This is a genomic window from Nonomuraea sp. NPDC049784 (assembly GCF_040659615.1).
Classification (GTDB): Bacteria; Actinomycetota; Actinomycetes; order Streptosporangiales; family Streptosporangiaceae; genus Nonomuraea.
In genome coordinates, this window is the sequence record NZ_JBFAMX010000028.1 from 1 (window position 1) to 43,921 (window position 43,921).

Annotated in this window: 44 protein-coding genes and 1 pseudogene; 24 read left to right on the forward strand and 21 right to left on the reverse strand. The window is 67.6% G+C overall.

Annotation, left to right across the window (positions count from 1 at the left end):
* Window positions 1-907, reverse strand: a 907-nt coding sequence (locus AB0J09_RS09875) for a glycoside hydrolase family 15 protein (protein WP_360688100.1), incomplete at its 3' end; no start/stop codon positions are given.
* Here AB0J09_RS09875 and AB0J09_RS09880 point away from each other — a divergent pair.
* Window positions 842-1,387 (forward strand): NAD-binding protein, encoded by a 546-nt coding sequence (locus AB0J09_RS09880; RefSeq protein WP_360687994.1) that lies wholly within the window; start codon window positions 842-844, stop codon window positions 1,385-1,387. The genes AB0J09_RS09875 and AB0J09_RS09880 overlap by 66 nt on opposite strands.
* A gap of 28 nt (window positions 1,388-1,415) precedes the next feature.
* On the opposite strand, the gene AB0J09_RS09885 is transcribed toward AB0J09_RS09880, so the two are convergent.
* From AB0J09_RS09885 to AB0J09_RS09895, 3 genes are all read right to left on the reverse strand, one after another.
* Complete coding sequence (locus AB0J09_RS09885) at window positions 1,416-1,886, reverse strand: DUF417 family protein (RefSeq protein WP_360687997.1); 471 nt, start codon at window positions 1,884-1,886, stop codon at window positions 1,416-1,418.
* 383 nt (window positions 1,887-2,269) lie between these two features.
* Entirely contained in the window at window positions 2,270-2,860 is a 591-nt protein-coding gene (locus AB0J09_RS09890) for a recombinase family protein (protein ID WP_360688103.1), read from the reverse strand.
* Window positions 2,748-3,434 carry a hypothetical protein gene (locus AB0J09_RS09895; RefSeq protein ID WP_360688112.1) on the reverse strand — a complete coding sequence of 229 codons (687 nt, stop codon included), beginning with the start codon at window positions 3,432-3,434 and terminating at the stop codon, window positions 2,748-2,750. Before AB0J09_RS09895 ends, AB0J09_RS09890 begins: the two co-directional genes overlap by 113 nt.
* Before the next feature lie 103 nt (window positions 3,435-3,537).
* On the opposite strand from AB0J09_RS09895, the gene AB0J09_RS09900 reads away from it, so the two are divergent.
* Window positions 3,538-3,900, forward strand: coding sequence for a hypothetical protein (locus AB0J09_RS09900; RefSeq protein ID WP_360687999.1), 363 nt, complete (start codon window positions 3,538-3,540; stop codon window positions 3,898-3,900).
* Window positions 3,901-3,902: 2 nt separating this feature from the next.
* Window positions 3,903-4,259, forward strand: a complete 357-nt coding sequence (locus AB0J09_RS09905) for a hypothetical protein (protein WP_360688002.1) — start codon at window positions 3,903-3,905, stop codon at window positions 4,257-4,259.
* Window positions 4,260-4,291: 32 nt separating this feature from the next.
* Here AB0J09_RS09905 and AB0J09_RS09910 read toward each other — a convergent pair whose 3' ends face one another.
* The 6 genes from AB0J09_RS09910 to AB0J09_RS09935 all read right to left on the reverse strand — a co-directional run bounded on the left by AB0J09_RS09910 (window position 4,292) and on the right by AB0J09_RS09935 (window position 10,909).
* The gene (locus AB0J09_RS09910) at window positions 4,292-5,674 is read right to left on the reverse strand and encodes an ATP-binding protein (RefSeq protein WP_360688005.1); all 1,383 of its coding nucleotides are present in this window, start codon (window positions 5,672-5,674) and stop codon (window positions 4,292-4,294) included.
* A gap of 1,464 nt (window positions 5,675-7,138) precedes the next feature.
* Entirely contained in the window at window positions 7,139-8,011 is an 873-nt protein-coding gene (locus AB0J09_RS09915) for an NADP-dependent oxidoreductase (protein ID WP_360688008.1), read from the reverse strand.
* 278 nt (window positions 8,012-8,289) lie between these two features.
* Window positions 8,290-8,673, reverse strand: coding sequence for an MmcQ/YjbR family DNA-binding protein (locus AB0J09_RS09920; protein ID WP_360688011.1), 384 nt, complete (start codon window positions 8,671-8,673; stop codon window positions 8,290-8,292).
* Between the two features lie 168 nt (window positions 8,674-8,841).
* A complete protein-coding gene (locus AB0J09_RS09925; protein ID WP_360688014.1) occupies window positions 8,842-9,489 on the reverse strand; it encodes a nitroreductase family protein in 648 nt (215 codons plus the stop codon).
* A 60-nt stretch (window positions 9,490-9,549) separates the two neighbouring features.
* A complete protein-coding gene (locus AB0J09_RS09930) occupies window positions 9,550-10,344 on the reverse strand; it encodes an isocitrate lyase/phosphoenolpyruvate mutase family protein (RefSeq protein WP_360688017.1) in 795 nt (264 codons plus the stop codon).
* A 112-nt stretch (window positions 10,345-10,456) separates the two neighbouring features.
* The gene (locus tag AB0J09_RS09935) at window positions 10,457-10,909 is read right to left on the reverse strand and encodes a carboxymuconolactone decarboxylase family protein (RefSeq protein WP_360688019.1); all 453 of its coding nucleotides are present in this window, start codon (window positions 10,907-10,909) and stop codon (window positions 10,457-10,459) included.
* Between the two features lie 229 nt (window positions 10,910-11,138).
* On the opposite strand from AB0J09_RS09935, the gene AB0J09_RS09940 reads away from it, so the two are divergent.
* A complete protein-coding gene (locus AB0J09_RS09940; RefSeq protein WP_360688022.1) occupies window positions 11,139-11,834 on the forward strand; it encodes a TetR/AcrR family transcriptional regulator in 696 nt (231 codons plus the stop codon).
* A 215-nt stretch (window positions 11,835-12,049) separates the two neighbouring features.
* On the opposite strand, the gene AB0J09_RS09945 is transcribed toward AB0J09_RS09940, so the two are convergent.
* From AB0J09_RS09945 to AB0J09_RS09955, 3 genes are all read right to left on the reverse strand, one after another.
* Window positions 12,050-12,403 carry a hypothetical protein gene (locus tag AB0J09_RS09945; RefSeq protein WP_360688025.1) on the reverse strand — a complete coding sequence of 118 codons (354 nt, stop codon included), beginning with the start codon at window positions 12,401-12,403 and terminating at the stop codon, window positions 12,050-12,052.
* Between the two features lie 7 nt (window positions 12,404-12,410).
* Window positions 12,411-12,656, reverse strand: coding sequence for a hypothetical protein (locus AB0J09_RS09950; RefSeq protein ID WP_360688028.1), 246 nt, complete (start codon window positions 12,654-12,656; stop codon window positions 12,411-12,413).
* Between the two features lie 381 nt (window positions 12,657-13,037).
* On the reverse strand, window positions 13,038-13,466 hold the full coding sequence (locus AB0J09_RS09955; RefSeq protein ID WP_360688031.1) for a recombinase family protein: 429 nt from the start codon (window positions 13,464-13,466) through the stop codon (window positions 13,038-13,040).
* Between the two features lie 155 nt (window positions 13,467-13,621).
* Here AB0J09_RS09955 and AB0J09_RS09960 point away from each other — a divergent pair, with 155 nt between their 5' ends.
* On the forward strand, window positions 13,622-14,596 hold the full coding sequence (locus AB0J09_RS09960; protein ID WP_360688035.1) for a helix-turn-helix domain-containing protein: 975 nt from the start codon (window positions 13,622-13,624) through the stop codon (window positions 14,594-14,596).
* A gap of 120 nt (window positions 14,597-14,716) precedes the next feature.
* Complete coding sequence (locus AB0J09_RS09965) at window positions 14,717-14,953, forward strand: hypothetical protein (protein ID WP_360688038.1); 237 nt, start codon at window positions 14,717-14,719, stop codon at window positions 14,951-14,953.
* 728 nt (window positions 14,954-15,681) lie between these two features.
* Here AB0J09_RS09965 and AB0J09_RS09970 read toward each other — a convergent pair.
* A complete protein-coding gene (locus AB0J09_RS09970; protein WP_360688041.1) occupies window positions 15,682-16,158 on the reverse strand; it encodes a hypothetical protein in 477 nt (158 codons plus the stop codon).
* Window positions 16,155-16,397, reverse strand: a complete 243-nt coding sequence (locus AB0J09_RS09975; RefSeq protein WP_360688106.1) for a hypothetical protein — start codon at window positions 16,395-16,397, stop codon at window positions 16,155-16,157. The genes AB0J09_RS09970 and AB0J09_RS09975 overlap by 4 nt, the downstream gene beginning before the upstream one ends.
* On the opposite strand from AB0J09_RS09975, the gene AB0J09_RS09980 reads away from it, so the two are divergent.
* Window positions 16,290-16,529, forward strand: coding sequence for a hypothetical protein (locus AB0J09_RS09980; RefSeq protein WP_360688115.1), 240 nt, complete (start codon window positions 16,290-16,292; stop codon window positions 16,527-16,529). The genes AB0J09_RS09975 and AB0J09_RS09980 overlap by 108 nt on opposite strands.
* Window positions 16,530-16,552: 23 nt before the next feature.
* Here the strand turns inward: AB0J09_RS09980 and AB0J09_RS09985 are convergent, their stop codons facing one another.
* Complete coding sequence (locus tag AB0J09_RS09985) at window positions 16,553-16,909, reverse strand: type II toxin-antitoxin system RelE/ParE family toxin (RefSeq protein WP_360688044.1); 357 nt, start codon at window positions 16,907-16,909, stop codon at window positions 16,553-16,555.
* Window positions 16,910-17,287: 378 nt separating this feature from the next.
* Here AB0J09_RS09985 and AB0J09_RS09990 point away from each other — a divergent pair, with 378 nt between their 5' ends.
* From AB0J09_RS09990 to AB0J09_RS10000, 3 genes are all read left to right on the forward strand, one after another.
* Window positions 17,288-17,881 (forward strand): hypothetical protein, encoded by a 594-nt coding sequence (locus AB0J09_RS09990; protein WP_360688047.1) that lies wholly within the window; start codon window positions 17,288-17,290, stop codon window positions 17,879-17,881.
* A gap of 1,287 nt (window positions 17,882-19,168) precedes the next feature.
* Window positions 19,169-20,050: a TIGR03854 family LLM class F420-dependent oxidoreductase gene (locus AB0J09_RS09995; protein WP_360688050.1), complete on the forward strand. Its 882-nt coding sequence runs from the start codon at window positions 19,169-19,171 to the stop codon at window positions 20,048-20,050.
* A 43-nt stretch (window positions 20,051-20,093) separates the two neighbouring features.
* Entirely contained in the window at window positions 20,094-20,246 is a 153-nt protein-coding gene (locus AB0J09_RS10000) for a hypothetical protein (RefSeq protein WP_319713212.1), read from the forward strand.
* A 396-nt stretch (window positions 20,247-20,642) separates the two neighbouring features.
* On the opposite strand, the gene AB0J09_RS10005 is transcribed toward AB0J09_RS10000, so the two are convergent.
* On the reverse strand, window positions 20,643-20,975 hold the full coding sequence (locus tag AB0J09_RS10005; RefSeq protein ID WP_360688053.1) for a hypothetical protein: 333 nt from the start codon (window positions 20,973-20,975) through the stop codon (window positions 20,643-20,645).
* 374 nt (window positions 20,976-21,349) lie between these two features.
* Between AB0J09_RS10005 and AB0J09_RS10010 the strand changes: the two genes are divergently transcribed.
* The 9 genes from AB0J09_RS10010 (at window position 21,350) to AB0J09_RS10050 (ending at window position 36,495) form a co-directional block, all read left to right on the forward strand.
* Window positions 21,350-22,597, forward strand: coding sequence for an ROK family transcriptional regulator (locus AB0J09_RS10010; protein WP_360688056.1), 1,248 nt, complete (start codon window positions 21,350-21,352; stop codon window positions 22,595-22,597).
* On the forward strand, window positions 22,594-23,535 hold the full coding sequence (locus AB0J09_RS10015) for a sugar ABC transporter permease (protein WP_360688059.1): 942 nt from the start codon (window positions 22,594-22,596) through the stop codon (window positions 23,533-23,535). Before AB0J09_RS10010 ends, AB0J09_RS10015 begins: the two co-directional genes overlap by 4 nt.
* A complete protein-coding gene (locus tag AB0J09_RS10020) occupies window positions 23,528-24,334 on the forward strand; it encodes a carbohydrate ABC transporter permease (protein WP_319713205.1) in 807 nt (268 codons plus the stop codon). The genes AB0J09_RS10015 and AB0J09_RS10020 overlap by 8 nt, the downstream gene beginning before the upstream one ends.
* 12 nt (window positions 24,335-24,346) lie before the next feature.
* The gene (locus AB0J09_RS10025) at window positions 24,347-25,609 is read left to right on the forward strand and encodes a sugar ABC transporter substrate-binding protein (RefSeq protein ID WP_360688064.1); all 1,263 of its coding nucleotides are present in this window, start codon (window positions 24,347-24,349) and stop codon (window positions 25,607-25,609) included.
* A 34-nt stretch (window positions 25,610-25,643) separates the two neighbouring features.
* On the forward strand, window positions 25,644-26,729 hold the full coding sequence (locus AB0J09_RS10030; RefSeq protein WP_319713203.1) for a glycoside hydrolase family 15 protein: 1,086 nt from the start codon (window positions 25,644-25,646) through the stop codon (window positions 26,727-26,729).
* Window positions 26,726-28,939 carry a TIM-barrel domain-containing protein gene (locus AB0J09_RS10035; protein ID WP_360688067.1) on the forward strand — a complete coding sequence of 738 codons (2,214 nt, stop codon included), beginning with the start codon at window positions 26,726-26,728 and terminating at the stop codon, window positions 28,937-28,939. The genes AB0J09_RS10030 and AB0J09_RS10035 overlap by 4 nt, the downstream gene beginning before the upstream one ends.
* Window positions 28,940-28,973: 34 nt before the next feature.
* Window positions 28,974-32,246 carry a TIM-barrel domain-containing protein gene (locus AB0J09_RS10040; protein ID WP_360688070.1) on the forward strand — a complete coding sequence of 1,091 codons (3,273 nt, stop codon included), beginning with the start codon at window positions 28,974-28,976 and terminating at the stop codon, window positions 32,244-32,246.
* Window positions 32,243-35,074 (forward strand): TIM-barrel domain-containing protein, encoded by a 2,832-nt coding sequence (locus AB0J09_RS10045; protein WP_360688073.1) that lies wholly within the window; start codon window positions 32,243-32,245, stop codon window positions 35,072-35,074. Before AB0J09_RS10040 ends, AB0J09_RS10045 begins: the two co-directional genes overlap by 4 nt.
* A gap of 320 nt (window positions 35,075-35,394) precedes the next feature.
* A complete protein-coding gene (locus tag AB0J09_RS10050) occupies window positions 35,395-36,495 on the forward strand; it encodes an integrase core domain-containing protein (RefSeq protein WP_360688076.1) in 1,101 nt (366 codons plus the stop codon).
* Here the strand turns inward: AB0J09_RS10050 and AB0J09_RS10055 are convergent.
* The 3 genes from AB0J09_RS10055 to AB0J09_RS10065 all read right to left on the reverse strand — a co-directional run bounded on the left by AB0J09_RS10055 (window position 36,481) and on the right by AB0J09_RS10065 (window position 39,445).
* A complete protein-coding gene (locus AB0J09_RS10055; RefSeq protein WP_360688079.1) occupies window positions 36,481-36,882 on the reverse strand; it encodes a hypothetical protein in 402 nt (133 codons plus the stop codon). The genes AB0J09_RS10050 and AB0J09_RS10055 overlap by 15 nt on opposite strands.
* 712 nt (window positions 36,883-37,594) lie before the next feature.
* On the reverse strand, window positions 37,595-37,900 hold the full coding sequence (locus AB0J09_RS10060) for a trypco2 family protein (RefSeq protein WP_360688081.1): 306 nt from the start codon (window positions 37,898-37,900) through the stop codon (window positions 37,595-37,597).
* Window positions 37,901-38,425: 525 nt separating this feature from the next.
* On the reverse strand, window positions 38,426-39,445 hold the full coding sequence (locus tag AB0J09_RS10065) for an aldo/keto reductase (protein WP_360688085.1): 1,020 nt from the start codon (window positions 39,443-39,445) through the stop codon (window positions 38,426-38,428).
* 165 nt (window positions 39,446-39,610) lie between these two features.
* Between AB0J09_RS10065 and AB0J09_RS10070 the strand changes: the two genes are divergently transcribed.
* Together AB0J09_RS10070 and AB0J09_RS10075 are read left to right on the forward strand one after the other, a co-directional pair.
* Window positions 39,611-40,444: a helix-turn-helix transcriptional regulator gene (locus tag AB0J09_RS10070; protein ID WP_360688088.1), complete on the forward strand. Its 834-nt coding sequence runs from the start codon at window positions 39,611-39,613 to the stop codon at window positions 40,442-40,444.
* 525 nt (window positions 40,445-40,969) lie between these two features.
* On the forward strand, window positions 40,970-41,659 hold the full coding sequence (locus tag AB0J09_RS10075; RefSeq protein WP_360688091.1) for an integrase core domain-containing protein: 690 nt from the start codon (window positions 40,970-40,972) through the stop codon (window positions 41,657-41,659).
* Between the two features lie 21 nt (window positions 41,660-41,680).
* Here the strand turns inward: AB0J09_RS10075 and AB0J09_RS10080 are convergent, their stop codons facing one another.
* Entirely contained in the window at window positions 41,681-41,869 is a 189-nt protein-coding gene (locus tag AB0J09_RS10080; RefSeq protein ID WP_360688094.1) for a hypothetical protein, read from the reverse strand.
* Here AB0J09_RS10080 and AB0J09_RS10085 point away from each other — a divergent pair.
* From AB0J09_RS10085 to AB0J09_RS10095, 3 genes and pseudogenes are all read left to right on the forward strand, one after another.
* Entirely contained in the window at window positions 41,810-42,289 is a 480-nt protein-coding gene (locus AB0J09_RS10085; RefSeq protein ID WP_360688109.1) for a TetR family transcriptional regulator, read from the forward strand. The two genes, AB0J09_RS10080 and AB0J09_RS10085, sit on opposite strands and share 60 nt — an antisense overlap.
* 54 nt (window positions 42,290-42,343) lie before the next feature.
* Window positions 42,344-42,475: pseudogene (locus AB0J09_RS10090) on the forward strand (IS5/IS1182 family transposase); the annotation flags it as partial.
* 343 nt (window positions 42,476-42,818) lie between these two features.
* Window positions 42,819-43,847: an AAA family ATPase gene (locus AB0J09_RS10095; RefSeq protein WP_360688097.1), complete on the forward strand. Its 1,029-nt coding sequence runs from the start codon at window positions 42,819-42,821 to the stop codon at window positions 43,845-43,847.
* The last annotated feature ends 74 nt before the right edge of the window (window positions 43,848-43,921 follow it).

The following is a 43,921-nucleotide window of genomic DNA, read 5'->3' on the forward strand; positions in this document are numbered from 1 at the left end:
GGGCGCGCTCGCTCAGGTCGTGCTCGCCGCGGACGCTGAACATGATCTGCAGCGCGCGGTCCTTGCCCAGGGAAGGGGCGGCGGTGGTGAGGAAGGCGAAGAAGTCGCTCGCCTCATCGGGGCAGGCCGCGACCCACAGGGCGCCCATGGTCAGTGACGCGTCCCGTACCCACGTGTACCGGTAGTCCCAGTTGCGCTCGCCGCAGGCCCATTCGGGCAGCGACGTCGTGGCGGCCGCTACGATCGCCCCGCTGGGCTGGAAGGACAGCGCCTGCAGCACCCGCCCGCTGTGGTGCACCAGGTCGCGCCACGGACCGTCGTAGGCCTGGTGGAGGCTGGACCACGACTGCCAGGCGACGATCGTGTCGTCCAGCCGGGCCGCCAGTTCCGCCTGGTCCCACACCCGCGCGGGAGTCTCCTGCAGCGTCGAGCGGTGCATCCCGAAGTGCCGCGTTTCGCCCTCTCGCACCGTGAACACGCCGTATCCACTGCAGTCGCCGATGCCGAGGCGGACCGGCGTGGTCAGCACGAGCCACTCGGCGCCGCCGCGGGCGGTCACGCCGCCGTCGACGACGGACAGGATCGGGTAGATCAGGCCGTACTCCGGCCGGGGCCGGTACTCCATCTCCATCGGCACCTCGCCGCCGACGCCGGACACCCGTCGGGCGAGCAGGTGCGGCACACCGACGCCAAGCCGGTGGCCGCCGTCGTCCGGGCCGGTGAGCAGGGCGTCGGTGAGAACGACCGTGCCGCTCCCGGTGCGGAAGGTGGTCTCCAGCACCATCGTCTGTGGTAGGTAGCGGCGCGTCGTCTCATACGGGACGGCCGGGCGGATCGCCCAGTGCCCGGCCTCGTCGTCCAGCAGGCGGGCGAAGACGGACGGCCCGTCGAACCGGGGAAAGCACAGCCACTCGGCCGACCCGCCCGGCTGATCAGGCCGGCGGAATGGCGATCGGACACCAACGCGAGGTCGGCGATGGGTGTGGTGCTCATCAGTGCTCCCGGCTGCCATTGGCATCAAGAACTGGTCGAACTGTCCGCACTGGATCCTGGCGGTGTCGTCGATCCCGACATGGCGGTACACATCTCTGCCGTTGGACTGTCCATCGCTCAGCACGGGCCAAGTCGCTCCGCGGACGTCGACGCGCTGGCTCGATTGATCGGCCGAACACCCTTGACATGCCGCCAGTACGTCCGTGCCGATCCCGACGCCTTGTTTCCGACCGACCGGCCCAGCGGCACGACCCTCCCCGGACGGCTTGCGATCGTGGGCGGCGGATACCAGGGCATCGAGTTCGCCTCAATCTTCCGCAGGTTCGGTTCACAGGTCACCGTGTTCGAAGCCGCTCCGAGAATTCTGGGGCGTGAGGACGGCCGGGCGGCATGACCGGCACATCCTCATGGCTGGGTCCGTCCTACGAGCCCGCGCCACCGGCGGCTTGCAGGGCGTCCGCGGCCGTCAGCAAGGAGGCTCCGAGGAGCACAACGTCCTTCACCAGGAACTGCCCCGCGAGGGACAGCTTCGGTTCCCCGCGGGTCTCTTGCCACGCCTCGGGCATCGTAGCCAGGAAGCTGAGGGTGGTGGCGAACATGCCGACGGCGGCGAGGCTGCCGAGGGCTGACGCTCTCGGCGCAATAGGTTTTGCTCCGATCAGCGAGCCCAGAACGATTTCAGTGACGCCGATCAACCTAGCGACCTTCTTCTCCCCCAATCTGGCGATAAGCCACGAGAGCGGAGGGCTTGAGGTTACGAGGGGACGAATATTTTCTACCTCGTAGTCTTCAAATTTTATTCGCCCAATCTCCAGAAGGTTGATCACAAGTCCATACCGAACGGTCGAAATCCCCACACTACGCACTATTTTTCCGATGCGGTGCATTTCCATGAAATCCTCGCCCCACGCGTCGGTTATATCGCCCAGTCTAGGACTCGAAACATCAACCAACGCTGAGCATCAGGTCATGCTTCACCATCGGTGTCGAGGCCACCGCCGATCACCGCTACGCGGTCGGCGACGACCACGCGGCCGGGCCTTGTCCGTGCGGCTGGTCCGGGATGTGACCACGGGCAGTCCGTACGTTGACCAACCGACCCACCACCGCGCGGGCCGCGTGCTGGACCTGTGGCAGACCGGCAGCAAAGACTGGCCGATCAACACGACCCAGTGGATGTCCCGTCTCGAATGATCTTGTTTGAGTGCGATGCACTGAGCAGGGCGTGTGGAATGTAGGCGAGACAGGCATGGGGTCGGATTCTCAGGTCGTGTTGTCAGCGCGGCGTGGATTCGAGCAGGCGTCTCAGCCTGTGTTGTCGGCGGGGATCGTTTCGGCGTTGCGGGCGAGGCTGAAGTAGCGGTAGAGGGTGGTGCGTGAGGCTTTGAGCTTGCACGGCGATGTCGGCGACGGGTGTTCCGTCGGTGTGGAGCTTGACGGCCTGGGTGACTTGCTGGTCAGTCAGGGCCGGTTTGCGGCCGCCGGTGCGGTCTCGGGCGCGGGCTTTGGCGAGGCCGTCGTTGGTGGTGGCGCTGACGAAGTCTCGCTGGAGTTCCGCGAGGGCGGAGAGCATGCCGAACAGGTCGCGGCCTTCAAAGGATTCGCTGTCGATGTTCTGCTCGATGACCTGGAGTCGGATGCCACGGTTGGTGAGTTCGGTGCCGAGGACGACGAGATTCTGGATGGAGTAGAACAGCCGGTCGAGCCGGGCGATCTTCAAGGTGTCGCCGCGGCGCAGGCCCTTGAGCATGAGGTCACGTTCGGGCCAGATGGCCTTGCTGCCGTTGGCCCGTTCGACACGGATGTTCTCGTCTGGGACACCGGCGTTGATGAGGGCGGTGATCTGCGGGGCGGGGCTTTGGCCGATGACGGTGCGGGCGTATCCCAGAGTGATCGGAGCGGAGGGCCGGTTCGTGGCGGACGTGCGGGCCGGTGTCGTCATGGCTGCTCCAGAGGTCGGTGGGCGGGGCGGTGCGTTTCTCCTCGATCCAGACGCTGAGGGGATCGTTGGTGCCGAACTGGTCGTGTTGGTAGCCGGGTGCCACGCGGGCGCGGACTTCGTTGATGAAACGGCGGAGGTCGAGCAGGGATCCTGTGGCCGGTAGGCGCCTGAGGTCGGGTGCGGCAAGGATTTCCGCGAGGGCGACGACGTCGGGACAGGCACAGGCAGGCTCGGCGAGGGCCTGCTGCTGGTTGCCCGGCCAGCGCGGCCCGCGAAGCATGGTGCGGCGACGATCAAGGGCCTTGGTGCACTTCTTGTTGTCCCACCAGCTCCAGCAGATCCGGCTGGCTTCAGTCATGGCCTGGGCGGCGTGCTCCCATCCATGGCGGTGGATCATGGGCAGATGACGGCTGTTCGCGAGGGAGATCTCGGGCAGAGCAGCGATGTCGAACTGCTGGCCGAGAGGTCCGATCCATCGTTGGTGGCGGCTGCAGATCACGCTGCCGGGTAGAACCCATCGGCGGGCGTAGCGGATGTTCTTGGCAGCCAGACAGAGCCGGCAACCGGGCTGGATCCTCCATCCGGGATGAAAGCGGTCGCGGGTGCCGGAGCCGCCGGTCCGGCTGCGGCTGGCGCAGTACCGCGCGCAGTGGCGGGCGGGGCAACCGCGCCGACTGCTGGTGCGGCTGACACTGCCGGTGGCCGCCTTCGCGGGGGCGGCCTGGGCGTGGAGCTGGTGGGCGGGATTGGTGGCCGCCGCGGTGGTGGCGCTGGTCGACACCGTGAAGCGCTGGCGGGTGCATTCGCCGGCAGGGGCCTGGCGCAAGGGCGCGATCGGGGAGCGGACCACGGCACGGCGGCTGCATGCGCTGAACCTGGCCGGGTACGCGGCACCGCATGACCGGCAGCTGCCGCGAGCGCGGGCGAATATTGTAACCATCTGGTCATCGGTCGGGCTGACGTGATCGTGATCAGCTCGAAGCGCTGGCACCGCAACACGCGCATCTCCGGCCGCCAAGGCCAGTTGTGGATCGGCCGACGCCCGGCCGACACGCTGGTGAAGGCGGCGGCGTTCGAGGCGCGCCGCGTCGCCGAGCTGCTGCGCGCGGCGGGCTGGACGGTGCCGGTAACGGCGGTGATCACGGTGCACGACGCGCGCCTGCTCCGCTGGGGCGTGTTGACGGTGTCCGGCGTGACGCTGCTGAGGGCCAGTCGAGTGTACGGCTGGATCCTGCGCCGCCCCGCCCGGCTGGACGACGGCCAGGTGGCCTCGCCGGGCGCGGCCGCCGAGCGGCTCTTCCCGCCGTACGCGCCGTCCGGCTAATGCCTATCTGTAAATGCGGCTCTTGGTCCGCGTCAGGCGCCTGCCCCTGATGTGGCCGTTGCGGGACCTCCGCTGACGAACGGCAGCCACAGCACGAACCTGGCCCCGCGTGGGGAGTCCTCGACGGTGAGGGTGCCGTGGTGGGCGTGCGCGATGTCGCGGGAGATGGCCAGGCCGAGCCCGCTCCCGCCGGGGTCGCGGCGGCGGCCGTCGTCGAGGCGGACGAACCGTTCGAAGACGCGTTCGCGGTGGGTCGGCGGGATGCCAGGCCCGTCGTCGGTCACCGTGACCGCGACCCCGTCGTCGGCGGGCTCGACGCTGACCTCCACAGCGGACTCGGCGTGCCGCAGAGCGTTGGCCAGGAGGTTGTTCAGCACGCGGATCAGCTGCATGCGCGAGCCGCGGATCTCCGGCCCGGCGAGCGTGTGGACGTTGATCGGCACAGACGAGGACTGCGCGCTCACCTCGGCGGAGACGAGCTCGCCGAGATCGATCTTCTCCGGTGGTAGCGGATCGGTGGCCCGGAGACGGGCGAGCAGCAGCAGGTCGTTGACGATCGCTTCCAGCCGGCCGGCGGTGGCGAGCGAGCTGCGGAGCGCGTCCTGGGCGTCGACGTCGTCCGGGTAGAGCAGCGCCTCCTCCAGGTGTGTGCACAGGGCGGCGATCGGGGTGCGCAGCTCGTGGCTGGTGGAGGAGGCGAACTGGCGTAGCTGCTCCACCGCGGCCTCCAGTTGGCTGAGCGTCTGGTTGACGGTGGTGGCGAGCCGGCTGATCTCGTCGTTGCCCTGCGGTTCGGGGACGCGCAGGCTGAGGTCGCTCACCGTGATCTGCGAGATCTGGGTCCTGATCGCCTCGACGGGACGGAGCGCGCGCCCCACCAGCAGCCACGCGGTCCAGGCGGCGATGCCGGTGACCAGGACGATCCCGGCCGCGAGGGCGTACTCGAGCTGATGGGTGGCCAGCAGGTCCGGCTCTGGAAGGCCGGCGTAGACGACACCCGCGTCCGGTGCCGGGGTCAAACGGATGGCGTGCAGCAGGATGCACCGGTCGTTCGGCGGGCACTCGCGGTGGGGCTGGACACGGGCGTCGGGCGGCGGCCGGAGCCGGCTCAGCGGCAGAGTCGCAGAAGCCTCCCGGCTGGAGTTCACGACTCGGTGATAGACGTCCACGACCTGGATGAGGTCGACCGGCGGGTCGGCGGGTATCGATCGTGGCACGATGCCGCCGCGGGCGACCGGGCTCCACTGGCTGGCCACCCGCTCGGCCTGGCGGAAGGCGCCGGACTGGATCCGGGAGCGGATGGCCAGGTCCAGCGTCGCGCCGAGCACCACCAGGATGCTCATCGCGAACAGCGCCACGATGAGGGTGCACCGAGCGCGGACGGAGCGCGGGCGTGGGCGTGGAAGGAGTGGCATATCACCTCCGTAGGTCTGAAGCCGTCGAACCGATGCAGGACCGGGGCCTGCGATAGCACGTCAGTCATGTGCCTTCACCAGCTGCTCGGCCACGGTGTCGAGCGGTTCCCGCCAGGACTTCGCGAATCGGTCTGAAGCCGCCGTCGTAGTCGTCGGTGTCCGCGTCGTCGCTCGTGACAGTGTCCGCTCCTTTGATGGCGGTGGTCCAGTGGATCGTGTGTCGTAGGCGGAGTCTTAATGAGCCAACACAGGACTATATAGTCCAGTTTTAGGTCTGCCAAATCCTCGGACTGTCGATCCGACCAGCCCGTGACACCGGGCCGGACCGGTCACCGTGTCCGCGGAATGACACTGTCTCCAGCGCGACCTCGCGGCCTACCCTGTCGAACCTGCCCTTCCCTTCCCAGACGCGATACCGCTACGGCCTGCTCTTCAGGCTCTGACGCGGCACCCAACCCCCGCCTGGGTGAATCTGGCCGCCGTCGGCATGGAGCACTTGGTCAGATGGGTGACCCATCGTGACCCGACGGCCCCGTGCGACCGGAATGTCCCGAAGGAGTCGGGATAGCACACAGAGCTGGCCAGGGAGTTCGGGACCATAGAGTCCAATTTCCTATACACGACAGGGCCGTTACGGAAAAGGACCAGTACGTCGAAGCTGTCGGCGTAGGTGCGGTGGCTCGTCGGGGACGTGTGCGGGGATCATGTGAATCACTCTGGCCCGGTTGGATCGCTTCCGGCACCGGGTATAGGTTGCCGGCCGGTTCCCCGTGGGAGCCATTCGGTTGGCCTCGGGAGCGGGTGCGGGGCTCAAGAACTCGAGTACTGCAAGCGCAGAGCCCTTCGTCCGATGGGAGGAAGGGCTCTGGGGCGCCGAATGGCTGGTCCGGTTCACCTGGGATCAGGTTTCGTGATCTTGTCGATGGTGTACGCCGTCACCCGGCGTCTGTTGTCTGAGGTGCCCACCTCCAGCTCATGCTGAACGCCGGTAGCGCCGCCCTCGCCATGGCCAACCTGCCCGACATCACTTCATGAGGTTGTTTACAGCAGACCGAACAGCGTGGGCTCGTGCCCGAGGCCCTCGATCTGAGGGACGGCGAGGTCCTTCGGCTGGGGCCGCCCGCACCACCTCGCGTGGTTCTTCCATACGAAGGCATGCTCGCAGAGACCACCGACTCCCTCCCCACCTCGGCATCAAGAGAGTCTGTGACGAGGTGCGGTGAGGATTGCCGACCGACCCGAGGGAGACGTTGACGAGGCGGGCTGACGCGATGCGCCGGTCAACGTTTTGGGATGTGTGCATCACCCGTCTATATCGTTGTTCGAGGAGGTCATGTGTGTACCCGTCGGGTCCGCCGCACGGATTAGATGACCCGTTCGCGTGGCGGACCCGACGCTGCTCTCCGCGACGAGTCGCTTCGGCTGGCCGCTCGGCCCCACCGATCAGAGTGTGGCCATCACTCCCTACGGGCGTACACGAATGACTGTCTTCCCCTTGCGTCGCTCGGTTGAGTTGAGGGTTGCGACCGCGTTGTCGAGGGACGCGGTGGTTCCGATGTTCGTACGCAGCCGCCCGTCCCGGACTCGCTGCACGATCTCACCCAGCTGGGTGCGATCGGCTTCGACAACGAAATCGATCGCCAGGCCATCGGCGGGGCGGGCCTCGACCGGGCCCACGACCGACACCAGCGTCCCGCCGGTCTTGATCAGAGCCGCCGAGCTCCTCTGGACGTCGCCGCCGATGACATCGAAGACCAGATCGACGCCCCCGACGTCTTTCAGCGCGTCGTTCTCGAGGTCGACGAACTCATGCGCGCCGAAGTCGAGCGCCTTCTCACGGTCGGCGGCGCGTCCAGTGCCGATGACGTAAGCGCCGGCCTCACGTGCGAGCTGGGTCACCATCGTCCCGACTGCTCCGGCTGCGCCATGGGCGAGGACGGTCTGGCCGGCCTGAAGGCGGCCGTGCTGGAACAGCCCCTGCCACGCGGTCAGACCCGAGATGGGCAGGGACGCGCCTACCGTGAAGTCGACGTCGCCGGGCAGCGGTGCGAGGTTGCGTGCTTCAATCGCCACGTACTCCGCGAGGGTGCCGTCGCGGTGCCAGTCGGCGAGGCCGAACACCCGCTGCCCGACCGACAGCCCCGTCGTGCCGTAGCCGAGGGCGGTGACCACTCCGGCCAGCTCGTGGCCGGGGATCGACGGTGTCTTGTCACGGCCGGCGCGATCGGTCCAGGTCGATGGCCATTCCATCTCTGTCGGGACGAAGCCCGATGCATGAATCTGAACGATGACGTCGTTGATCGCCGCGGGCGGCTCAGGCCGCTCCGTCAGCGTCATCCCGGCCGTTCCCGCGGCCTGGTCGGTTACCACAATGGCTTTCATTGAGATCGTCTTCTTCCTCGTATGTGTTCGTAACACGATCACGAGCGGTGCTTCTCCAGCCGCCTCCAGCAGATGAGGCTGCAGGCCGATGAGCCGCGTGCATCGTGAATTCGCAGGTCATGGGCCTGGTGTGCGTGGCGGTTCGGGTACTTTCGCCGGTCGGTGGCCGATCGCCAGTGCCGTGTCGCGCGCTCTGTCCTGGAGCTTCTCGCCGCTGATGGGCATGTCGAAGGTCAGGCGCGGCGGCCGTAGGTGCGCGGATCCACGGGCTGCTCGGACTTGGGAAGCCCGCCGACCACGAGACGGTAGGAGTCGATCACGAGCTCCTTCACCAGCTTCTCGTCGATGGCGCCCCCGCCTTCCACCGTAATCCAGTGCTTCTTGTTCATGTGATAGCCGGGGGTAATGTCCGCGTACTGCTCACGCAGGGCTGCGGCGTCATCCGGATCAGCTTTCAGGATCACGACGGGGCGCCCCGGCATGTCGGTCATGAGCATGAAGACCTTGCCGCGCACCTTGTAGACCTTCCAGTCGGAGCCGAAACGATGCTCCAGGTGGGCGCCGGGCAGTCCCACAGTGCAGTCGCCCGCGATCTTCTGCAGCTCCTGTCCGTCCAAGGTGATCAACTCCTCTGTCGATCCGAGTGCCCTAACCGCCGGCCAAGGCCCAAGGTGGCGTCTCCCGCATGGCCGCCACGAACGGCGGCGCCCGCACGCCGGCAACCTCAACAAGATCGTGTTACGAGCACTATGTGTTGTTGTGGGTTTTGGTTTCCGGGTGGGTGTTTAGATGAAGGTGAACAGCCGGTCGGCGTCGAATCGCGAGATCGGCGTGGTGTACACCCTCTCCGGGTCGGGGTAGCCGAGGGCCAGCAGCACCGTCGTGCTGTGTCCGGTCTCGCGGATCTTGAACGCCTTGTCGACACTGGTCGGGTCGAACCCTTCGAGCGGCGTGGCCTCGACGCCGAGCTCAGCGGCCGCCATCATGGTCAGGCCCACCGCCATGTAGGTCTGCTTCTCCATCCAGTGGTTCAGGTCCTTGTAGCCGTAGTTGCGCAGGTTGAGGAAGTCTCGGGTCATTGATTCCCACAGCTCCTGCTTTGACGGGTCCGGGAACCGGCCGTCGGCCCTCTCCTTCGTGAACACCGCCTCGAGGTGGCTGTCGGGTAGATCTGCCCGGGTGGTAAGGATGATGGTGTGCGACGCGTTCAGGATCTTCTCGGCGTTGTCCTGGAATCGTTCGCCCAGGTTGTTGGCGAGCCGCTCTTTGCCTTCGGGCGTGGCGAGGACGTAGAAGTGGTTGGGCTGTACGTTCACCGATGACGGCGTGGAGCGCAGGAACCTCAGCAGCTGCTGAAGGGTTTCCTCCGGAATGGTCTTGCTGGGGTCGAAATACCTGGTGAGGTGCTTGTTCATGAGCTTGTCGATATTCATGTCAATCTGCCTTCTTCTTGCGATGGGTGGGTGAGGAGCGGTGGTTCGCGGTGTTTTGGGCTAGTTCGTGCCGCGGGCAAGTAGTTCGCTGATGCGCTCGAAGCTGATTCCTGTCGTCGCGGCGGTGAGGTCACCCGCGACGAGAGCCTTGGTGGCCTGTTCGAGTGCCTCCATTGCGTGGGTGTAGAGCGCTGGACCCAAGCTGATGCGCTTGACCCCGGCCTTCTGCAGTTCTGCGACGGTCAGTACCTTGTCCGCCGGTGAGATGAGGACGTTGACCGGTGTCGGCGCGACGGCGGTGACGATCGCGACGAGTGCGTCGAGGTCGGGTGGGTACGGGGCGTAGAGCACATCCGCGCCGGCCTCGGCGAAGGCCGTCAGACGCCGGATGGTGTCGTCGAGATCGGGCCGCCCCTGGATGAAGTTGTCGGTGCGGCCGGTGACGACGATGCGCCCCTTGGCCGCCTCGACGGCGCTGCGTATGCGGTTGACTGCCTCGTCGAAGTCGCGGATCGGCTGATCGGGATTGCCCGAGGTGTCTTCGATCCCGATACCGGCCAGGCCAGACGCCACGGCGGCTTCCACGGTCGCCGCGACGTCTTCAGGCGTGTCGCCGTAGCCGTCCTCGAAGTCTCCGTTGACGGGCAGCCCGGTGAGCCGGCCGAGCAGCCGCGCATGCTCGAGGTGCTCGCCACGGGTGACTTCGTGACGTCCGTCGGACCGGCCGAGTGTGGTGGCGAGTGCCGCCGATGATGTCGCGATCGCCTCGAAGCCGGCATCGGCCAGCATCAACGCCGAGAGGCCGTCCCATGCGTTGGGCATGACGAGGCCACCGTCGCGGGTGTGTAGCGCCATGAACTTCTCATAGAGTTCGGAGCCTGGCATATCGCATCTTTCCTGAGTGATCGTTTGGGGCAGTGAGGGGTTTACCGGGCTGTGTGCGCGGCCTCGACGGGCGTCCCGGCGATCAGCCGGGCGTACCGGCCGAGTTGACGGCGGGGATGTCGATGCCGGTCTGGTTGACGTTGTTGATGAAGTTGGTCAGCAGGACCTGCACCGCCACCGTGACGATCGCCAGGATCTGCGGGTCGGTGTACCCGGCGCCTCGCACAGCCGCGAGGTCGGCGTCGCTCACCTGACCGCGGCTCTCCACCACCTGCTGAGCGAAACGAGCGACCGCAGCGCGCTTGGGATCGATCGAGCTCCCGGCCCGGGCCAAGTCGATGTCATCGCTCGACATGCCACCGAGTTCGGACGATACGTATGTGTGTATCGCCAGGCAGTAATCGCAACCGTTGGCTTGCGACACGGCGAGCGCGATGGTGTGCCGCGTCTTCGCGTCCAGAACCCGGCTCAAGGTGCCCTGCAGTGTCATGACGACGTCGAGGACGGTCGGGTTCGACGCGAGAGTCGCGAACATGTTCGGGACGAAGCCGAACTGTGCGCCGACGCTGTCGAGGATGCCCTTCGCCCCGTCGGGGACGTCGTCAGGAGAGGGAACGCTAAGGCGTGACATTGGAAATCAACTCCGATCGATGGGAATGGTCGTCAGCCGACTCAGGCGAAGTTTTGGGCTAGCCAGCCCACTTTTAGAGTGAACACTGCTCGCGACTGGGCTGTCAAGCCCAATATTCGGTATCGTGTGAAGCATGAAGCCCACGAAGGGAGCCCGGGAGCCTCGCAAGCTCACCGACAAGGGACAGGCCACGCGGGCCCGAATCCTGGAGCACGCCGCGGAGCTCATCTACACCAACGGCGTCCACGCCACGAACAACGAGCAGGTCCGTCACGCCGCCGGCGTCGGCGGATCACAGCTCAACCACTACTTCCCGACCAAGGAGAGTCTCGTCCTGGCAGTGATCGCATGGCAGGCCGAGCGCATACTAGCGCTCCATCGCAGTGAGCAGTTCTCCGGCTTCGACACCCTCGACACGTTTCGGAAGTGGGCGGCGTTCTACGTCGGTTACGAACGCGCCTACCAGGAAGGCTGCAGCCTCGGCTCCCTCGCGAGCGAGATCATCAAGACCGACCTCGACGTTCACGATGAACTCGCGAGCGCGTTCGACCAGTGGAGAGGCGTCTTCCGCGATGGAATCCAGCACATGCAGCGACTCGGCCGCATGAGCGCCGAAGCAGATTCCGCGCAGTTGGCCAACCTGCTCCTTGCTGCCTTCCAGGGCGGCATGCTCCTTGCCCAGGTCGCCCGGGACATCTCTCCGCTGAAGGATGCGTTGCAGACGGCCATCGACTACGTGGAGACCTTCGCGACCACGAGGCCGGACGGTCCTATCGCTGGATCGGCCAGCAGATTGGCGTCACCGCCCGAGCCGTCGAAGGCTCCGTGAAATACCGCCAGCGCCGCCGGCAGCCAACGTTGAGGTGACAACAACGTCGTAAAGGAACACAGCTAGGCCTCCGCCTTCAAGATCATCCCGTGGCGAGTTTCTGCCGTATCTGGGTCATGCCCCTATGAACAGTAACTGGCTGGGCTCTCTTGCGGGGCGGACATGGCGCCTTGGGTCGCCCCGCCAACCAGCAGTCTGCCCGGCTGGTCGGGAGCTCAGGCACCGCCGGCGTCCCCGCCATAGTGACTCCACAGCACATCGGCCTGAACCCGAGCCGTGCGCGCCGCGTCCCGGAGCTGCGGCGGTGCGGCCTCCTCACCAGCCACCCGGTCCAGGACCTCCCCTAGCGCCGCACCCATCGTGATCATCACGTCGTCGAACGGGCCCGCCTCTCCCACCACGGCGAAGTCGAGCTCCGCCTGGGCGAGAGCGATCAGCTGCGCCAAGTCCTGACGCCGGGTCCCACCTCTGTAGCGGCGGACCAGGTGCTCGCCGAGAGCATGGCCGAGCAGCTCGCTCGCGCGGTGGCAGGCCGACTCGCACACCGCGTACGCCGCACGGCGAGGCACTGTGGTCTCATCCAGGACAGCGCTGAGGACGCCAACCACGACGAACCCGCGACGGGCATGTGCCAGGACGACGGGGGGCGGGCTGGCCGGTGCCCGCGCCGAGTTCCAGGCAGATCCCGTTCGGCAGCGGGCCGCCGCGGTCCAGGGCGTCGGTCAGGAAGTCCAGGCGGCCGGTGGCGTGCTCGGCGTCCCAGGCGGGTGCCATCTCTTTGAACAGATCGGTGACCAGGGCGGCCAGCGCGGGCGTCCACACGGCGGGGTCAGTGGCGATCTGGCGGGCCAGCTGGCGGAGTTCGGCGCCGCTCTCGGGGTTGAGGAACCTGTGGACAGCCGTTGGCGGCGCCCGCGAGCAACTTAGCTGGCTGCTTCGGCAGGGTCGTCCTGCGCTGCGTGTACATCCCTCGGTCAGTATGAGCGAGGGGATGGGATCGGCTGGTCGGGCAGCAGCCGGCCAGCGCGGTCCGGACGGCCGGCCCGGCTCACTCCATGCGCGAGCGAGGGCCGCGATCGAGGTGCCGTGGTCCCAGAACGCCGATCGCACGTCCTCAAGCTGGGCGCCGGTCAGCGCGGGCGGCCGGCCGCGGTAGTGGCCTTCGGCCTCCGCTGCGGCGACCCCCTTGGCGGTCAGCTCGTTTTACAGGTCGCACTGGAACTGCTCCACGGCGGTGATCACGTTGATGATCAGGGCTGTCGTCGCATCGTTGGCGGCCAGATCGTGAAAGTTGGGCAGCGGGCCCGACAGGACCCGCAGCACGACGCCGCAGGCTTGGCACCAGTCGCGTACGGCGTGGATGTCGATAAGGTCGCGGCAGAGCCGGAACAACTCCGACACCGTGAGGGTGTCGCCGGGGTGCGCGGCGGCGATCCTGGCGAACGCGGGCCGTTCAAGCGCGGGAATCTTGGAGGTGGTCGCCGGGTCCTCGAACAGCCGCACCCCTTCGGCCGGGTGGAACCCCTCGGCGACGCCCTCGGTCCGGACCAGCAGCCCGGTCTCGGTGAGGATGTGCCGCTGCCGCAGCAGGGACTGGGTCGCGGTGGACGAACGGGAGTAGACGATCCGCACCGGCGCTCCTCAGGAAGGACGGACCCCGGTCTACCCGTCGGAAAATGCTGTGGTCAATTAGAGCTCCGAACCAGCCTGTACCGCTTCAAAAGTCATCGCAGGGTGCTTGACCTGCGGATCGACCTGATACGGCGGTACGGGCAAGATCAGTTCTCGTGTCTGTCCATCTCCTGTATCTGATCGTGGTCCGGGTGTTCGGCTGGCTGGTACTCCTGGGCCGAAGCGAGGCGGTCAAGGACGTCGAGATCATGGTGCTGCGGCATGAGGTGGCGGTGCTGCGGCGTCAGGTCGTCCGACCCAAGCCCCACTGGGCCGATCGAGCGGTCCTGGCCGCGCTGGCGCGACTCCTGCCGCCGAGGTTGCGGGCTCATCGGCTGGTGACGCCGGGCACCCTGCTGGCTTGGCACCGGCGCTTGATCCGAGATCGGTGGACGTATCCGAGCCGGTCCGGCCGCCCGAGGATGAACCAGGAGGTCCGGGACTTGGTGCTGCGCCTGGCGCGGGAGAATCCGGCCTGGGGATACCGTCGGGTGCATGGTGAACTGGCCCGGCTCGGCTATCGCGTGAGTGAAGCGACCGTGCAGCGGATCCTGCGGGGCCGGCGGGTCGGCCCGGCTCCCCGAGACACCGATACCTCGTGGAGGACCTTCCTACGCGCTCAGGCCAAGGGGCTGCTGGCCGTCGATTTCTTCCACGTCGACACAATTTCCTTAAGACGCCTGTACGTGCTGTTCGTGATGGAGATCGCCACCCGGCGCATTCACATCCTCGGTGTGACCGCCCACCCGACCGGAGCGTGGACGGTCCAGCAGACCCGCAACCTACTCATGGACCTCGGCGACCGAGTCGGTTCCTTCCGCTTCCTCATCCACGACCGAGATACCAAGTTCACCAAGGTGTTCGACGCGGTTTTCGCTGGCGCCGGCGTGACAGTGGTGAAGACCCCGCCGCGCACACCGCGGGCCAACTGCTACGCAGAGCGATGGGTGCGCACCGTACGAGCCGAGTGCACCGACCGCATGCTGATCTATAACGAACGGCACGCGCTCGGTGCTGACCGAGTATGTCGACCACTACAACGGTCATCGCCCGCACCAGTCCCGCTCGCAGCGACCACCCGATCACGATGAGCAAACCGTTGTACCGCTGGAAGGCCGGATCGAACGCCGCAAGATACTCGACGGGCTGATCAACGAGTACCACCGAGCCACGTAGCCACTCCGGAGGACTCCCAGCTCAAGCCTTATGCGATGAATTTTGAAGCGGTACAGGCTGGCGACGACCTGTGCAACGCCACCGCCATCCCCATCCCCGGCTCGACCACGGGCTGCGGCCCCTACGTCGGCATGGTGAGTGAGCCGGAGCATGGCCCCCGGATCATCGTCTACCGGGACGGCGACGAGCCGCTCAGCCCCGACGACGCGGAGGCGTTCGCCCAGGCGCTGCTCGCCCAGGTGACCCGGGCCCACGGCGAGGGTCGTAGGTGACCTGGCCTGGAACAGCAGAGAGCCCCAGCGCCTGTTGGGCCTGGGCTTTCCGCGTTCGGCCGTGCAGATTGGAGCCGAGATCATCACTTTACGTAGTCAAATGCATCTATCTGGCTACACATTGTAGTAGTTGCAGTTGAGCACCCTACTTCTGGGCGGTGATGGCATGCGTTCAGATCCCAATGGAACCCACCGTGCAGGCAAGTCTCGCCGATCTTCCGGCGACCCATCGTTGTCCGATAGCCGCTCTCCGAAGACGGACAAGCAGAATGATCGCCTTCCTTTGCTTCTGACGATCCCGGAGGCTGGGAGGGAACTCGGCTTGAGAAAGGATGCTGTTTACAACCGGATCAGCTGCGGCCTCATCGAAGCTGTCGATGTAGCTCGCCCAGGGAGTATGCGGACCCTGCGCATCCCGGCGTCAGCCCTCGAGGCATACATCGCCGGACTGCCCCACGTTGTGTCGTGACGCGCTCCGTCAGTCCATGAGAGAACGAGACGAGCGACTTCCCCTACTGACGATCCCGCAGACGGCCGTGGAGCTTGGGCTGAGCCCCCGTCACCGTCTATGCACTCATCAGCGACGGGGTTCTGGAAGCCGTCGACATAGCCCGGAAAGGCAGCAAGACGACCAAGCTGCGCGTTCCATTGACCGCTCTTGAGGCCTACATCGCCAAGCTGCCCCGTGTTCTGCCTTGACGGTCGAGTGGAGGATGGCTACCCGTCCGTCACTCGGGCTCGCCGCTGTGGGGCTCATCGGCGACAGTTACGTCTTGTGACCGCACCGCGAACTGCACCGCAGCCACCTCGGTCTCACCAATGTCGAACATCCATTGGTAGACCTGGCCGGCCGGTAGCGGCAGGGGTGGTATGGACAGGCCGAAGCTGACGTTCACTGGCAGATTCTTTGAAAGCTCGTCTGCAGGTTGTGCGTTCTGCAGGCTTAGGGCCCCCTCGAACACGATCGCGCGACTCTGCCCATCGTCGTGGAGCAGCTTGACTGGCTCACGATCTTGATCGACTAGGTGCAGGCGAAACTGGACCTGCCTTCCAGCTTCATCCCATGGGATACGAAGGAATCCAGCGACAGCCGAAGGCGGGACCATTGGACCTGTCAGCGACCATCCCGCGCCGAGCATATGCACCTTGCCCGACGATGTGTCGGTTGAGACGGAGTCGGCGAGCACAAGGAAGCCGTGGATCACCGCGCTGCCTGCTTCAAGTCAACGCTGAGCGATCCCGTGGTCTCCCCTTGAACCCCAAGACCAGCCGGCCGGAGTTGGAGCCGCGTGGGCGCGGAGCTGGTCGTTGAGGTGCTGCCAGGTACGGCCACTGCGTGAATGACCTCGACTCCGATCGCCAGCGCATACCGACGTATGGTCGACAGATGCGGGTCGCCGCCCAGGCGTTCGAAGTCAGAGACGGCTGGCTGGCTGCGCCCCATCCGTTCGGCGACTTCGGCTTGGGTGAGCCCGCGATCTCTGCGAATCCTTACAAGCTTCTCGATCAGCTGCATGTCGCGGTCGATAGCAGCGTTCTCGCGCTGTACTTCTGGATCGTCCAGGTCGATGCCTAGCAGTTCTGCGACGTGAGGGTCCATCACAGTCGACCTCCTCTTATCGGGTTCACCTTATATTTCTGCAGCCAATCGGCTAGACGATCCCTCGCCACGGTAATGACTCGGTCCTGAGCGCCTTGGCTTCCCTTCTTGTGGAAGGCCAGCCCGAGCAGGAGATGTTCTCCCCCGGGCCCGTACGCGAAGTACAGCCGATACTCGTTGCTGGCATACGTAAGCTGAGCCTCGAACAGCCCGTGACCGAGCGCCCTGGTGTCCCGCGGCAGCGCGCGGTGGAATTGGATCCTGCTGAGAAGGGCTCCTAGCTCCTTCTTGGGCGGGCCATCGCCCAGGACGTCCTGGATCTCCTCACTCGGCCAGTGCCCCCAGGTCATAGCCACGGAGCGGCCTGTAGGTAGAGCCCCTGAGTGGAGGCAGCTTGTCTCGGCAGCCGGCAAGCTCGTCTTGTATGCAGGCATCCTCGGCTTGACCAAGACCGCGGACCGAGATCCGCACACGGTCGTGGGTGCACTCATCAAAGCGGCGCGGGAGGGCAAGCTGTGCGGAGGCGTTATCGAGGCAGTCGTCGTCTCCTTGTGACCGCCCAGGCATTGGATCCGCCTGTACCGGTTGCCGACGAAGCAAACTCGCCGCGAGAAGACGCCCTCCATGATGTGTCGCCGAAGTCTGCTCTATGCCCGCTAATGCTTTTTTGGCAATTGATCAACACCAGCACGCTGCTTAACAAGTCGCGAAGCATGTCGTAATACATTCAGGTAATGGGCAGAGATGATTCGAAAGAAGCCGTTTTAGCCCGCACCGAAAACGTCTGGCCAAAGGTCCGCAACGCCTTAATTGAGGGCATCAAAACGGCCATCGACCTGCACGAACGTGCTGGATGGGAGTATCAAGACGACAAACACTTATACCAGCATATGATCCGCCGAAAGGCCGTCCAGGTATTTAAATCCCTCAAGCTGGAGGCTGAAGAGGACTCAGACGCAAGTGACACGAGCGTCCTCGCGATGAGCGGGCTCATCCTCTACCTTCCCGATGATGAACCCGACGATGTGGTCCGTATCTGGCATATCGCCACCTCGCACATTCCCAAGCCAGGCACGCCCACCCGGCGAGCCTTCGTCAAGCAGCAGCACAGCGAACAAGATACGCTCATGGATCAACTGTTCGACCCCGTGCGAACGAAGATCGCCCACTGGCGCCATCGGGACGAGCCGAACCATCTGATCGTGCACTGGACCGTCAACGAACACGCCATCGAACGCCTCGACCTGGTTCGTCCGACCGGGATTGGCAGGACGTCCGTCGCCGTTGACTGGCGCGTCAACCTGCTGGAATGGATGGCGGAGCAGTAAGACGGTGATCAGCTTCTCGGAGGCGGCGTGTACTGCTTCAAATCCGTTGCGTGATGCTGATCTGCGGTTTTGACCTTCAGCCACTGTGCCGGCAAGATCGCGCCCTGTGTTGGTTGCCTGCTGTATCTGATCATGCTTCGGGTGTTCGGCTGGCTGGTACTCCTCGGCCGTGGGCGCCTCAGGCGCCCAAGGACGTCGAGATCATGGTGCTCCGGCATGAGGTGGCCGTGCTGACGCGTCAGATCTCCCGGCCGAAGCCGGACTGAGCCGATCGAGCGATTCTGTCAGCGCTACGCCTGCCGCCGACGGAGCGCAGTCTGTGCGCGCGAGCACGCACCGAGCACAGCGCCCTTGGAGTTTCTCCCACGGCAACCCGCACCACAGATACATTATCGCAGGTCAGAGCCACGATATAGGCCTTGCAGCACACGGTTCCAACAGAACGATCCATCGGATTACACACCCAACGCCCCGGACCCGTGCGTCCGATGCTCCGACAGCGCAGGCAGGAGCACTCCTCAAGCGCTGGGAAACCCACGCCAAAAGATCATCCTTCGTCGTCCCAGCTTCGCCCCACCAAACGGACTCGAACACAAGGACCAGGTCAACTTGTGGATCACCTGGTGAAGATAAGCGCGCCCTGCAGGATTCGAACCTGCGACCGTCGGATTAGAAGCAAGATCTTTTAGTGTCGCGCAGTGCCGTCTAGTGGTGGTTCGTGCCACCTCCACGCATTTTGCGTGTCAGACGGTGCCGGGCCCTGACGACGTGTGATGGGGCGTACGAGCACACACCGAGCACGGTGGCCGTCCTATTCGATCGTTGCATCGCTGCTTCCCGGAATGGATTTCTCGCTCCGCACACGCCAGCACCATCCATAGATGACAGTGGCGGTGCTCGGCACGTGCTCCACCCTGGACGCAACTCAAAGATCCCCGCAGCGCAAGCTGCCCGCTCGGATCGAGGTCGTCGATAGTTCCAACTGTCACCCCCTGCGCCGCCCACGTGGGACAAACCACGTGGACGGCGCCGGGAGCGGCGCCAATTTCAGGACGCCGCGGCGGTTCTGATGTGATCGGCCCAGCGGCGACACCGATGACAGCGGCAGCTCCCGATGCGTCCATGCCTGCCTCAGATCCTCGGGGGTGTAGCGGGAAAGCAGATGAAGGTGGAAGTGGAATACGGTCTCCTAGGTCGTAGGGCCGGTGTCGTGCCAGATGTTCATCCCGCCCGGTTCCAGCACCCCGCATCAGCAGGCCCGCGCAGTCCGAGCCAGATAATGGGCCGATGAAGGTACGGATCGGGATAGCGCCGCCACCTGGAGACACCCCCGGCCACCTCGCCGGGCTCGCGAAGCGGACCGAGGCTCTCGGGATCGACTCCCTGTGGCTGTCGGAGATCGTCCACGGGCCGTCCGTCGAGCCCATCGTCGGCATGGCCTACACGCTCGCCGCCACTCGCAGGCTGAAGGTCGGCACGGGGGTGGCGATCCTGCCGGGCCGCCACCCGGTACGGGTAGCCAAGCAACTCGCATCGCTGGCCGCGCTCGCCCCCAAGCGCGTGCTGCCGGCCTTCGGGCTGACGCCGGCCAGGCCCGCCGAACGGGAAGCGTTCCCCGTTCCCGGGCCACGCGGCGCGGTGTTCGACGAGTCGCTCGAACTCCTCAGGCTGCTCCTGCGGCAGGAAAAGGTGACCTTCCACGGCGAGTTCTTCACGGTGGAGAACGCCGGAGTCGGCCCGCTGCCGGCCAGGCCGCTCGACATCTGGGTCGGCGGCAGCGGGGAGCGCGCCCTGCGCCGCGCCGGCCGACTCGCCGACGGCTGGCTGGCCAGCTTCCTCACCCCGGACCAGGCCGCCGCCGGCCGTACGGCGATCGCGGCGCACGCGGCCGAGGCCGGCCGCGAGATCGAAGCCGACCACTACGGCACCAGCCTCGCGGTAGCCGCGACCGAGATCCCCGCCACCGCAATCGACGCCATCGCCAGGCGCAACCCGGGCGCCGACCCCGCCGAGATCGTCCCGGTCGGCTGGGCCGCCGCCCGCGACCTGATCGGGCGCTTCGTCGAGGCCGGGATCACCAAGTTCGTCGTACGGCCCGCCACGCCCGTGCCCTCGGCCGAGCGCTGGCTCGACGAGTTCGCCGACCACCTCATGCCGCTGCAGAACTGAGCACAACCCTGAAGAGCCCCCCGAACGAGAAGGACACCCCACTGTGAGAATCACCGACGCCAAGGTGATCGTGACCAGTCCGGGCCGCAACCACGTGACCCTCAAGACCGTGACCGACACCAGGGATGACCGGAGTCGGCAACGCCACCACAACGGGCGTGAGCCGGCGGTCGCCGCTACCTGTCCGACCACGTAGTGCCGCTGCTGATCGCCTGCGACACGGCCCGGATCAAAGACATCTGGCAGTACCTGTGCAAGGGGGCCACCGAAGGGGGCGAAGGGTGATGCGAGCGGTACACTCGTCTGCGAGCTTGCGTCCAACCTTTGTGGACTCTGCGGCAGAGGATGTTGCTGATCCGCCTTCACCGGCCCCCTGCATCCTGTAGGGCGTCAATACTCGCGCACGTGGTTTGAGCTGGGGCTTCTTCGACCGAGCTATGTGGCTCGGCGGTACTCTTGATCGCTCCTCCGAGTACCTTGTGGCGTTCGATCCGGCCTTCCATCGGCACCAACACATGCACATCTTGATTGGGTGGCCGTTGCCCACGACCCTGATGAAGCCGATGGTCGTTGTAGTGATCGAGATATTCGTTCAACGCCGAGCGTGAGCGTCACAGATGTGATCAACGAGTACCGCAGAGCAGCCTGATCTCCCTGCAAACGCCCAGCTCAGCAGCGGTATCCGCGTTTTGGCACCGCACAGGCGCAGGACCTCGCGCGGCAGCGAGGTCAGGAGCGCGGCGAGAAAGGCCTGGTCCTCGGCTGCGAATCTTACTTTGGTGTCAGCGCCGAGTTGGCGTTCAAGGACGGTGATCTGGTGGCGCAGGGCGAGAATCTCGACATCCTTGTCGCGATCGCTCATGGGCAGTAACCGCAGTGCGGCGAATGTGTTCGTGACGGTCAGGTAGGCCAGGCGAAGGAGCACGGCCGATCATCCTGCCGCACTTGGTTCCGTGTCCTGAGTGGCCAGAGCTTGCGCCGCCACGCGAAGCCCTCGCAGAGTCATGACCTGGGCGGATGTAATTATCGGCAGGCGCAGTCCCGTCCCAGCAGTGGATGTCATCCGGCCAGCCGTGCACGGCCACGACCGGACATCCGTCCTGCGGGCCCGAGACCTCGTAGCCGATGGACAGGTCAGGAGTGCGGATGTGTTCCATGTCCGCCCACTACCCGTGAGATCGCAGGTCAGGGGCGGCGAACCCCATCAAGGTTTCAGTAAGGTTTCGGGCTCTTGACAGGAGGATGGCCGGGCCGCACTATCTTCACCACTAACTTTATTCCTAAAGAAAGTCGTCTCACATGGCAGGCACGGACCGCGGCGACCTCACCAGGACGGCGATTCTCGCTCTCCTGGGCACGGTCGGCCCGTTGAGCCGCAGCGAGATAGCCCGCGAGTTGGATCTCAGCCCGGCCACCGTCACGCAGCTCACCAAGGAGCTCATCGGGCACGGGATGCTGGAGGAGCTGGATCTCAAGCCGTCGCGAGGCGGCCGTCCGGCCCAGCGGCTCGGCGTGGTGGGCAGTGCCGGGCGGGCGCTCGGCGTGAAGGTGACGGCCGACCACCTGGTGCTGGTGGACGTACGGCTCGACGGCGAGGTGCTCGGCTCCTGGGAGACGCCGTACGACCCGGCGGCGCCCGGCGCACTCGACCAGCTGGCGGACGCGGTGGAGTCGGTGGTCCGCGAGATCTCCGGGGTTCCACCGCTGCTGGGGGTCGGGGTCGGGGTACCCGGCAGCGTGGACGACCAGGCGGTCGGCACGGTCAACGCGCCGACGCTCGGCTGGCAGGCCATGCCGGTGGGCGACCGGCTGCGCCGCAGGCTCAACCTGCCCGTCCTGGTCGAGAACGACGTGAACGCGCTGGCCGCGGCCGAACGCCTGTACGGCCGGGGGCGCACGCATCGTGACTTCCTCGTACTGACGATCGGGCGCGGCGTCGGCGCGGCGATCGTCGCGGACGGCCGGGTCTACCGGGGCGCCCGGGGCGGCGCGGGCGAGTTCGGCCACCTGCCGGTAGCCCCCGACGGCCCGCCGTGCGGCTGCGGCGCCCGAGGCTGCCTGGAGGCGTTCGTCGGCTCGGCGGGCCTGCTCGCCGCCGCCCACACCAGGACGGCCGACCGGCAAGCCGCCGAGGCCAGGACGGGCGACCTCCAACCGGACCCGCGCGACCCGCTCGGGGCGGTGGACGCGCTCGGACGGGCCGCCGCGGGTGGCGACGTGGGGGCGCGTGAGGTGTTCGCCGAGGCCGGGGCGATTCTGGGCCGGGCCACGGCGGGGCTGATCAACGTGGTGGACCCCGAGGTCGTGGTGGTGCTCGGCGAGGGCACGGCCGACTGGCCGCTGTGGCGTACCGGCTTCGAACCGGCGCTGCGGGAACAGCTGTATCCCGGGCGGCGCGACATCTCCGTCGAGGTGGAGAGCTGGGACGACACGAGCTGGGCCCAGGGGGCGGCGGCACTGGTGCTGGCCACCCCGTTCGACGCCGCCGGCGCGGCGGGCGAGCAGGGCCGCCTGGTCCGCGCCCGCCTGATCGGAGCGGCCTCATGAGCGTCCGGCAGGCGCTTCCCGATGCCCCGGCCAAACCGCGGGTCACCCACGAGCGCCCGAGGCGGCGCGGCAGGTGGCGTCACGCGGGCACGGTCGCGGTGTTCCTGCTGCCGAGCCTGGTGCCGCTGACCCTCTACACGTTGATCCCGATGGTCGGCTCGTTCTGGACCAGCCTGCACGAATGGGACCTCATCACCGACATGCGGTGGGTGGGCCTGGACAACTACGTCGAGCTTATCGGCGACCCCGACACCAGGGCCGCGTTCCTGCACACGCTGTACTTCATCGCCGGTTACCTGCCGCTCGTCTACCTCGGTGGCCTGGGACTCGCGGTGCTGCTCAACCGGGCGATGCCCGCGCGCGGCCTGTTGCGCGGCGTGTACTTCCTGCCGGTGATCACGAGCTGGGTGGTCGTCGCACTGATGTGGAAATGGCTGCTCAACCCGGCCAGCGGCGTCGTCAACTGGGCGCTCGGCCTGGTCGGCGTGAGCGGGCCCGGCTGGTGGACCGACCCCGACTGGGCGATGCCGTCGATCATCCTCGCCTCGGCGTGGAAGGACCTGGGCTTCGTGATGATCATCCTGCTGGCGGGACTGCAGGCGATCCCCCGCGAGTTCCAGGAGGCCGCCATGGTGGACGGCGCCACGCCCTGGCGCAGGTTCCGGCACATCACGCTGCCACTGCTGTCGCCCTCGACGTTCTTCGTGGTGGTGATCTCGCTGATCAACGGCTTCCAGGTGTTCGACCAGGTCAAGATCATGACGGGCGGCGGGCCGGGCGGCGCGACGCAGGTGGTGGTCTCGCAGATCTACGACCTCACCTTCCGGTACGGCAGGGCCGGCGCCGCCTCCGCGCTGTCCTGGCTGTTGTTCGTGCTCGTGCTGCTCGTGACCATCGTGCAGATCCGGGGCCAGAGGCGGTGGGTCACCTATGGGTAAGGTCCTGCGCTTCCTGCTCGTGGGTCTCGGCACACTGGTCATGCTGTTCCCGTTCGCCTGGGCGCTGATCACGTCGATCACGCCGAGCGACGCCGTACTGGCCGTGCCGCCGGACTTCACCCCCGAGGGCGCGAGCCTGGACGCCTACGGCAGGCTGCTGGAGACGCTGCCGTTCTGGCGGATCGTGCTCAACAGCGCCTGGATCGGCGCCGCCTCCACCACGTTGCAGCTGGTCACCAGCACGATGGCGGCCTACGCGTTCGCCCGGCTGCCCTTCCCGGGCCGGGGCGCGTTGTTCGCGGTCTATCTCACGACGCTGATGATGCCGCTGCCGGTGCTGGTCGTTCCGCTGTTCATCGAGATGCGCACGTTCAACCTGGTCGACACGTACTTCGCGCTGCTCGCGCCGACGATCGCCTCGGCGTTCGGCGTGTTCCTGCTGCGGCAGGCCATCAACCAGGTGCCCCGGGAGTTCGACGAGGCGGCCGTCCTGGACGGCGCCGGACATTTCCGCATCTTCCTGTACGTGGTGCTGCCGCTGATCCGCCCGGCCCTGGCCACGTTCGCCATCTTCGGCTTCATGGCCAGCTGGAACAGCTACCTGTGGCCGCTGATCATCATCAAGTCGCCCGAGTTCATGACGCTGCCGCTGGGCCTGGCAACCCTGCACGGCCAGTTCACCACGCAGTGGGACGTGGTGATGGCGGGCTCTGTCGTCAGTGTTGTCCCGATCCTCATCCTGTACGTCTTCGCGCAGAAGCACGTCATCGCCAGCGTCGCGCAGAGCGGGCTCAAGTAAAGGAATCCCCCCATGTCCAAGAAATTCACCATTGCTACCGTCGCCGCGGTCGCGTTGCTCGCCACCGCCTGCTCGCAGGGATCGGCCACCAAGGGCACCACCACTGAGGCCGGCGGCAAGGTGACGCTGCGCTACTTCACCTTCTCGGCCGCGCCCGACCATGTGAAGGACCTCGACACGATCGAGAAGGCCTTCGAGAAGGCGAACCCGAACGTGGACGTGGTCGTCGAGACCGCCCCCTTCGACCAGTACTTCACCAAGCTGCAGACCAGCATCGCGGGCGGCACCGCGCCGGACACGTTCGAGCTCAACTACGAGAACTTCGTCACCTACGCGGGCGCCGGCTCTCTGCTCGACCTCGCCACCGTGGCGGGCGACGGCGACACCTCCGTCTACGCCCAGGAGTCGCTCAACGCCTTCAAGCACGACGGCAAGCAGTACGCGCTGCCCGCCTCCTTCTCCACGGTCGTGCTCTTCTACAACAAGGACCTGTTCGACAAGGCGGGGGTGGCCCCGCCCACCGCGGACTGGACGTGGGCCGATGAGCAGGCCGCCGCGGCGAAGCTGACCGACAAGAAGAAGGGCGTGTTCGGCGACTTCCAGCCGGTGCAGTTCTTCGAGTTCTACAAGACGCTCAAGCAGGCGGGTGGCGAGTTCCTGTCGGCAGACGGCAAGAAGTCGGCGTTCGACAGCCCGCAGGGCGTCAAGGCCGCTACCTGGCTGGTGTCGAAGGTGGGCAAGACGATGCCGACCGAGGCCGAGATCGGCGGCACCGCCGACTACGACACGAACCTGTTCAAGTCCGGCAAGCTCGCTATGTGGCACAACGGCATCTGGCAGTTCGCGGGCATGAAGGACGTGCCGTTCGGCTGGGACGTGGTCGTCGAGCCGGGTGACTCGGCCAAGGCCAGCGCGGTCTTCCACAACGCGGTGGCCGCCTCCTCCACCACCAAGCACGGTAAGGAGGCCTGGGCCTGGGCCCGCTTCCTGTCCGCCTCGGACACCGCGGCCACCACCCGCATCCAGTCGTCGTGGGAGCTGCCGCCGGTCTCCGACCAGCAGGTGCTGTCCGGCTACCTCAAGGACCCCAAGCCGGCCAACCGGCAGGCGGTCTTCGACTCGCTCAAGTCCATCGCGCTGCCTCCCGTGATCAAGCGCCAGCAGGAGATGCAGGACGCGGTGACCAAGGAGCTCGGCGAGGCGGCGGCCGGACGCAAGTCCGTGCAGGACGCGCTCAAGGCAGCCGCCGCCGAAGTCGACGCGCTGCTCGGCTAGCTCTTCCCCTTCTACGTACTCAGGAGAGATTTCGTTGTCCCTCGTCGCGCACAGCCTCGACGTGATCAAGAGTTTGCAGGCGCCTTCCGGGGCCTATCCGGCCTCCCCCACCTTCTCCGCCTACCGCGGCTACTCCTGGCTGCGCGACGGCGCGTTCATCGCCGAGGGGGTGAGCAGGCACGGCGACGTGGCCGGCGCGGACGCCTTCCACGCCTGGTGCGCCCGGGTGGTCGGCGACCGCGCGGGCCAGGTGGACGTGCTGGTGTCCCGCGTGGGGCGCGGCGAGGCGGTCTCGGCCGCCGACATGTTGCCGACCCGGTTCACGCTGGACGGCGTGGACGGCGACGACGACTGGTGGGACTTCCAGCTCGACGGGTACGGCACGTGGTTGTGGGCGCTGCGTGAGCACGGCGTCCGGCACGGCGGGGCGGTGCCCGGCGTCGAGAAGGGCGTCAGGGCGGCGGCCCGCTACCTGACCGCGTTCTGGCGGGTGCCCTGTTACGACTGGTGGGAGGAGCACGTCGAGCACCGCCATGTGGCGACGCTCGGCTCGGTCCACGCCGGCCTGCGGGCCGCCATCGCGCTCGGCGTGCTGAGCGCGATGGAGTCGGCGGCGGCAGCCGAGGCCGTCGCGGGCATCGCGGAGCTCGTGGCGCGTGAGGGCCTCGCCGAGGGCGGGCACCTGCGCAAATGGCTGGGCAGCGATGCGGTGGACGCGAGCCTGCTGGCCTGTGTGGAGCCGTTCGGCCTGTATCCGGCCGGGCATCCGGTCGGCGAGGCGACGGTCGCCGAGGTCGAGCGGCAGCTCGCCCGCGACGGCGGCGTGTACCGCTACCTCGCCGACACCTTCTACGGCGGCGGGCGGTGGGTGCTGCTGGCCGGGTTCCTCGGCTGGAACCACGCCCGCGCGGGACGGCGGGCTGAGGCGGCGCGTTACCTGGAGTGGATGGCGGCGCAGGCGACCCCCGCGGGTGACCTGCCCGAACAGGTATCCGACCTGCTGCTGTTCCCGGATCGGCGGCAGGAGTGGCTGGAGCGCTGGGGCCCGGTGGCCACGCCGCTGTTGTGGTCGCACGGCATGTATCTCGTCCTCGCCGACGAGCTGGGGGTGACGGCGTGATCAGGCACAGGCCCCACGGCTCGGGGCATCCGTACGCGGAGAGCGAGGATCAGCGTGTTCCCGCCAGGCCGCTGGACGGTGAGCCCGTGGAGCTGCGGGTGCGGGCGTCGGCGCGGGTGTCCTCCGTGGTCTGCGAGTGGGCCGTGGACGGATCCGCGCCCGTCGAACTGCCTCTGACCAGGCGGGACGCGGGTCACCTGATCGAGACGGACGCGGACGGCGGTCATCTGGCTGCCGCCCAGGCGCGCGCCGCACGGGCCGTCGCGGGTTCCTGGGGCGTGCGCACCCCCGCCCTTCGGGCCGGAAGCCGCTACGCCTACCGCTTCGTGGCCACCACCGGCGACGGCGCGCGTCGTACCAGCCGCTGGTATGAGGTGACGGCGGCGAGCTGGTCGGAGGCGGGCGGCAAGCTGGAGGTCACGGGTGCCGACCGGATCGTGCCGGGCAGCGTGCGCTGGCTCGCCGACGCCGATGGCCCGCTGCGGGTACGTTTCGAGCTGACCCTGGAGCCGGAGGAGCACGTGGTCGGCTTCGGCGAGCGGTTCGACGCCGTGGACCAGCGGGGCCGCTCCCTGGACGCGGTGGTCTTCGAGCAGTACAAGGCGCAGGGCGCGCACGGGCGGACCTACCTGCCCATGCCGTACGCCATGGTCGTGGGCGGATCGCGGACCTGGGGCTGGCATGTCCAGACCTCGCGGCGTACCTGGTACGACGTCGGCGCCGCACGGCCCGGAAGGATCATCGTCGAGGCGGAGACCAGCGACGAGCTGGGGGTGCGCTTCTACGGCGGCGAGCGGCCCGCTGACGTGCTGCGCGACTTCCTCGACGACGTGGGACGCCCGGCCGAGCTGCCGTCGTGGGTGTTCCGGCTGTGGGCCAGCGGCAACGAGTGGAACACCCAGGAACGTGTGCTGGCCGAGATGGACCGGCACCGCGAGCACGGCATCCCCGTGGGCGCGCTGGTCATCGAGGCGTGGAGCGACGAGACGACGTTCACGGCCTTCCGCGGCGCCGCGTACGAGCCGTCGGAGGTGCCCCACAAGCTGGCCGACTACACCTTCCCGGCGGACGGCCCGTGGCCGGACCCCAAGGGCATGGTGGACGAGCTGCACAGCAGGGACGTCAAGGTGCTGCTGTGGCAGATCCCGCTGCAGAAGATGCGCCCCCATCCCCGTCACCAGGCCGCCGTGGACGCCCGCCAGCTCGTCGAGCGCGGCTACGGGGTTCGCGAGGCCGACGGCCGGCCCTACCGCAACCGGGGCTGGTGGTTCCCGCTCGCGCTCATGCCGGACCTGTCCTCGCCGGTGGTCCGCGACTGGTGGACGGCCAAGCGGCGCTACCTGGTCGAGGAAGTGGGGATCGACGGGTTCAAGACCGACGGCGGCGAGCACGCTTGGGGCCATGACCTGCGCTACGCCGACAGGCGTGACGGCGCGGCGGGCAACGGGCTGTTCCCCGTGCACTACGCCCGCGCGTTCGGCGACCTGCTGCGCGGGTGCGGCAAGGCGCCGGTGACGTTCAGCCGGGCCGGGTTCGCCGGGTCGCAGCCGCACGGCGCCTTCTGGGCAGGGGACGAGGACTCGACATGGGAGGCCTTCCGCTCCTCGATCAGGGCCGGGATCACGGCCTCGGCCTGCGGGATCGTCTACTGGGGCTGGGACCTGGCCGGGTTCTCCGGGTCCGTGCCGGACGCCGAGCTCTACCTGCGGGCGGCGGGGGCCTCGGCCTTCATGCCGATCATGCAGTACCACTCCGAGTTCAACCATCACCGCACGCCCATCAGGGACCGCACGCCGTGGAACGTCGCCGCCCAGAGCGGGGACGAGCGGGTGATCCCGGTGTTCCGACGGCTGGCCGGGCTGCGGGAGCGGCTGGTGCCGTACCTGGCCGAGCAGGCGCGGGCGGCGATCGGCGGCGGCGCGCCGCTGATGCGCGGACTGTTCTTCGACCACCCGGACGATCCGCAGGTCTGGCGGCATCCGCTGCAGTACAAGCTCGGCGACGCGCTGCTGGTGGCGCCCGTCACCGAGCCCGACGTTTCGGAAATATCCGCCTACCTCCCTGAGATCGAGGGTGGCTGGGTCGACGTCTGGACCGGGCGCACCCTGCCCGGCGGGCAGACGGTGAGCCTGCCCGCGCCCCTCGACCGCCCGCCCGTCCTGTGCGCGGCGGAGCACTGGTCCCGACTCTCACCCGTGTTCGCAGACTGACCCGTGTTCGCAGACTGACAGGAGCACCCCCCACATGAGCTGGTTACGGTCGGCCGCCACCGTCATGGCGCTCGCCCTGCTCGCCTCCCTCGTCACGATCCCCGCCTACGCGCTGGACGGCGTCTACCACAACCCGGCCGGAAGCGACGACCTCTACTCCACCGAGCCGACGGAACGCCTCCCCCGCGATCCGATGGCCGGGGACGCGGTCCAGATCAACGCGACGACCTGGCCGATCGAGTCCGGCCAGAGTGTGTGGGTCACCTGGACGAAGAACGGCGTGAACCAGACCCCGATCGGGGCCGCCTGGGACCACAACAACGGCAACAACAGCTACTGGCGGATCAACCTCGGCACGTTCGCCCGCGGCGACAAGATCTCCTACACGGTCAACGCCGACGTGAACGGCGGCGGGCAGAAGAGCACCGGCTCGTTCGCCTTCACGGTCACCTCGTGGAGCACGGTGACGAACGTGACCGGGTTCGTGAACAACACCACGTCGGTGGATGTCACGACCGGCGACAGCGCGGGGAGTTTCACGCCGAAGATCCGCTTCGCCTTCCCCGCGCTCGACAGGTTCAGAACGCAGATCGCCCCAAGCGGATCAGGTCTCAATATTTCCGGTGTGTCCGGCTATACGGTGACGAACTCCGCGAGCACGTTGACGATCTCCACCAGCTCACTCGTCCTGAAGATCCAGAAGTCGCCGTACCGGCTGTCGGTCTACAAGGGCGACGGCACGACGCTGATAACCCGCCAGTACGACCCCGCGACCTTCAGGAACATCGGCTGGGCCAGCGACGGCGCCACCACGATCACCAAGATTGAGGATCACTTCATGTCGCCAGCCGCCGAGCGCTTCGAGGGCTTCGGCGAGCGCTACGACCGGCTCGACCAGCGCGGCACCGACGTGCACAACTACGTCTACAACCAGTACCGGGACCAGGGTGCCACCCGGCGCACCTACCTGAGCCTGCCGTTCTTCCTGAACTCGGCCGGGTACGGCGTGCACATCGCGGGCACCCGCTACGCGATCTTCAACCTGGGCACGCACCTGAGCGACCTGGCGGGGTTCACGGTGGACACCGGCGGCGCCCTGGACTCGACGCTCGACTACCACTTCTTCGCCGGGACCCCGGCCGAGATCGTGGACGACTACACGGCGGTCACCGGACGGCCTCAGCTGCCGCCGAAGTGGGCGTTCGGGGTGTGGATGTCGGCCAACGAGTGGAACACCCAGGCCGAGGTGAACGCCGAGCTGGCGAACGTGGACACCTACAAGATCCCGCACACCGCGATGGTGCTGGAGCAGTGGAGCGACGAGGCCACGTTCTACGTCTGGCACGGCGCCACGTACACCGCCAAACCGGGCAGCGGCAAGCTGGCGTACACGGATCTGACGTTCCCGGCGGGCACCGCGTGGCAGGACCCGAAGGCCATGGTCACCAGCGCGCACAGCAAGGGGATCAAGATGATCCTCTGGCAGATCCCGGTGTTCAAGGAGAACTTCGACACCAACCCGCCGTCCGCACCGCAGCAGCACCTCAACGACAAGGCGTACGCGCAGGCGCAGGGATACGTCGCCAAGGACGCAGTCAACGCCCCCTACCGCATCCCGACCGGCCAGTGGTTCGGCGACAGCATGGTGCCCGACTTCACCAGCGCGGCCGCGACGAGCTGGTGGATGAGCAAGCGCGACTACCTGATCGACGAGGTCGGGATCGACGGTTTCAAGACCGACGGCAGCGAGGCCGTCTTCGGCAGGGGCGTGCAGTTCGCCGACGGCCGCAAGGGCGACGAGATGCACAACGGCTACCCCAACAGCTACACCGGCGCCTACAACTCCTACGTCAAGGGCAAGAAGCCGGACGGCACGATCTTCAGCAGGGCGGGCACGACGGGCGCCCAGACCAAGTCGATCTTCTGGGCGGGCGACCAGAACTCCAGCTTCCCCGCCTTCCAGGAGGCGGTCAGGGCCCAGCTCAGCGCGGGGCAGTCGGGCGTGCCGTACACCGCCTGGGACCTGGCGGGCTTCACCGGCACCTTCCCCAGCGCCGAGCTGTACCTGCGCGCGGCGGCCCAGGCCACGTTCTCGCCCATCATGCAGTACCACTCGGAGAAGGCCGCTCCCACCACCTCCGAGGCCCGCACACCGTGGAACGTGCAGGCACGCACCGGTGACACGAGCGTGGTGCCCACCTTCCGCAAGTTCGCCGACGTGCGGATGAACCTGATCCCGTACCTCTACACCGAGGCCAAGGCCGCCTCCACGACGGGCGCGCCGATGATGCGGGCCATGAGCTTCGCCTTCCCCGGCGACGCGACGGCGGCGGCACTGGACCAGCAGTACATGTTCGGGTCGCAGCTCCTGGTGGCGCCGATCACCGCGCAGGGCGCCACCTCCAAGAACGTCTACCTGCCCGCGGGCGAGTGGTACGACCTGTGGAACGGCGGCCGCTTCACCGGGCCGGGCACCAAGACGTACAACGCGGGTCTGGAGACGATCCCCGTCTACGCCAAGCCGGGAGCGATCCTCCCGCTCAATCTCAACGCCGACTACCAGCTCGGTGGCGAGATCGGCAACAGCGTGGACACGTACACGAATCTGACCTTCCGGATCTACCCGGCAGGAACGACGTCGTACGCCTACTTCGAAGACGCCGCGAACGCCACCCGCACGATCACCTCGGCCGAGAACTGGGCCGCTCACGCGGTGAGCGTCACCGTGCCCGCGCTCACCACCACCGCGACGCTGCAGGTCGCGAGCACGAAGCCGTCATCGGTGACCGGCGCAACCGCGCGGGCGAGCCTCGCCGGCCTCAAGGCCGCGGCCGAGGGCTGGTGGTGGGACCCGGTGCAGCAGCTCACGCACGTCAAGCTGGCGAGCGCCGCCTCCAACCGGACGATCACGCTGAACGGCGTGGACAAGGCTGCCTACGAGGCCGAGTTCGCCACCGGCACCGGCACGTCCATCAACACCGACCACGCCGGATACACCGGCACCGGTTTCACCGACGGCTTCGCCACCTCGGGGGACGCGGTGACCTTCCAGGTGAAGGCGGACGCGGCGGGCAGCCACCAGCTCAACTTCCGCTACTCGACCACGGTGGCCGCCACCCGGACCGTCTACGTCGACGGCGTCGCCGCGGGCACGCTCTCGCTGCCCGCCCTCGCCAACTGGGATACTTGGGGCACGGCCGCGCTGACCACCTCGCTCACCGCGGGCGCGCACACCATCAAGATCGCGTACGACGCCTCGAATACCGGTGGGATCAATCTCGACAACCTGGTGGTGGCACGGCCATGAAGCGAACGCTCCTCTTCCTGATGACGCTGATGCTGCCGCTGCTGGTGGCGATGCCCGCGCGGGCGGCGGTCCAGCGGGTGCAGTTCACCAGCGGCCCGACGTATCTGATCGCGGAGTTCCTGGACGACGACCTGGTGCACTTCGAGCTCGCCAACGGCACGTCGCCGGGGACCGGCTCGCCGCTGTTCACCACGCCGCAAGTGGCCAAGACCGACTACACGGGCCCGGCGGGCTTCACCCAGTCGGGCAACACGCTCACCACGGGCGCGATGAAGGTCGAGGTCACGGCCGGCACGCTGTGCGTGAAGGTGTCCGACCTCACCCGGCTGCTGTACGAGGCCTGCCCCCGCAACCTGGCCCAGGCGTGGAAGGGCCTGACGATCACCAAGGGCTCGATCCAAAACGCGTACGGGCTGGGTGAGCAGTTCTTCATGGGCGGCAGCGCCGACGGCGACTGGGTGGGCCGCAGCCGCACCCCGGGCGGCACGTACGGCAACGCCATGGCCTACGACACCGACAACGGCCCGGTGGGCAACGCCCAGATCCCGGTGCTGTTCACGGTCGGCCCCGCCAACCTGAACTACGGGCTGCTGCTCGACCAGGTCTACAAGCAGGAATGGAACCTGACCGGCGACCCGTGGACGGTCGACACCTGGGGCGACCAGCTCAGGTGGTACACGATGACGGGGCCCGACCTGCCCGACCTGCGCAAGGACTACATGGAGCTGACCGGCCGCCCGCCGGTGCCGCCGAAGAAGGCGTTCGGCATGTGGGTCTCGGAGTTCGGCTACGACAACTGGGCTGAGATCGACAACCGGCTGAGCGGGCTGCGTACGGAGAAGTTCCCCGTGGACGGCTTCGTCCTGGACCTGCCGTGGTTCGGCGGCGTGACGGCGGGCTCGGACAACACCAAGATGGGCGGCCTCACCTGGGACGCCACCGCCTTCCCCAGCCCGTCGGCCACCATCGCCGGTTATCAGGCGAACCAGGGCGTCGGGCTGATGACGATCGAGGAGTCCTACGTCGGCAAGAACCTGCCGGAACACACCGACCTGGCCTCCCGCGGCTACCTCGTCAGGGCGGGGTGCTCGGGCTGCGTGCCCACGTACCTCACCACCAACGACTGGTGGGGCCGGGGCGGCATGATCGACTGGACGCAGGACGCCGCCGGCGACTACTGGCACACGCTCAAGCGCCAGCCGCTGATCGACGCCGGGATCCAGGGCCACTGGCTGGACCTCGGCGAGCCGGAGATGTACGACGCCGCCGACTGGGCCTCCGGCGTCCTGCCCGGCAAGCACGCGCACGCCGACTACCACAACGTCTACAACCTCAAGTGGGCCGAGAGCATCGCCCGCGGGTACGCCGCCTCCGGCACCAGGCGCCCGTTCATGCTGGCCAGGTCCGGCGCGGCGGGCATGCAGCGGCACGGCGTGGCCATGTGGTCGGCCGACATCGGCTCCAAGCTGACCGCGCTGGCCCAGCAGCAGAACGCGCAGCTGCACATGTCGATGTCCGGCATCGACTACTACGGCTCCGACATCGGCGGCTTCCGCAGGGAAATGCTCAACTCGGACCTGAACGAGCTCTACACGCAGTGGTTCGCGGACGGCGCGTGGTTCGAGGTGCCGGTGCGCCCGCACACCGAGAATCTGTGCAACTGCGCGCAGACCTCACCGGACAAGATCGGGCACACCGCGAGCAACCTCGCCAACCTCCGCCAGCGCTACGAGCTGACGCCTTACTACTACTCGCTGGCCCACCGGGCCTACAGGTTCGGCGAGCCGGTCGTGCCGCCGCTCGCGTACTACTACCAGAACGACCTGAACGTCCGCGAGGCGGGACATGAGAAGCTCATCGGCCGTGACCTGCTGGTCGGCGTCGTCGCAGGCGCGGGCGAGCGCAAGCGCGACATGTACCTCCCCGCGGGCACCTGGTACGACTACGCCACGGGCGAGAAGCTGACCAGCACCGGCCAGTGGTTCACCGACCGCCCGCTGTGGGTGAACGGCGCCTTCCGCCTGCCGGCCTTCGCCAGGGCGGGCGCGATCATCCCCAAGATGTACGTGGACGACAAGACCATGAACGTCATGGGCAAGCGGACCGACGCCACCACCAGGAACGAACTGCTCACCCGCGTCTACCCCGACGCCGCCGCCACGAGCTTCACCCTGTACGAGGACGACGGCGCCTCGACCGGCTACCAGACCGGAGCCGTCCGCACCACGCAGATCAACCAGCAACTCGCCGGAAGCACGGCGACCGTCACGGTGGCCGCCTCCAGCGGCACCTACACGGGCGCCCCGAGCAGCAGGACGAACGTCGTCGAGCTCGTCGCCGATACCCAGGCCTCGGCCGTCACGCTGAACGGCGGCCCGCTGACCCAGCACGCCACCAAGGCGGCCTTCGACGCGGCCGCCAGCGGCTGGTACAACGCGGGCGGCAACCTCATCGTGGCCAAGTCGGCGAGCACGGCCGTCACCACGGCCAAGACGTTCGCGTTCACGCTCGGCCAGACTCCGGTCTCTGCCACGTTCACCTGCGCCAACGGCACCACCACGCCCGGCCAGTCGGTCTACGCCGTCGGCAGCGCGCCGCAGCTCGGCGCGTGGTCGGTGGCCAGCGCGGTCAAGCTGTCGCCAACCGCCTACCCGACCTGGACCGGCACCATCGGCAAGCTCCCGCCGGGCACGTCGATCGAATGGAAGTGCGTCAAACGACAGGAGGCGAACTTCCCCGACACCGCCGACCAGTGGCAACCGGGCGGCAACACCGTCCTCACCACCCCGGCCAGCGGCAGCGGCGGCACCACCTCCGGCTCCTTCTGACCACGACGCACCCGTCCGGCGGCGCCCGATACCTTCGGGCGCCGCCGCATGTACGCCGCGTTCAACGCCCACGACCACTGCGCCTGCCGACTACCACATCCGCCCAGGTCATGGCCATGCGAGGGCTTCGCGTGGCGGCGCGAGCTCCAAGCATCAAGGCGACGGAACCAAGTGCGGCAGGATGATCGACCGTGCTCCTTCGCCTGTGCGCCTGCCGATAATTACATCCGCCCAGGTCATGACTCTGCGAAGGCTTCGCGTAGCGTACGCGAGCTCTGGTCACCCGAGAGACGGAAGCGCGTACGGCAGGATGATCCGCTGTGTTCCTTCGCTTGGCCTATCTGACCGTCACGAATGCCTTCGCCGCGCTGCGGTTCCTGCCCATGAGCGATCGGGACAAGGACGTGGAGATCCTCGTCCTGCGTCACCAGATCGCCGTCCTTGAACGCCAACTCGGCGCCGACACCAAAGTGAGATTCGCACCCGAGGACCGGGCCTTTCTCTCCGCTCTCCTGACCTCGCTGCCCCGCGAGGTCCTGCGCCGGCTACGGCTCCTCATCCGGCCCGACACCGTCCTGCACTGGCACCGCGACCTGATGCGACGACGTCATGCCCGTACCTGCCGCCCGAAGCGGCCCGGGCGCCCACCCACGGTCCGCTCTATCCGCGCCCTCATTCTGCGCCTGGTCCGGGAGAACCCCGGCTGGGGCTACCGGCGGATCCACGGAGAGCTCACCACACTCGGCATCAAGGTGGCACCCTCCACGGTCTGGGAGATCCTCAAGCAGGCAGATGTTGATCCGGCGCCCGAGCGGGCGTCCACCACATGGGCCGACTTCCTGCGCTCGCAAGCCAACGCCCTACTGGCCTGCGACTTCATCGAGACCATCACCCTGAACGGACAGCGCCAGTACATCCTGGCCGTCATCGAGCACACCACCAGGCGCATCCGGGTGCTCGGCACCACCGCGCACCCGAGCGCCGACTGGGTCACCCAGGCAATAAGGAACCTGGTGATGGATCTGGACGATGCGGGCTGCCGGGCGCGCTATCTGATCCGCGATCGGGATGGGAAGTTCCCCGCCCTGATGGACGAGATCCTCGCCGAAGCCGGCATCAAGACCGTGATCACCGGCATCCGGATGCCGCGCATGAACTCGATTATGGAGCGGTGGGTGCAGTCGTGCCGTCACGAGCTTCTTGACCGCTGCCTCGTCTGGAACGAACACCATCTTCGGCGCGCCCTACGCGAGTACGAACGTTTCTACAACCAGCACCGAGCCCATCAAGCCCTGAACCAAGCAGCGCCACTGCGTACCGTCCCCGATCCGATCACGGATCCAGAGCGAATCACCGACCTGAATGTACGCCGACGAGACCGGCTCGGCGGCGTCCTCCACGAGTACTCACATGCGGCTTGAACTGCATGGATGGAATTTTCGGCAGGCGCACAGCTCCTGCAGCGGCCGCTCGGAGGGCGTGAAGCACACCTGCGGCCACAAGGCGGGACCGCCGGCCTCGCCGGAGGCGGCGCTCAGGGCGGGCAGGAGGTCGGCGTGCAGCAGCGACGACTTGCCCGCCCCGGAGGCGCCGGTCACCATGATCAGCCCGCCCTCCGCGCGCTCGGCGGTGACCATCGCCTGCAGCCGGGCGGTGGGCCTGCCCCCGCCCGTGAAACAGGACCGCCTGTTCTGGCCCGAACGGTGCCAGCCCCTGATACGGACAGCCGTCGGCCCACACCCCCCCGCCGGCTTCGGGCAGCGTGCGCAACCGGCCAGGACCGGTGCCGAGCAACGCCCACCAGGCATCACGATCCGGGCCGGGCAGGGTGTCGATCAGCGTGATCGGCACGACGGTCAGGTCCGAGGCGCCCTGACGCGGCGCGTGTTCCGATACCACCCCGACCACGCAGTCGCCGGCCAGCACCGCTGCCCAGGACATTCCCGACCAGGCCGACCCGGCCAGCGCCGTGCCGGCCGACGGCAGCGGCGGCCCCTCGGGGCGATGACCGGTCTGCAAGGTGAGCAGCCCCGGCCCCGGCCGCTGCGAGACCGGGATCCGGCCACCGATCTGGGCGGCCTGACGGACCACCGCCGCGCCGTTCCCGTGCTCCAGGAACCGCGGGAACCCCACCGCGCCGCAATCCTCGACCACCTCCAGCCGCTCCGTGCGGTCCGCGACGCGCGCGAACCCGATCAGCGGCAGCCGCCCGATCTCCGCCGGCGCGTCCTCGGCGAGCTCCAGCACGGCCAGATCCGCCCGCTCGACCCCCCCGCAGCAGCAGCACCCGCGCCCGCCAGCTCCTCTTCGGGCCATCAGGCCAGGGAATGGCACGCCGGACCTCGATATCGCCATCGGCGACGGCATGCAACGAGGTCAGCACGTGGCGGCCGTCGATCAGGAAACCCGAGGCGACCTGCCACTCCGTCCGAGCCTCCGAGCCCTGGCCGACGGTGACCTCGGCGATGGCCTCGACGAACCGGTCCTGGATCGCCACCAACACGACCCGGCCCCCTTCGGCTAGCCCGGCTTGACCGACGAGCGACGGGCCACCTTGACCGGATCACCCTGCGGATCCATGGGCGGCTGCAGGACGACGGTCACCTTCTGCACCCGCTCGTGCTCGACCTTGCCACCGGCGCCGGCCTCCAGCACCCACACCTTGACCTTGCCACTGCCCTCGCCGATCTTCTTCACCCCGACCTGAAACTCCAGCGTCACCTCCCCGACGGGGAACTGGATCTCCGCATCAGCGCCCGCAGCGATCGCCTCCCGCAACTCCTGACGAATCTGCTCGATCGCCTCCGGTAACCCAAGCTCCGCCACACGCCCTCCCACCACACCAGGGACCGACCAGGAACGAGATCGTTGATCGACACCAGACTACGATGATCGCCGCTGCAGTGGCGCCGCCGGCGAGCCTGCAACGGCATACAGCCGGCCCGGTGCCCCGATCGCGACAGGCCACGCGCGCTGGCTAGCGCCGACCCTTGCATCGGCCACCAGAGGCGAAGCAACCCCCGAACGCCTGCCCACACGGCCCGCCCGCACCACTCTTCACGTACTGCCACTAACCAGTGACATTGCCTGACCAGTGACATCGCCTGCCGATCGTCGGCGATATCGCCGTCGACTGCGACACGCTCCACCTCGCCGACTGAGACCAGCATCTGGTGATCTTCAGCGCACCGGCAGGGTCCAAGGCGGCCGAGACCCTCGCCTTCCTCGCCACGCTCGGACCGGACGGCGCCACGGTGAGCGGGTCGCGCTGAGCCTTGCCTCGTGCACCCACCCGCGGCGTGCCGGGGGCCGGACCACCTCCCCGGGCAGACCGCCACCTGGCCTCCGGGCTCAGGCCGCCGACCGGAGCCCGGCGGGACGACGCCGGAGAGCGGTGTCGAGCAATGCCGGGGGCTTGTACTCCTGGTCGAGCGCGCTGACCTCGGTGCCCGGCGGGACGATCTTGTCGATCTGGTCGATGATGTCGTCGGACAGCTCGACGTCGGCCCCGGCCAGAAGGTCGTCGAGGTGTTCCATAGTGCGCGGGCCGAGGAGCGCGGCGGTGACGCCCGGGTGGGCGACGGCGAACGCCATGGCCAGGTGGGTCATGGGCAGGCCGGCCTCCTCGGCGAGCGGGATGAGCTGTTCGACGACGTCGATGCGGCGCTCGTCGGTGAGGTGGCGGGAGAACTGGGTGCGTTTGAGGTCGTTCTCACCGCCCTTGCGCACCCGGCCGGTCAGCAGGCCCTGGCCGAAGGGGCCCCACACCATGACGCCCATGCCGTACTCCTGCGCCATCGGCAGGACCTCCCGTTCGATGCCGCGGTTCAGGATCGAGTACGGCGGCTGCTCGGTGCGGAACCGCTGCAGCCCGGCGCGTTCGGCGGCCCACTGGGCCTGGACGATCATCGAGGCGGGCGTCGTCGAGGAACCGATCACGCGCACCTTGCCGGCCCGGACGAGGTCGGTCAGAACGGAAAGGGTCTCCTCCAGGTCGGTGTCCGGGTCGGGCCGCTGGAGCTGATAGATGTCGATGTAGTCGGTGCCGAGCCGGCGCAGGGAGTTCTCGACGGCGGTGGTGATCCAGCGGCGGGAGGCACCCTGCTGGTTGACGCCCTCGCCCATGGGCATGCCGACCTTGGTGGCCAGGACCACCTCGTCGCGGCGGCCCTTGAGGGCCTTTCCGACGATGTCCTCGGAGTCGGCGTAGCGGTCAGCGGTATCGATGAGGTTGATCCCGGCGTCGATCGCCTTGTGGATGATCCGGACCGACTCGTCCGGGTCGTTGCCCATCTGGCTGGCGAACATTAACGTGCCAAGTGCGTAGGGGCTGACCTTGATCCCGGTCCGCCCGAGGTTGCGATACTTCATGAACGTGCTCCTTCGGTCCCGACCGGCGGGTGGGTCCCCGCCGGCCACCGCCCATCGGCCGGTACATCCACCTTCCGCGGACCCGCGGGCATCAACCAGTACCCGCCGCAGCCAGTGGACCCGGAGTACCACGACGGGACGCGGCCGATTGCCCATACTGGGGAGATGACCGGATCCACGGATCTTGGCAGGGCCTTGCACGCCTGGCGGGATCGCACGAAACCGGCCGAGGCCGGCCTGCCGGACGACGGACGCCGGCGCGCGCCAGGCCTACGGCGTGAGGAGCTCGCCCTGCTCACCGGCTTGTCCGTCGACTACATCGTTCGGCTCGAACAGGGGAGGTCGACGAATCCGTCCCCCCAAGTACTGTCCGCGCTGGCACGGGCGTTGCGGCTGACGACGGCAGAGCGTGAACACCTCTTCGTGCTCGCCGGTCAGGCGGTGCCGGGCCCCGGGCAGATTTCCGACCATGTGCCGGCAGGCGTCCAGCGCCTGCTGGATCGGCTGACCGGCACACCGCTGAGCGTGTACGACGCCGCATGGAACCTCATCACGTGGAACCGGTTGTGGGCCGCGCTGTTCGGCAACCCGCCCGCCTCACGCGGCTTCGGGAGGAATGCGGTGTGGTGGTCCTTCGTGGAACCGCCCGCCGGATACCCCCAGGCGGTGAGCAGGGAGACGGGTCACCGCGCGGCCTTCGTGTCCGACCTGCGAGCGGCGTCGGCTCGCTATCCGAAGGATGCCGGACTGGCCGCACTGATCGATGAGCTCCGTGCCCGGAGCCGTGACTTCGCGGCGCTGTGGGACTCCGGCGTGGTAGGTGTGCACGAGCCCCTGACCAAGACGGTCCGGCACGCGAGCGTCGGCGAACTCACCCTCGACTGCGACATCCTCGCGGCGCTCGGCACCGATCTGCGGATCATGGCCTTCAGCGTGGCGGAGGGCAGCGAGACCGCCGAGCGGCTGCGGCTACTGGAGGTCGTCGGCGTCCAGGCCTGACAGTGCGCCTGCCGATAATCACATCCGCCCAGGTCATGGCCATGTGGAGGCTTCGCGTCGCGGCGCGAAGCTCCAACCTGTCCCGCTCGAAAACATGGTTTCGCAGTGGGAGCTGGGATTTCGCCGCGCGATCAGAGCGACAACTGGGACCATCGCAGGGTGTTGCGTCGCTTGTCTGCCGGTTGGTGAGGAATCTGATCGGCCTGCTAACGGTGCGCATGCGCTCTGATCTGTCCAAAGACGTTGAGCTGCTGGTGCTCCGTCACGAGAACCAGGTACTCCGCCGCCAGCTCGATGGCCGACTGCGGTGGGATCGCACCGACCGGCTCTGGCTTGCGGCATTGTCTCGACTGGTCCACCGCCGTCGGTGGGCGGAAGTCTTCCCGGTCACCCCGGCGACGATCTTGCGCTGGCACCGTCACCTGATAGCGCGGAAGTGGACCTTCACCGACAGGCGACGCCCAGGACGGCCCAGCACCCGCCAGCCCGTCAAGGCGCTGATCGCGCGGGAGAATCCAAGGCGAGTTGGCCCGCCTGGGCTACAGCATCGCGGCCTCCACAGTGTGGGAGATCCTGCACACTGCCGGCATCGCTCCGGCGCCCCGCCGAGCCGAGCCGACCTGGCGGCAGTTCCTGACCACGCAAGCCCACGCGATCGTCGCATGTGACTTCCTGGTGGTCGAGACGCTGCTCCTCAAACGGCTGTACGTGCTGGTGTTCATCGAGCACGGCACCCGGCGACTGCACCTGGCCGGTGTGACCGCGCACCCGACCGGAGCATGGACGGTGCAGCAGGCTCGCAACCTGGCGATGGATCTGGGGGACCGCATCACCGAGCTGCGGTTCCTGATCCACGATCGGGATCCGCTCTTCACCTCCGCCTTCAGCGACGTCTTCACCGCCGAAGGGCTACGGAACATCACCACGCTGCCACGGACACCGAGGATGAACGCCATCTGCGAGCGGGTCATCGGCACCCTGCGCCGCGAGCTCCTGGACCAGATCCTGATCCTCAATGACCGCCACCTCGCCCTCGTGCTACACGAGTATCTGATCCACTACAACCGGCACCGGCCGCACCAATCCCGGCAACAACGTCCCCCGGACCTCGCCGCGCAGCCCGTCCGGCACATGACCGCCCTCAACGACCTACGATCGGTCCGCCGAAAACCCGTCGTCACAGGCACGATCAACGAATACCGCCACGCCGCCTAGCCGCAGCTCAGACCACGTAACTCAATATTCGAGCGGCACACCGTTGAACAGCCCGCCACCCTGCGCGAACGCAAAAAGCTGCGTACTCGCCAGGCACTGATCGACACCGCCATCACGCTCTTCGGCGAACGCGGATTCGACAACACTGCGCTGGACGCGCTGCTGGAGCAGGTGGAGGTGTCCCGGCGGACCTTCTTCCGCAACTTCCACTCCAAGGAGGACGTGGCACTCACCGCCGTCAAGCAGCTCTGGGACATCTACCTGGAAGTCCTGGACGGCATCGAGAAGTCCGGGCCTCTGGCCGATGTCTTCCTCGCCGCCATGCTGACCACTCTGGAGCGCATGGACGAGGACTGGTACCGGCGCTTCCCGCACACGCTCCGGCTGATCGCCGACTCACCCGCACTCGACGGGTACACGCTGCGGCACTGCGCCGAAGTCCAAACCGAGATCGCGTGCCGATTTGACGAACTAAACCGTCTCGAACTGCGGCTCCTCATCGAGTTCTTCGTGGCCACCTGGCGCTGCGCTCTGGACGAATGGCTGCCCGACTGCACACCGGGCGAACTGCCCGCGCTCTTGCGCCGGGCCTGCTCAACCATGAACTCCGCCCTCAGCCTGGAGGCATGAGCTCGTTCTGTGCCGCCCAGCCTCGAACAGGGCCCGGACGTGCTCACCCACAGGGAGGAGAGCAGCAGCGCCGTGGACTTCTACCTATACCTCGCCGCCGCCTTCGTCACGCTCCGCAGGCTCATCCGACGCTCGACGACCCGCTATCGCTGGGACCACCGCCCCACCACCCGACGCCTGAAGTGATCCATTTGCCGGTCGGTCTTAGTCACGCTCACTTCGCGCACCCGATGGCGCAGCGTCCTCGGAGGAGCAGTCGGCGGATGTGCCGGCGACGGCCTCACCGACGATCCGGGCAAGCTCGGCTGCACGCTGCGTGCCGACGTCGGAGGCTGGGGCGGTCATCACGGTTCCAGAGGATCGGGGTCGGCCGGGGGCTGTGCTTCGTGGCGTCGGACGATCTCGGTGAGGTGGGCCTTGCGCCGCCACACGCCGAGACGGCCAGGTGGCGATGGTCCATCAGCCGCCGCTGGTCGACCTCGCCGGACGGCGGCACCCGTACTCGGTTCCCCGAGATAGATTTCTGCCCATGTTGCGCGGGCGGGCCGACGAGCAGGCGCGGATCGACCAGCTGCTGTCGTTGGCTCGGGCCGGGCGCAGCGGTGTGCTGGTGATCCGCGGGGAGCCTGGCGCGGGCAAGTCGGCGCTGCTCGACTACGCGCAGGAGCAGGCAGAGGGCCTGCGGATCCTTCGTGGCACGGGCATCGAGTCCGAGGCCGAGCTTCCGTACGCCGCGCTCCATCTGCTGCTGCGCACCCAGCTCGACCGCGTTGCCGCGCTGCCCGAAACGCAGGCGGCCGCACTCAATGGCGCGCTGGGACTGGGCGACACTGCCCCGCGCAATCGGCTCCTGGTCGGGCTGGCCGTGCTCAGCCTGCTCGCCGAGTCCGCGGGCGACGGCGCCCTGCTCTGCCTGGTCGACGACGTGCAATGGGTCGACCAGGCCTCCATCGACGCGCTGGCGTTCGCGGCCCGCCGCCTCGACGCAGAAGGCGTCGCCCTGATCTTCGCCACCCGGTCCGTTTCCCACCCTCAGGGCCTGCCCGAGCTGCACCTGCCTGGCATCGACCGTTCGGCGGCCGCCGAACTGCTGCCCGGCGATCTGGCCGCCAAGGTCCGCGAGCGCATCCTGGACGAGGCCGACGGCAACCCGCTGGCCCTGCTGGAGCTGCCGTCCGCGCTCACCGCCGAGCAGCGGGCCGGGCAGCTGAGCCCGTTCACCACCATCCCGGTGACCAGCCGGGTTCAGGAGGCATTCCGCAAGCAGATCGAGGCGCTGCCGGAGACGGCGCAGGTGTTGCTGGCCGTGCTGGCCGCCGACGGCACCGGCGACCTGGGGGTCGTACTGCGTGCCTGTGAACGCTTCGGCGGCCGGTTGGACGATCTGGCGGCCGCCGAGCAGGCCAGGTTGGTCAAGGTCAGCGGGGCAGCGGTGGGCTTTCGTCACCCGCTCATCCGGGCCACTGCGTATCAGAACGTGCCGCTGACCGCGCGGCTGGCCCTACAGCGGGCGCTCGCCGAGGCGCTCGACGGTGAGGAGCACGCAGACCGGCGGTGATCCCAGCCCCTTCTCCAGGTGGTACAGTCTTAAACTAGTACGAGATTGTACTAGTAGCCATTTTGAACTGGTCC

What these genes read in the sequence shown, in the direction of transcription:
- AB0J09_RS10055 (WP_360688079.1), bottom strand. Translation starts at nt 36,882, where the DNA reads ATGCCTGGTGGGCGTTGCTCGGCACCGGTCCTGGCCGGTTGCGCACGC.
- AB0J09_RS09975 (WP_360688106.1), bottom strand. Translation starts at nt 16,397, where the DNA reads ATGGGGCGCAGCCAGCCAGCCGTCTCTGACTTCGAACGCCTGGGCGGC.
- AB0J09_RS09990 (WP_360688047.1), top strand. Translation starts at nt 17,288, where the DNA reads ATGGGCAGAGATGATTCGAAAGAAGCCGTTTTAGCCCGCACCGAAAAC.
- AB0J09_RS10020 (WP_319713205.1), top strand. Translation starts at nt 23,528, where the DNA reads ATGGGTAAGGTCCTGCGCTTCCTGCTCGTGGGTCTCGGCACACTGGTC.
- AB0J09_RS09915 (WP_360688008.1), bottom strand. Translation starts at nt 8,011, where the DNA reads ATGACGCTGACGGAGCGGCCTGAGCCGCCCGCGGCGATCAACGACGTC.
- AB0J09_RS09965 (WP_360688038.1), top strand. Translation starts at nt 14,717, where the DNA reads ATGAATTTTGAAGCGGTACAGGCTGGCGACGACCTGTGCAACGCCACC.
- AB0J09_RS09935 (WP_360688019.1), bottom strand. Translation starts at nt 10,909, where the DNA reads ATGTTCGCGACTCTCGCGTCGAACCCGACCGTCCTCGACGTCGTCATG.
- AB0J09_RS10015 (WP_360688059.1), top strand. Translation starts at nt 22,594, where the DNA reads ATGAGCGTCCGGCAGGCGCTTCCCGATGCCCCGGCCAAACCGCGGGTC.
- AB0J09_RS10010 (WP_360688056.1), top strand. Translation starts at nt 21,350, where the DNA reads ATGGCAGGCACGGACCGCGGCGACCTCACCAGGACGGCGATTCTCGCT.
- AB0J09_RS09925 (WP_360688014.1), bottom strand. Translation starts at nt 9,489, where the DNA reads ATGAATATCGACAAGCTCATGAACAAGCACCTCACCAGGTATTTCGAC.
- AB0J09_RS10040 (WP_360688070.1), top strand. Translation starts at nt 28,974, where the DNA reads ATGAGCTGGTTACGGTCGGCCGCCACCGTCATGGCGCTCGCCCTGCTC.
- AB0J09_RS09910 (WP_360688005.1), bottom strand. Translation starts at nt 5,674, where the DNA reads ATGCCACTCCTTCCACGCCCACGCCCGCGCTCCGTCCGCGCTCGGTGC.
- AB0J09_RS09995 (WP_360688050.1), top strand. Translation starts at nt 19,169, where the DNA reads ATGAAGGTACGGATCGGGATAGCGCCGCCACCTGGAGACACCCCCGGC.
- AB0J09_RS09940 (WP_360688022.1), top strand. Translation starts at nt 11,139, where the DNA reads ATGAAGCCCACGAAGGGAGCCCGGGAGCCTCGCAAGCTCACCGACAAG.
- AB0J09_RS10095 (WP_360688097.1), top strand. Translation starts at nt 42,819, where the DNA reads ATGTTGCGCGGGCGGGCCGACGAGCAGGCGCGGATCGACCAGCTGCTG.
- AB0J09_RS10025 (WP_360688064.1), top strand. Translation starts at nt 24,347, where the DNA reads ATGTCCAAGAAATTCACCATTGCTACCGTCGCCGCGGTCGCGTTGCTC.
- AB0J09_RS09885 (WP_360687997.1), bottom strand. Translation starts at nt 1,886, where the DNA reads ATGGAAATGCACCGCATCGGAAAAATAGTGCGTAGTGTGGGGATTTCG.
- AB0J09_RS09930 (WP_360688017.1), bottom strand. Translation starts at nt 10,344, where the DNA reads ATGGCGCTACACACCCGCGACGGTGGCCTCGTCATGCCCAACGCATGG.
- AB0J09_RS10065 (WP_360688085.1), bottom strand. Translation starts at nt 39,445, where the DNA reads ATGAAGTATCGCAACCTCGGGCGGACCGGGATCAAGGTCAGCCCCTAC.
- AB0J09_RS10070 (WP_360688088.1), top strand. Translation starts at nt 39,611, where the DNA reads ATGACCGGATCCACGGATCTTGGCAGGGCCTTGCACGCCTGGCGGGAT.
- AB0J09_RS10045 (WP_360688073.1), top strand. Translation starts at nt 32,243, where the DNA reads ATGAAGCGAACGCTCCTCTTCCTGATGACGCTGATGCTGCCGCTGCTG.